The sequence below is a fragment of the Frankia sp. AiPa1 genome (assembly GCF_023243075.1).
GTDB lineage: Bacteria > Actinomycetota > Actinomycetes > Frankiales > Frankiaceae > Frankia.
In genome coordinates, this window is the sequence record NZ_JALKFZ020000181.1 from 1 (window position 1) to 57,671 (window position 57,671).

Here is a 57,671-nt window from a genome sequence, read left to right on the forward strand (position 1 = left end):
CCGCCGCGGCACAGGCGCGGGACCCAGGCCGGCGCGCCGTCCACAACTCAGGGCAAACCTTGCCGGACGCGGCACTACCTGTCCTGGCGGGACGAGCTCGGCCTGCACCGCCGCTCCGTCACCGGGCGACGCGTCCGGGTGGTCTGATCCGCTCCCGGCGGCCAGCGCCTCCCCGGCGATCGCCGTCCCGTACCGGACCGCCCCCGGCGAAGGCAGCGGACATGCCGTCATCGGTGGCACGATCGTAGGGCAGAAATGCGTCCCGTCCGGGCTGCGCACGGTGACGAATCCGCTGGGCCCGCAGGTCTCCCCGGCAACGCAGTGCAGGGTCGGGGTGAACCGGCCGTTATCCGTCACCGCGCGTCCGGCCGCCGCGACCGACGTGCGCGGATGCGCCGCCGCGATCTGCTTCCAGAGCCGGTCCAGCTGGGTACGCCCAGCCGCATCCACCGCCTGGTCGGCCCGCGGCGGCGCCTCCACCAGGATCACCGTGATCCCGGCACCGGTCAGCGTCTCGACGAGACGGGTCACGTCCGCCCGATAGGCGCCGATCAGCTCCCGCCCGCGCATGCAGTCGCTGCCCTGGTTGCCGGAGAACGCCAGCGCCGCCACGGTCGGACGAAACGCGTGGATCTGGGCGGGCACGTCGGCCAGCCAATCGCACGGCGCCGTACCACCCCAGGTCCGCACCAGCGCGGCGTTACCGCGGTCAGCCTCCACATCCCGGGTGAACGCGCTGCCGGCCTCCCAGGCCAGCGAATCCCCCCAGAGCACCACCCGCTGGCGCTGCGAGGAGATGTGCACCCGCGTCGGCGCCTGCTGCACGACCAACGTGCCCACGACAAGCACCACGGCGCCCACGAACATCCAGGACACCGCGCTGAGCCTCTTCACCATCGTCCAGCGGCCCGCATCCGCCGCGGCCGCCCGTCGGGATCGTAGATCGCGTGGTAGAGCGGCGCCGCCCAGGCCCGCCGCAGGCGGCCAAGCGCCGCCGGGGAATGCGGCACGACCCGTCCCGGCGGCCAGACATCGTCCACCGTCACGGCCTTGGAGTGGACGTAGACGGGTGTCCCGGCATGGTTCTCCACGTCGGACACCGCGACCCGCTCGCCCCCCGCCGCCCGGCAGACCTCGAGCGCCTGCTCGCGGCCGACCAGGTTCGGTGGCAGGGAGAGCCCCCCGCCCTGGGTCGGATGCCGCGGCACCACAATGAGCTCCGTGTCCGGATTCCCACGCTCATCGCCGGTCAGGAACCACGCCTGAAGCACCGCATCCTCGGCCAACGCACATCCTCCCTGCCCCCAGCCCGGATACGGCTCATTCCCCCCTGGACGACCATCATCACCCCGCGGCGTGAGCGGACTCATACCGCCTCGCCCAGAAGGTGCCAGGAGTGATCGAGCAGACTCACCGCATGAGGAGGATCGCCGCGCTGACCACCGCGACCGCCGGTGTCGCCTACGGCCTGCCGTCACTCACGACCCTGCGCCGCGCCCGGGTGCGGCTCACCCCGCGCCTCGCCGGGATCGGCGCGCCGGGCCACGTGGCGCTCACCTTCGACGACGGGCCTGACCCGGCGTCCACGCCACGCTTCCTCGAGGTGCTCGCCGAGCTCGACGTGCGGGCGACGTTCTTCGTGCTCGGCGGCATGCTGGCCCGGGCGCCGGGCCTCGCACGGGAGATGACCGCAGCCGGGCACGAGCTCGGCGTGCACGGCTGGGATCACCGTCCCATGCTGTTGCGCGGACCCCGCTCGACCCGCGACCAACTGGCCCGTACCCGCGACCTGATCGCCGAGGTGACGGGCCGTCCACCCCGTTTCGTCCGTCCGCCGCACGGCATCCTCACGTCCGGCGTGCTGCTGGCCGCCCGGGAGCTGGATCTCACCCCGGTGCTCTGGTCAGCCTGGGGCCGGGACTGGACGGCGCAGGCCACACCGCGCAGCGTGCTGGCCACCCTGGACCCCGACCTGCGCGGCGGCGCCACGGTGCTGCTGCACGACAGCGACTGCACCTCGGCGCCCGGCGCCTGGCACAGCGCCCTGGGCGCCCTGCCCGAGCTCGCCGCCCGCTGCGCGGACGCCGACCTGCGCCTGGGCCCGCTTGCGGAGCACTACACCGGTGGATACAGCGAGTAGTTCGGGAAGTTACCGACCAGCCGCTCGTCCGGGTCGCTCCCGACGGTGACCGCGCGGGCGAGATGCGCCCCGCCGACGAACGCCCCCTTCCAGGACGCCCCGCGCCCCCCGAACGGCTCCTCCCGGTCGCCCCGTGACCGCGGCACGTTGATTCCGATCTTGAACGCGGCGAGCTCCCCGGCAAGTCGCCGGGCGTATGCCTCGTCGTCGCAGGCCAGCGACGCGACCAGCGCCCCGTTGGATGCGTTCATCGCCGCGAGCAGCTCCGCTTCGGAGTCGACGACCACGATCGTGTCGACCGGCCCGAACGGCTCGGCGTGGCGCAGCGCGCAGGCGGCCGGGGGGCTGAGGATCGCCACCGGCGGCACGTAGGCGGAGGTGTCCTGCCCGGGCAGGAACCGCCCATCCGCGAGGTCACCGCGATACAGCGGCACGCCCCCCTTCGTGATCGCCTCGTCGATCTTTCCAGCCAGTTCCGTTGCCTTGTCGACGGTGATGACCGGTCCATAGTCCAACTCGGGCAGTGCGTCGCCGTCGTCGGCCACCGCCAACGGATGCCCGAACCGCACCCCGCGGAGGACGGGCAGGTACGTCTCGAGGAACCGGTCGAACAGCTGGCGCTGCACGACATAGCGCGGATAGGCGGTGCAGCGTTGCTTGCCGTACTCGAACCCCTTGCGCAGATGGGCGGCCAGCAGGTCCCACTGGGAGAACTCCCAGATCCCCCAGGCGTTGAGGCCCTCCTGCTCGAGGAAATGCCGCTTGCCCGTGTCGACCAGCGCGGCGGCGACCTGCCCACCCGCCGACCGACCACCGACGAACGCCAGGCAGCCGATCTCCGGCGCCCGCACCAGCGCGCTGGACAGCCGCGAGCCCGCCCCGGACACCAGCGACACCGGCAGCCCCTCCCGCCGGGCCAGCGCGCAGGCGAGGGTGAGGCAGGCGGCTCCGCCGTCCGTCGGTGTCTTGGCGATGGCCCCGTTGCCGGCGAGCACCTGGACGAGCATCGCATGCATGAGCACGCTCATCGGATAGTTCCAGCTCGCGATGTTGCTGACCGGTCCCGGCAGCGGGCCGCGCTCGGCGATCATGCGGTCGATGTTCTCGAGGTACCAGCGGACGCCGTCGAGTGCCCGGTCGACGTCGGTGAGCGCGAGCCGCCAGGGCTTACCGATCTCCCAGACCAGCAGCAGCGCGAGCAGCTCCCGATGCTGCGCCATGGCGTCGACAGCCGTCCCCACCCGCGCTCGACGCTCGCTGAGCGCCACATCTCGCCACCGCTTGTGATCATCGAGCGCGGCCCGGATGGCCTCCCGGGCCTCGTCCGGCTCGATCATCGGTGGCCCGATGATCTGCGTGCCGTCGACAGCTGCCCGGCTACGTAGCGGACTGCCACTTCTGCGCCACTGTCCACCCCACAGATTGCGCAGGCGGTCGTCATCGAACGCCTCCGGCGCTACGGCCCGGCATCGAATGAACGCATCGGACCAGGAAGTACCCGGCTTGATGCGAAGAGGACGCGGGTTGGGGGCACTGGTGAGTGCGGTCATACCGATGAGATTGCCGGCTCCCGACAGAAGGTGCCACCCCTCGGGCCGCGCATATCGTACATCGCGTATTTTCATCGATGATAGTTAGCCTCGTTGCCCTAATGACGGCTGGTCATTGACGAACCGCCGTGCATTGCGGATGTCGCCGCTCGGCGCCCGATTTCGGGTGGTCTGCGGTGTCTGGCCGAGCCAAATCGGCTGCCTCATCGCGGACGAACCTGTCGATACCCGCAGGCCGTCTGCCTGCTCGACGTACTATTTCCGGCATGTCGGATGCGTTCATGGGCCTTGGTGTCTCCGCCTCGCGGGCGCTGCTACGACCACTGGTATGTCCTTCATCACGTAGAGTCGAAGAGTGTCCGAACCCTCTTTCCCGGGTGTGTGATGACGGCCAGTGTCGTGCCGCCGTCGGCCGCTGAAGCCGGCACCGTCGAGGGCTCCGCGCCGATCCGGGTCCTCGTGGTAGATGACCATGAGCTTTTCCTCCAGGGTCTGCAGACCGTGTTGGAGATCGAGGACGACATCAGCGTCGTCGGGAGCGCCGGCAACGGCCAGGAGGCGCTCGCCCTCGCTTCCGGCACGCTGCCGGACATCGTCCTGATGGACGTCCGTATGCCTGGCCGCGATGGCATCGCCGCCGCCGGTGCCATCCGCCGCGCCGTGCCGCGCACCAAGATCGTCATGCTGACCATGTCGGACGAGGAGTCGGACCTGTTCGAGGCGATCAAAGCCGGCGCTGTCGGGTATCTGCTGAAATCCATCCCCCCGCACGAGGTGGCCGACGCCGTCCGCGCGGTCCACAACGGGCAGAGCCTGATCAGCCCGTCGATGGCCTCCAAACTGATGGTCGAGTTCGCCACCATGGCCCGGGGCTCGGACGACCGCCCCCGCGCGCCCGCCCCACACCTGACCGCCCGTGAGCTCGAGGTTCTGCGCCTCGTGGCCGAGGGCCGGGCCAACCGGGAGATCGCCCGTAAGCTCTTCATCAGCGAGAACACCGTCAAGAACCACGTGCGCAACATCCTCGACAAGCTCCAGCTGCACTCCCGCATGGAGGCCGTGATGTACGCCGTCCGCCAGGGACTGTTCGACATCGAGTGACCCCGGCCCCGTCGCTACGCCGTGAGCCCATGGTTGTCGTCAAGATCGGGGATGTGAGCGGGGCGTCGCGAGCCTGCCCGCGAGGAGCATGGATGATCCGGTGGCTCGCGGGTCGAGCTGCGGTTCCGCGGAACCGCTCGGCGCCTGAGATCCGGGCCGCCGGCGCGGGCCCGGCGGGTCTCCAGCTAACCGTTCGCCCAGAGCGATAAGACTTGGGAACAAGGTCACGCTGATCTGAGTTAAGCCAGCTGGACTCAAGTTCCTGACGTGAGGGTGGACCGCATGGCACAGAACAGGGTGTTGCCCGTCCTGCCGCTCGACGATGCTGTCGTCCTGCCCGGCATGGTCGTGTCCCTCGACCTGGCTGACGACGAGACTCGCGCGGCCGTGCAGGCCGCCCGCATCGGCGGATCGCCTGGAACGCCCGACGCGCGAGCGCCGGGGATCTCCAGTCGGTCCGCCGCCAGCGAAGCCGAAATCCTGCTTGTGCCGCGGGTGGATGGTCAGCTCGCCGAGGTTGCGGCGGTCGGCGTGGTGGAGCAGACGGGGCGGCTGCCGCGTGGGGGTTCGGCCGCGGTCGTGCGCGGGACATCCCGCGTCCGGGTTGTTGCTTTGCGGCCGGGCCCGGATGCGCAGGCGGCGCGCTGGGCCGAGGTCGGTGAGATCGAGACCGTGCTCGGCGCGGCGACCGATGCGGCGACGGTCGAGCAGCTGGCCCGGGAGTACAAGGCACTGGTGACCGATCTGCTGCGTCAGCGTGGGGCGTGGCAGGTGGTGGATTCGGTCGCAACGATCACCGATCCGTCCACGCTCGCGGACACGGCCGGCTACGCCGCCTATCTGAGCACCGCGCAGAAGATCGAGCTGCTGGGCACGTCGGCGGTGGAGGTCCGGCTGAGCCGTCTGGTGGCCTGGACGAAGGAGCACCTCGCCGAGCTGGAGGTCGCCGAGACGATCCGGCGCGACGTCAAGGAGGGGATGGACCGCCAGCAGCGTGAGTTCCTGCTGCGCCGCCAGCTCGAGGCCGTGCGCAAGGAGCTGGCTGAACTCGGGAGCGGCGGAAAGGGCGAAGGCGACGGCAACGGGGAAGGCTCGGAGCCGGCGGACTACCGGGCCCGGATCGAGGCCGCCGACCTGCCCGAGAAGGTGCGGGTCGCGGCGGTCAAGGAGGTCGACAAGCTCGAGCGGACGGCCGAGTCCTCGCCGGAGGGCGGCTGGATCCGGACCTGGCTGGACACGGTGCTCGACCTGCCGTGGAATGTGCGGGCGCAGGACGCGTACGACATCGCCGCCGCCCGCGCCGTGCTCGACGCCGACCACGCGGGGCTGGAGGACGTCAAGGATCGAGTCATCGAGCATCTGGCGGTGCGTCGCCGGCGGGCTGACGCCGGGCTCGGGGCCGTCGGTGGTCGCCGGGGCGGGGCAGTGCTGGCGTTGACCGGGCCGCCCGGGGTGGGCAAGACCTCGTTGGGCGAGTCGATCGCGCGGGCGATGGGGCGCTCGTTCGTCCGGGTGGCGCTCGGTGGCGTGCGGGACGAGGCGGAGATCCGCGGTCATCGGCGGACCTATGTCGGCGCGCTGCCCGGCCGGATCGTCCGCGCCATCCAGGAGGCCGGCGCGATGAACCCTGTCGTCCTGTTGGACGAGGTGGACAAGCTCGGCGCCGACTACCGGGGCGACCCGACCGCGGCGCTTCTGGAGGTGCTCGACCCGGAGCAGAACCACACCTTCCGAGACCATTACCTCGAGGTCGAGCTGGACCTGTCCGATGTCCTGTTCCTGGCGACCGCGAACGTGGTCGAGGCGATTCCGGCTCCGCTGCTGGATCGGATGGAGGTCATCCGGCTCGACGGCTATACCGAGCAGGAGAAGGTCGTCATCGCGCGTGACCACCTGCTGCGCCGTCAGTTGGAGCGGGCGGGGCTCGTGGCAGGCGACGTCGCCGTCGACGACGGCGCACTCGCGACGCTCGCCGGTGAGTACACCCGCGAGGCCGGGGTGCGTGACCTGGAGCGGGCGATCGCCCGGCTGCTGCGCAAGGTCGTGGCCGGAGTGGCGCTCGGAGCGGCCGCGCTGCCGGTCGCGGTGGACGCGGCGGGACTGGCCAGCTACCTGGGCCGGCCGCGGTTCACGCCCGAGTCGGCGGAGCGCACGGCGCTGCCGGGCGTCGCGACGGGGCTCGCTGTCACCGGCGCCGGCGGGGACGTGCTGTTCGTCGAGGCGTCGTTGGCCGATGCGGAGACGGGCGGCGCCGGGCTCACGCTCACGGGGCAGCTCGGTGACGTGATGAAGGAGTCGGCGCAGATCGCGCTGTCCTACCTGCGTTCCCACGGGGCTGAGCTGGAACTGCCCGTCGGGGACCTCGCCGAGCGGGGCGTCCACGTGCATGTGCCGGCCGGCGCGGTGCCCAAGGACGGGCCGAGCGCCGGGGTGACCATGACGACGGCGCTGGCGTCGCTGTTGTCTGGCCGGCCGGTCCGTCCGGACGTGGCAATGACCGGCGAGGTGTCGTTGACCGGACGGGTGCTGCCGATCGGCGGGGTGAAGCAGAAGCTGCTCGCCGCGCATCGGGCCGGCATCACCACGGTTCTGTTGCCGCAGCGCAACGGGCCTGACCTGGACGACGTGCCCGCGCCGGTGCGCGAGGCGCTCACGGTGCACCTGGTGAGCGACGTGCGGGAGGTGCTGGAGCTGGCACTCGAGCCCAGTTTCGCGCTCGCTGCCTGAGGACCGGTGGGGGCCACTCATCCGGGTGGCCCCCACCGTCGGGCGGCATCGGGCGACGCGCCGAGGACAAGGTAAACACCATGTGACGGGGGTGCACGAAGGACCGATGACGGCTACGGTCGGGGCGTGGATCGTGGCCGCTGTCTTCGGCAGGAGCGCATCGCGCAGCAACGCGTCCTGGGGCTCAGTCGGCGAGGGGTACGCCAGAGACCGCGTGACAACCGCGGCCCGGCGCACCTTCCGAACCGTCCGCCGGGCCGACGGCGACGCCGGTACCACTAAGCGCCTGGTTAGAGTTATCGGATCCCAGTGCCGGCGTGGCGAAGGGACCCGAACACGGTGGATGCGCTCAAACGAGGCTGGATCGGCCTGGCGTTGTTCTGCGCGGCGCTGGTACTCATGCCGATCCTGGTCCTCGGGTATGAGAAGGACACCTCGGCAGCCGATCAGACCCACGCCACGTCGGTGCCTGCCAGTGCGACCGTCGCGCCCACGGGCACCGCGAACCTGCGGCCGGCGCTCGCCTTCGCGGGTGTTCAGCAGAACGACCTGATCAGCGGATTCCGGGTGATCCAAGTCGACTCGCTCACCTATGCCGGGCCGCTGAGCTGGGTGCTCAACGGACCCCTCGCCGTGCCATTTCAGATCAACGTCGCTCGTCCGCCGTACATCTTCTCGCCCGGTTCGGACGGCGGCTGGCAGACCGGCCAGGCACCCGACGGCCGGTACACCCTGACGGCGATTCCGACCGGGGCGCCGGACAAGGCGATCACGGTGGTTTTCACGGTCCGTAATCAATCTGGTGCGCTTGGTTGATCACCCTGCCCGGGCGCGTGACGGAGCCGGCCGGAGACCCTAGTGTCAGCGGGATGGATCGTCTGGTGTGGATCGACTGCGAGATGACGGGCCTGGACGCGGCGTCCGACCTGTTGCTGGAAGTGGCTTGCCTTGTTACGGAAAGTGAGCTCAATGTGCTCGATGAGGGCATCGATCTGGTGCTTTCGGCGCCGGACGAGGCGCTTGACGCCATGGTTCCCGTCGTCCGCGAGATGCACGAGACGTCCGGCCTGACCGCTGCCGTCCGTGCCTCCGCGCTCGCGTTGCCGGAAGCGGAGAAGCTGGTCCTCGACTACGTGCGGGAGCGGGTGCCCGAGGTTCGCCGGGCACCGCTGTGCGGCAACTCGATCGCCACGGACCGCACGTTCCTCGCCCGCTACATGCCGGCGCTGGACGGCCATCTGCACTACCGGATGATCGACGTCTCCTCGATCAAGGAGCTCGCGCGGCGGTGGTATGTGCGTACCTACTACGCCGCCCCGGCCAAGCGCGGCGGCCACCGGGCGCTCGCCGACATCCAGGAGAGCATCGAGGAGCTGCGCTACTACCGGGAGGCCCTGTTCGTGCCCGCGCCGGGACCCACCAGCGAACAGGCGCGTGCGATCTCGGCCGGGATCCGCGCCCAGACGGAAGCTGCCAGCCCGAACGTAGCGTGATGTAGGCGTTACCTGCCACCCGTCCGCCCGGGTGGTGTCTGCGACCGGTACTATGTGCGTGCACCACGATGGCGCCGCGCCACCCATGGCGCCACCGATGGTGGGTGTAGCTCAGCTGGTAGAGCACCGGGTTGTGGTCCCGGTGGTCGCGGGTTCAAGTCCCGTCACCCACCCCAGAGTTATAGGCGCTCTGCCAGGCGTTTTCTGCCCGGTAGCACGCTGCGGGTAGCACCAATCATGGTCATCGGGTAGCACCGCTGATCTAGGCTGTCTCTCGGGTCCTGCCGAGAGGAGGCCGCGTGGCCTGGATTCAGGAGCGCGCGAACCACGTCCGTGTCATGTGGCGTGAGGGTGGCCGAGGCAGCACCCCGGAGTACGAGAAGTTCGCCACCCGGGCCGAGGCCGAGGTCTACAAGAAGCTCGTGGAAGCCGCCGGTAACCGGCGCCCGACGCCGGTGGTCGAGGACGGCCGCCCGCCCCGTCCGATCGCTGGTCTACCGTGCACCGTCCGGCGATGGGCGGAGTTCTGGTTGTCGGGGCTGTCCGGGGTGCGGGGGCGGACCGCGCACGACTATGAGCGCGATCTTCGCAAGCATGTCCTGCCGGATCTGGGCGACCGGGAGCTCACCGAGGTGTCGAGCACGGATGTGGGCCGGTGGGTGAAGGGCCTTCAGGACAAGGGGTTGGCGCCGAAGACGGTCCGCAACCAGCACGGGTTGCTCTCGGCGCTGTTCCAGGCCGCTGCGGCGCACGAGCCGCAGGCGATGCGGCTCGGGAACCCGTGCGCCCGGACCAGGCTGCCGGAGGTGGTGGGGGAGGAGATGCACTTTCTGACCCCCGCCGAGCTGGACCGGCTGTTGGCCGCCCTGCCCAAGCACTACCGGCCGTTGGTGACCACGCTCGCGCTCACCGGGTTGAGGTGGGGGGAGGCCACCGGCCTGACCGCGCGGCATGTCGATCTGTTGGCGAGCCCCGGGACGATCGCCGTTCGGCAGTCGTTGCAGCGGCAGGCCGACGGATCGCTGAAGCTGGGGCCGCCGAAGACCCGCGCGTCCCGGCGGACCGTCACCTTGCCCGCGAAGCTGGTGGACGTGCTGATTCCGCTGTGGAGCGGCAAAGACGGCGACGAGATGGTGTTCGTGACGCAGCGGGGTACGGCGGTGCGCCACTCGCACTTCTACAACCGGGTGTGGAAGCCCGCGGTTCTGGGCGCCGAGCTGCCGGCGGGTCTGCGCATCCACGACCTTCGGCACACGCACGCGGCGTGGCTGATCTCGGCCGGACGGCCGCTGCCGAGCATCCAACGCCGGTTGGGCCACCGGTCGATCACGACCACCGTGGACCGGTACGGCCACCTGCTGCCCGAGGTGGACCGGGGCGACCTGGACGCGCTCCAGGCCGCGTTCATCACTGGCGACCCCGACCCTTCCGACGCCACCGACAATGCCGATACCGCTGATAACGCCGACACCACGAGCATTTCGGAGGGCGGCGAGAACGGGCGGCTATCGGCCTGAGCGGCGCCGTTCGGGCAGCGGGACGGGTACCACCGACGCCGGCACCAGCCCGGCAACGGCGGTACCCGGTACCGACAGAGGCATGACCACCGACCCGGCAATGATTTTCCGGAGGTCATCGGCGGAGAACCGGATGGCCCGACCCAGCCGGCGATGCGGAACCTTGCGACGGCGGACCCATTCCCGCAACGTCGACTCCCGCACCCGCAACAACGCCGCCGCCTGCTCCGGATCGTAGAGACGGACGTCATCGTCCCCGGTCGAGGTGGCCGGTGCGCCGCCAGAGCCGGTCAGGGCACCGTGTCCGGCACGCATCAGGCCACCGCTTTCGGGCGGATGCTGCCCGCTCGCCTTACATGATCGCGAAAATACGGCAGGACGACCCGCCCCCGTTCCGCACCCTGTGTAACGATCCGACAGATCGGTACGCTACCGGCAGGTCGTGTCGAACGGAGGACCAGTTCCTGCCTGAAACAAGCCTTTGATCTGCCTGCTGCAGAACGGCGCACGGAACCCCCGGGGGTCAGGAAGGGGAAAGGCGGAAACCGGAATGTTCCCGCCTTTTAATCCTGCCGCGGCCGTGCGCTCTTGAGAAGTGTGTGGATGCGGAGATTTCACGGATTATCCCGGGACTCCACGCGGAGTGGACACGGAGCCGGCGCGGTGTCGGAATCCCGGACTGGTTACGGAGTGGGCTCGGAGTGGACCGGGAGCCAGCGCGGAGTGGGTGCGGAGTCGGCGCGGTATCTCCCACCCCGGTCTGGGCAAGGAGTGGGCACGGAGTGGACGGGGAGTCCGCCGCCGGTCCTGGTGATCACTTGCGAGTGGGTCGCCCGGTCACAGGTCGTCCGCGTCCGGCAGGTCCGGCAGGTCCGGCAGGTCCGGCAGGTCCGGCAGGTCCGGCAGATCGAGCCGAAGGCCGGCCACGACCCGGTGCGCGGCCGGGTCGCGTAGCGCGCGGGCCATCAGGTAGAGCATCGGGTCGGACAAGGTCACCGACCGGTGGACCGCCGGACCGGCCAGCAGTTCCACCGTGCGCGCGACGATCGCCCGGACCGTGTCCGCGTCGACGTCCGGCATCTCGCTGGTGATCCGCGCAGCCAGCGCCAGGCCGATCCGCTGTCGGAACGACCCCACCGGGTTGTACGCCGCAATGGCCCGCCCGGGGTGCTTACCGCCCGCTCTGCGCTTGCTCTGGCCGGCCCGGTCGTGGCCCGTCTGGTCGTCGGGTGCGGTCATGGCACGGCCCGTCGGGCCGAGGCCGCTTCGGTGGCGTCGACGGCGGGTAGTCGGTCGACGGCCCGGGCGCGGATGGCCGCAGTGATCTGGCGCCACACCGATGCCGGCATCCGCAGGGAGACCGGTTGGACGTAGCCGAAGCCGAGATGAACATGTCCTTGGCGCAGCGCCACCAGGACGGCCCCGCCTTCCGTCCCGTGCCACCTGCTCCACCCGGTGCCCAGCTCACCGGGTGTGTCCGCCCGCAGGGTCTCGACGATCGCCAGCCACACCGGGTGGGGGATCGCCAGCAGCACCGGGGTTCCGGCGTACCGGTAGCGGATGAGGATCTCGGCGCCGTGCCGGCCGAACTGGCACAGCGGCGCCACCGCACTTGTCTGCCACGCCATGACCCCTCCAGTGAGCCGCGGGTCGGGGCCTGCCCGTCCGGACCATCGGGGGGAGGGTCACGAACGGGCAGGCCGGTCCAAGGGAGGTCAGGCGTCCAGCACGGTCGGCCAGTCGGATGCCTTGTCCTGCCACGCCCCGACGAGCTGTGCCCGCCGCGCCTGACGCAGGAGGTGGACGGCCTTGACCTGGTCGGGGTCGAGGGTGGCCAGGCCCGCCGTCCGGTGCGTCACCCAGGTGCGGCCCAGCGCCAGCGCCCGCGACGACCAGCCCACCAGTAGCAGATCGACCGCGGCCAGATCAGATGTCGACGGCAGCTCCGGTCCGTACATCACCTCGTGGACCCGGGCGACGCCGCCGGCCATCTGCGCCATCAGTGCGTCCGACTCCGCTGCGTACATCGTGCACGGCCCGACCAGGCCCGGCATCTGGTCCGGACGCAGACCCACCGTGGGCGCGGCGTGCAGCTCCCGCGCGAACGCCTGACCGAACGGCACCAGGCCGAACGCCGCCGCCGGCAACATCTCGATCACATCCACTCCCCGCTGTTCACATGACAGGACGACCGCTGCGCGGTGCCCGCCGGGGGCATCGGGGCCAGCCCGACGGGCACCACGGAGATCAGTGTTCGCGAGCCGCCGTATGGCTCCCAGTGACGTTTAGGGGACTCTTCGTGTAGTTACGGAGTGGCCCTGTGAGAGCCAGGAGTGCCGTTTGGGTGCCGTCTACGTGCCATTTCGTCGAGGGTCGCCGCACGACCGTGACATCGGGTGGTGTGGGCCGGGATGCTGGTGGGGCAGTCACGTGAAGGAGACCGCTTGTGTCGTCCGTTCCGGTCGAGCCCCGCACGCTGCTGGCGCAGTGGGTCCGCGAGCAGGGGTGGACCCTGGACGACTTCCGCCACCGATATGCAGACGCGGCACAGCGGATCGGCGCGCGAGCCGACACGGTCAGCGAGCGGCAGGCAAAACGCTGGTTCGCGGGCACCGTCGACCGCCCGCATCCGTCCGCAAGCGCCGTGTTGGAAGCGCTCTGCCAGCGGCCGATCGGCGACCTGATGAGCCCTCCGCGCATGGCCGGGACGACGTCGGGTTCACCGACGGCAGATGAACCGGTTTTCGCGGGTGGTCACCGCGGGGAAACGCCCTCTCCAGTGTTTCCATTCGGGCCGCCGGAACATTCCGCTGGTAACGACGCTGATGAGACGCTGCGTTTCCTGGCGCGGGCGGAGCAGGCACCGGCCCCCGAGATGGTCGCTCTGCTGTGGGTTCAGGTCCAGCAGTTCGCCCGCAGCTACGGAGATCGTCTAAGCGCCCACGTCGAGGAAATGATCGTCACGCGACGGGCGGCCTTCCGCCTGCTGGACGGTCCAGCCGAGCCCCGCCAGGCCAGAGAGATCTACCTTCTCGCCGGTCTGGTCTGCGCCATGCTCGCGCACGCATCGCGCGACCTGGGCGACACGCGGCAGGCAATCATCTATCAGGACGCCGGATTGCTGTGCGCGGAACGATCCGGCCATCTCGGGCTGCGGGTCGTCGTACGCACCGAACAGGCCGCCACCGCCTACTGGATGAAGGACTTCACCCGGTCGATCCACTACACTGACCTAGCCGCCCTGGACGCGGAACGGGTCCGAGGATCGATCGCCGTGCTGCCCTTCGTGCAGCAGGCCCGCGCGTACGCCGCTATCGGAGACACCAGCCGCAGCCGCCACGCGCTCACCCGCAGCCATCGCATCCGCGACCATGTGGAACCCGACGACCTGGACGACATCGGCGGCCTGATGCGCTTCTCGCTGCCCGAACAACTCGGCATCATCGCCGGAACCGCCGCCTGGTACCCGGACCCCACCGAATCCGAACGAGCCGCCCACGACGCCGTAACCGCCTACCAGGACGCCCCGTATATCGACCGATCGCACAACTCGGAAGCCATCGCACGGGCCGACCTTGCCATCGCCCGCGTTCGCCTCCACGCGCTGGACGGTGCTGAGGATGCCCTACGATCCGTGCTCTCCATCCCGGAATCTCACCGCGTCCTCCCCATACGCAAAGGTGTGCAGAGAGTCCGTGCTCTCCTCCATGCAGACCCCTTCTACCGGTCGGCCCCCGAAGGCCGCCGCCTCCGTAAAGCCGCCGATGAGTTCGCCTGCAGCTCCGAATCTTCCCAAGAGCTCCGCGCCGTCGGCAACGACGCGGCTGCCGAGCATCTCCCTGACTAGGGTCCACCGTCTCAGCGGGTAGCAGGTGAATGCTAATAATCTTATGGGGAATCGCTATTCATTGCAAGATGTTGTGTGAATATTGCGCAGAGGTTAACCATCTGAGGACTTGAATAGTAATTTGGCCGGAATTAGCAACTTTAATTGGATTAGAGTCGAAGGGTGGTGGCTTCATGTAAATCTTGCGTCGAAGTACTCAACTGAGTTTTGATGCAAGATTCCTGGCCAGGGTTCCGAGTAGATATAGTCGAGGGTTTTGGTGCATCCATATCAGCATTAGAAGCCATAGTCGAAAGCCGATTCCAACCGTGAAGACAATAATTCCGAACGTAAGACTCAGTGCCTCTTCTGAATGCACGTCAGCGATCGTGCCGATTGCGGTGAAAACGCAGAAAAGTATGTCAATCTCGATGGCTTGGATGGCGTGGAAGCGCACCTCTTTGTTTCGACGGCGAAGTGTGAACCATCCTAGGACCGGAAAATAAGAGGAAACCATCAGTGCGGCGTTAAGGCGACTCTTTTCTGGATGTTTTTTGATCCGCTCGGTGTTCCGAGTGGAATGTATGGTCGCCGCACTCTGCTGCTGCGAGTCTCCTGACTCTACCGAGTAGTTCTGGTCAGGAGAGATTGGGTGATGGGTCAGATTGCTAGGTTGGGAGTATCTCGCCTCGGTCGACATGGCCATGGCGTGATGTGAGCGCGTGGTGGGTGTGAAAGGGGTGTCAGATTCTCCCGGGAAGCGGGGTTCGTGGCCGGGTGCAATAATATTGCGTGCCGGGAAGGGGGGTGCCGAGGTCGGCTTCGCGCGACCGATTCTAACCGCTTTGATCTGTTCGATCAGGCGGAGCTTCGCCGTTGGCTCCGAGAGGCCGAATAGATCGAATGAAACGATCTGACCCAGTAGTCCGGGGCGGGGGCAATCCATTACTCGGATTGGTACAAGCTTACTTCGAAAACCGGCCGGGTCTGCGGCCTGCGCCGCTTGCCATTCTGCCTGGCCATACACGGAGTCGAGGTAATCGTCTGAAAGTAGAGCAATGGTGTGCTCCGCTTCTGTCGCACCTCGCTGCATGCCGAACATCCAATTTCTTCCGGGGATGGAATCCCAATCTTGAATAAAAACCCGGAATCCCTTTTCTTCCAACTGCCATGCAATCCACTCGGCCCATGGACGGTCAGAAGTTGTGTACGAGATAAAAAAATTGAGCGTCGCATCCTCCGGCCGACCGAAGTCTCGTGATGCTCCCTGTTGCGCCGCCGTGCTGTGCTCTTGGTCCATATCTCTACCGCCCCCCCTGCAGATTGAGATAGTCTCCCATTGCCTCCCAACAGTCCGGGACTGGGGGTAGCCCGGAGAGTGCGGCGAGTGCGCGGACCCTGGTACCGCGAGCTCAATGATCTTCAGGGTCTTCGCCGGCATGCGGGCAACTCATGCGCGTCGACTCGCATCGACATCCTGCCTGCTGAGGCGAGTGAGACCAAGATCGTCGCTAAGTTTCTATTGCACTTCAAGGGCGGCCCTGCGGGCCGCCGGTGGATGGTGCCGCACACGCCGCGCCGTCACACGCGCCACGCCCGCGGAGCTCGCCGCACACGTCGGGGCCCCGGGCCGCGCAAAGCGCGGCCCCTCCCCGCCGGAGCGTCGGCCCCGCGGGAGTGTCGGAGCGTCGACCCGGTCGGAGCGTCACCACCCACCCGACACCCGAGAAGCAGAAACGGGCCTACGGCGCTCATGTTCTGCGGCGCGGCCAGGCCGACAGTCGATTTCCGTTGGCCACCTCGGCGGGCATTCCCCGCTTCCCGACGCGAGGAGCATCCGTCTACGCACCGGCCGCATCAAGGGCGCGCTAAAGCGCGTCGCAAGCGATCATCCTTCGGATGACCCTTGACCCGACCGGCACTCCGACAGTTCAGAACCACGCGGGAAACGGCGAAAAAATGCAAGGAGCCGACGGTCGAACCGTTGCCGTTCTGCATTGGCCGTTTTCGACCCGTCCGGGGTCGCGGGGGTCGTCGGGGCGCCGGGGGTGCCGCGCTCCAGAAGCGTCGTTTGACGGGTATTCTTCCAGGTCAGAGCCGCAGAATCCCAAGCGCAGACCGGGCAGCCCTACCGGAACGCCCTATCCTGTTACGTTTCGTCAGATCGAATCGTGAAACGTTCTGTTTCCACTTTTACGAAACGTAAGTGACGTTTCGGGGTGTTGGGCGTTGGGTGTTGAGGGCACTTCGTGTCCGGTGGCCCCAGGCCGCATCGACCGGGCCCGGACCCGCCAGCGCAATGCATCCGACGAGCATCTCCACGCCCGCAGACCGCGAATCACAGCACCCCGACCGCGCCAGTGGCCTTGGACGCGCGAGCGAGCTGCTTCCGACGGACGGTCGCCGGTTCCGACGACCCGAACACGGCCGGACGGCAGCCGCCCCGGTGGATCGATCCTCCCCGCCGTCTGACGAGCTGGGCCCCACCTGTGACGCCGTCCGGCCATCCCCACCGGGTGTGACGTCCCGGCTCGACGGGCTATCGTCGACAGCAGGTTGTCGAACATCCGAGAGCAGCAGCAGGGGGCAGCGACCGACATCCGCAGACCATGATCGGACGGTTGCACCGCCGGTAGCACACACCGGTGCAACCCGACGGAAGCTCACCGGGACTGACCGAAGCTGACGCTCTGACCAGGCAGTATGTGATAGGCGCAGGTCGGAGGATCGGCCGGGACAGGTTCAAGTCCCGTCACCCACCCCAGAGTTGTTGGCGTTGGGCGGCTTCTGCCGTTTACCAGCGGGAAGAATCCTCGTGAGTCCGCTGTTGCGGCGCACAGATAGTTGTTATTGCAACTAACTGGAGCTGGAGGATGTCATGCCTGCCGTCACTGCAGATACCGTCCACCTGTCGCGGCTGGCCGGGCCCGGCCTTGGCGACGTCGAGCGGCCGGTCCGCAGCGTCACGAGCGCGCCGAGTGGCCGGGAGGGCGAGGGGTTCCCGGTGCGCCGGGCGTTCGCCGGAGTACGGCTCGCCGACCTCGACCCGTTCATCCACATGGACGAGATGGGGGCGGTGGACTACGGGCCCGGTGAGCCGAAGGGGACGCCGTGGCACCCGCACCGCGGGTTCGAGACCGTCACCTACATGATCGACGGTACGTTTCAGCACCAGGACTCGCACGGCGGCGGCGGCCTGATCACCGATGGGGCGACCCAGTGGATGACCGCGGGCGCGGGGATCCTGCACATCGAGACGCCGCCCGAGGAGCTGGTGGTCCGTGGCGGGCTGTTCCATGGTGTCCAGCTCTGGGTGAACCTGCCGGCCAAGGACAAGTTCACCGCCCCGCGCTACCAGAACCTCGAGGGTGGCCAGGTCACGCTGGTGACCTCGCCCGACGGCGGGGCGTTGCTGCGGGTGATCGCCGGTGAGGTGGGGGCACACCGGGGGCCGGGCTCGACGCACACGCCGATCTCGGTGGTGCATGTCACGGTGAGTCCGGGGGCCACCGTGCACGTGCCGTGGAACCCGGAGTTCAACGCGCTCGCCTATGTGCTCGGCGGGCGCGGGGGAGTGGGGCCGGGGGCGGGGACGAGCGCGGGCGCGGCGATCGAGGCCGGGCAGCTGGCCGTGTTCGGTCATGGCGATCTGGTGACCGTCGCCGCGGCCGAGCGGCAGGACGGAGCCGGTCCGCAGCTTGAGGTGTTGCTGCTCGGCGGGCGTCCGATCCGGGAGCACGTCGAGATGTACGGGCCGTTCGTCATGAACACCCGGGCGGAGCTCGCCCAGGCGGTCGAGGACTACCAGGCGGGGCGCCTGGGAGTCATCCCCGCGGACGCCCTCATGCCGCATCGGGTCTGAACCCGTCGCGGGCCGTCGTCCATTTGACGGCGCGGAGATTCGGTGGCGGTGACACACTCTGGTCTGTGCGACCGCAAACTCGGTTCCAGTGGCCCGAGGGCAGCGTGCTGGGCCGGCTTTCCCCGCCCGACCAGAATGCGCTTCTCGCCTCCGGCGTCTACCGGGATTACCTGCCCGAAGAAGTGATCATACGGGAAGAAGAGCGCACGACCTTCGTCGTGTTACTGCTGCGTGGCTGGGTGAAGATCACGGCGGCCACGGAGACGGGTGGGGAGGCGCTGCTGGCGATCCGCCGCGGCGGTGACCTGGTCGGCGAGCTGGCCGGGCTGGACGCGGAGCCCCGACTGGCCACGGTAGCGGCCGTCGGTGCCGTCCTGACCAAGATAATCATGCCGGACGAGTTCCACGCCCTGCTGGAGCGCGCGCCGGGGGTGCATCGGGTGGTGAGCAGCACGATCGGCTCCAAGCTGCGCTCGGCGACGCGTCGCCGGGTGGAGTTCACCGGGTCCTCGGTGGCGGTCCGGGTGGCGCGGGTCATTTTCGAGCTGCAGCGAAACTATGGCCAGGACATGGCGGACGGGCGCCGCGCGGTGGGCATTTCCCTGACGCAGCCTGAGCTCGCCGGGCTGGTGGGCGCGGCGGAGCCGACCGTACACAAATCGCTGCGGGATCTACGCCAGGGCGGGGTGCTCGACACGGGCTATCGGAACCTGGTCATCCGCGACCTCGCGGCTCTGGCGCGGGCGGCGAACCTTCCGCCGGAAGGGCTCTCGTCCGGGGCCCGGGCCGGCTGATGCGACACGTCACCGCCGTGCGCTACGCGGCGCCGCTGCGAGAAGGCGGCAGCCTGCCCGGTCTGATGGAGGGTGATGATCTCGGTACCTGGGTGGTGAAGTTCCGCGGCGCCGGTCAGGGGAAGGCGGCGCTGGTCGCCGAGGTGGTCGTCGGGGAGCTCGCCCGGGAGCTGGGTCTCGCCGTTCCGGAGATCGTGGTGGTCGAGGTCGACCCGCGGCTCGGGCGGACCGAGCCCGACCAGGAGGTGCAGGATCTGCTACGCGCCAGCGCCGGGCCGAACCTCGGGATGGACTACCTGCCCGGGTCGATCACCTACGACCCGCTGGCCTTCCCCGTCGCCCCGGAACTCGCCGCGCGGGTGCTCTGGCTGGACGCGCTGAGCCTCAACGTGGATCGGTCGTGGCGCAATCCGAACCTGTTGGTGTGGGGCAGCGGCCTCTGGCTGATCGACCACGGCGCCGCGCTCTATCCGCATCACGACTGGCCGAGTGCGGACGCGGCGGTTGGTCGGCCACTTCCCGGGGTGGCCGACCATGTGCTGCTGCCGGCGGTGGCGGCCCGGCCGGAGGCATTCGTCGAGGCCGACGCCCAGCTCGCCGGGAGGGTCGACGAGGAGTTGCTCACCGCCGTCCTCGAGCGGGTTCCGCGGGACTGGCTGGACGACGTGCCCCGCGGCCGCTATGTGCGGTGGCTGCTGGCCCGGCTCGCGGCCCGGGCGGCCTGGCGGGATGCGGTGGTCGCGGCGCTCGAGTCCGCCGACGGCGGCGCGAGGAAGGCCGGCGCGAAGGAGGATCGCGGCAGGTCCGGGCGGCCGGACTGGCTGCGCGCGGGGGACTGGCTGCGGACCGGCCATGCGTGAGCCGGCCATGCGCCAGCCAGCAGAGCGTGAGCCAGCAGAGCGTGAGCTGTTTGAGTACGCCGTGATTCGGCTGGTGCCGCGGGTGGAACGCGGTGAGTTCCTCAACGTCGGGGTGGTGCTGTACTGCCAGCGGTCGGGTTTTCTGGATCTGCGCTGCCGGCTGGACGCCGCGCGCCTGACCATGCTGGATCCGTATCTGGACGTCGAGTGGGTCGCGACGCATCTGGGTGCCTTCGCCGCGGTCTGCCGGGGCGGGGCGGCGGCGGGGCCGGCGGGGCGGCCCGGAGTGGGGGAGCGGTTCCGTTGGCTGACGGCGCCGCGCAGCACGATCGTGCAGACGTCGCCGGTGCACACCGGTCTGACCGGTGACCCAGCGGCCGAGCTGGAACGGCTTGCCGATCTCCTGCTCGGACCGCCGGGACTGCCGGTCAGGGTGCCGGGCGGCTCCGGCGGCTCCGGCGGCCCTGTAGAACCGTGACCAGCTGGTCCGCTGCCAGCAGCAGGACCGCCAGCCAGGACAGCGTGGCGACGCGGCCGAATTCCGAGACCCAGTCGCCGTTGGTCGGCAGGGAATGCCGGTCCTGTACCTCGAGGACGTACAGCGCGCTCGCGGCCAGACACAGCGCCGGCGCGACCCGGGTCAGCCAGCGCCCGCGCGGGACGAGCAGCGCCACCAGCGTCGCCAGCGCCACCACCAGACCCGCCGGGGGCGAGACGAGCACGGCGGACAGCGCCCCGGCGCCGACGGCCGCGGCCACCGCGGTGCGCACCCCGACCCGGTCGTTCGTCCCCGGCGGCCACGGGTCCAGCGTGGGCAGATCGGCGGGCATGCTCCTGCGCGGCCGGCGGCGTCCTGTGGTGATCACCAGCAGGGAGAGGAAGAACACGACCGTCACCGCGGACAGCACCAGGGAGTACCGGATGACCTGTTGCGGTTTCCAGGTGAAGGTCACGGTGAACGAGGTGGTCGTCGGGCTGATCCGCCAGCCGTTGGCGTAGGCGTCGACGAGGCGGGGGGCGCCCGCGTCGGATCCGTTCACAGTCGCGTGCCAGCCCGCCGACAGGCTCTCGCCGAGCACCAGCCAGAACGGCGTGCCCGGATCCGCTCCGGTGACCCTGGTGGTGAACGAGGTCGCCGACGACGACTGGACGCTGATCCGTGGAGTGGCGGGGTTCGCGGCGCCCTGATCGCTGGTCTCGGTGTCGGTCCCGGTGTCACCGGCGCCCAGCCACGGGCCGCCGCCCGCGTCGGAGGCGAACAGCAGCCGGTCGATGTCGATGCCGAGGTTCGCGCCGTCGGCGGTGCGCACCACGTGCCCGCCGGCCGCCAGGGAGAGCGCGCCGCCGCAGGTCGATACCCGTAGGCCCAGCCGGTTGCCCGCATCCGCGGTGGAGCCGTCGACCCGAATGCCGACCGGATGACCGTCGACGCTGACCAGGTCGTCGCGGCAGGTTCCGGCGAGCTGCGTGGGCAGCTGGGGGGTGCCGGGCGCGGCGGTCACTCCGGGCAGGCCGATCTCGGCGATACCGACCGGCATCGCCAGCGGCGAGTGGCTGATCGGGTCGAGGCTCTTCACCGTGCGGGCGTCGTCCACGACGAACTGCCAGGTGCTGCCGGTGACGGCGGGGAAGTTCAGCGTCACCTGGCGGGTGCCGCCGCGCTGGGTGGTGTCGCTGACCGGTGGCACGCTCACCGAGCCGACGGAGTGGCCGTCGACGACCAGGCCGATCCGGGTCGGTACCGAGTGCCGTCCGTCCGCGACCAGGGTCATCGTCACCGAGGACGCGGTGACCGGCGTGGGAGAGGACGTCTGGATCCACGCGCCGTGCTGGTCGCCGATGCCGGGGCTCCAGACCGTGGCGGCGTCACCGTCGAAGGCGCTGGAGGCGCGGTCGCCGATGGCTCCGGGCAGGCGGCCGGACGACGTGTCCACGGGCAGGTTCGCCGGGCGGCCCATGGTTCGGTCGATGGTGTCGTCGGACGCGTAGGCCGAGACCCGGGCGGTGCCGGTCAGTGCGAACGTGCGGGCGGTGGGCAGGTCGAACGAGCGGGCCATCATCGACTCGGTGTCCGACTTGAAGGGCTCCGCCGGGTTGGCCCGGTCCCGCGACATCTGCAGGGCGAGCCGGTGGCTGATCGAGGAGGCACCGGCGGCGTCGAGGCTGTCGGTGGGCATCCGCAGTACCTCGTCGGCCGTCAGTGCCCTCCCCTGCGCTCCGGGGATCTCGACTTCGGCGAAACCGACCGCGGAGACCCCGTCGTAGCTGCTCTGGCGGCCGGTGTTCGTCGCGTCGACCCGGATGCGCAGGGTGCTGAACGAGCGAGCGGGGAAGGACACCGTCTGACCGGCCTGGGTGCGCGACGACGGGTCCAGGTCGACGGTGACGGGACTGCCGCCGTCGAAGGTGAGCGTCGCCCGGGTGATCCACCGGTTGCGCGGGCCGGTCAGCGGCTGGACGAGGGTGATGTGGTCGGTGGTGGTAGGCGCGGCGAGGGTCGTCTGCCATTGTTCGCCAGCCGGGTCGGTGAAGGCGCCGACCCGCCACGCGGTGTTCAGATCCCCATCGATGCCGCGGGTCGGGCGGTCCCACGGTGCGTAGGAGAAGGTGTTGCCGTAACTCGACGCGGTCACGGCGGCGATCTGAGCCGTGTTGCCGGGGGCGGTGAGCGACATCGTCGTCTCGTTGGCCGTGGTCTCACCGGGGAACAGCGCCAGCCGGTTGTCGTTCGGGTCCTTCGCCAGCGGCGCGACGCCTGGCTGTTCGACATAGCCGACGTTCTCCCGTACGCCGGTCCAGCGCTCCGCACGCAGCCGGTTGGTGTCGGAGACGAGCAGGTCGGCGCCGTCGTCGAGGGCTTGGCGCAGCTCGCCCGGCTTGGTGGAGAGCTGCGCGGCGTAGAGGATCGCCCGGTTGTCCGCGATCGGCTCGGTGAGTAGTCCGGAGGCCGCGGCGTCGACGAGTGCCTCCCCGCTACCGCTGACGAGCAGCGGACGCGAGGTGCTCGCCGTGCGCACGATCGGCTGGGTGCCCGAGACCGTGAAGTCGGCCAGCGCCGGTGGGTCGGGCACCGACGTCCTCGTGCCGAGCGTGATCTCGTCGGTGAAGGGGATCCCCGGGTCCTCGGCCACCGGTGGGCCGTACGTCGTCGGTTTGCGCAGGCCGTCCGGGATCTTCGAGGTGAACAGGTCCCAGGTCGAGCGTGGCCGTGGCGAGCGGTAGCGCTCGTAGGCAAGGTTGCTGCGCAGTACCACGTCGCCGGCGCTCATGAGCCGGGCGAGGTCGGGCACGGCGGAGGTCTCGAGCACCCCCTCCTGCAGCCGCCGATCGAGCGCGCGGACCAGGTCGACGCTGCCGGCCTCGCCGTAGGGGATCAGCTCCCGCACGATCAGCGGGCGGTCCATCAGGCCCTCGATGACCGGGTCGAGGGTGCTGCCCCAGCGGTAGTGGGAGAAGTCGGCGCCGGGCAGTTCCAGCACCCGACCGCTGTCGCCCTTGGCATCCAGTGCCTTCGCCAGGTCCTTCTCGTAGGTCGGGACGTTCTCGGGCCGGACCAGCAGCCGGTCGATGAACTGGCCCTGGAACAGCGGCAGCATGTTCACGACGGTCAGCACGACGACCACGGCCATCGCCATGCCGGGCAGCGCGGACCGAAAGCGATGCGCGGGTGCCGTCCGGGCGGCGATCCGGACGGCGTGCCGTTCGGCCAGGGCGGCGAGGCCCCCGGCGAGCAGGACGGACAGCCCCAGGGCGACCATCGGGACGGCGCGGGGCAGGGAGCGCAGGGCCAGCCCGGCCGTCGAGCCCTCGGCGAAGTCCTTGAACACCTGGCCCCAGGGGGAAGGATGGTCGTACGGGTACACCCCGACGGCGATCGTGGTGCCCAGCAGGATCAGCGCGATGAAGTAGCCGCGCTGCCCCCAGCGGATGGCGGACGCCGCGACCAGGGCCAGGATGGGCAGCGCGAAGCTGACCACGATCAGCCAGAGAGCCTGCGTGTAACGGGTCGCCGGGGCGATCCACGGGCCCAGCGCGTCCTGGCCGTAGAAGAACCAGTTGCCCAGGCCCCGCAGCACCTCCGAGGCCTGCGAGCTGCTCGCCACCGTCTCGATCGTCTCGGTGAAGGCGAGCACGTTCAGCCCGTAGCCGGCCTGGGTGTAGAGCCCCGCCATCCACCATGCCGAGGTCACGCAGATGGCGAGCACCGCACGCAGGCACATGCCGAGCGCCGCGCCCAGGCGCACCTCGCGGGTGCCCCAGACGGCGAACGGCACCCAGAGCAACGGCGCGAACATGATGAAGATCAGGCTGGAGGCGTTGATACTGCCGATCGTCGTGACGACCAGCGCGAACGCCGCCGGGAACCGCCACCCGGACGGCCGCCAGCCGGCCCGGCCGGGCTCGGCCTCGCGCAGCCCACGCACGGTGATGCCGATCAGCCAGCCCAGGCCCGCGTACGGCAGTAGGATCGCGGAGATCCGCGCCTCGTACTCGAGGACATACGGCGAGAGCATGTAGCCGAGTGCGGCGACAAAGGCGAACCGGTCCGGCCAGTGAAACGAACGCAGCAGGAACAGCACCCCGGCGCCCGCGCCGAAGAGAATCGAGCCGGTCCACAGCCTTTGTGCGACCCAGTCTGGCAGGCCCACGATCTGGGCCAGCCAGTAGAACAAACCCTGCGGGAACAGGTAGCCGATGTTCTGGTGGGTGACCGTGCCCATGCCGATCGCCGGGTCCCACATGGAGACCGCCCGGCGTAGCATCCGGCCCGGATCCAGGTACAGGTACGCCTTGGTGTCCGCGCCGATCTTCCCAGGCGCGGTGGCCAGCAGCGGCAGGTAGACGACGGCGGCGAGGACGAGCGTCGGCCAGGACGGCAAAGTCGGCAAGGCGGCGAAACGTCGGCGGGGCCGGCCGGGCGGGCTGGGGTCCACACTGACAATCCTGGCGGGCCCGGTGTCGGCAGGCCCGGCTGCCCCAGAGGTGGTCAGGCTCATGAGATTACCGCGATGTGTGCCGGCATCACCGGCGTCGGTCGGCCAGGCTTGCGCCGCGGCGCTGGCGGGCTGCCTCGCGGACCAGCGCGGCGAACGTCGCTCGCGCCGTCTCAGCCCAGGTGAAGGTCGCGGCATGGGCGAGCGCCCCGGCGGCCAGCCGGCCGTGCAGCTCGCGGTCGGTCAGGACACCCGCGAGTGTTCGGCCAAGGTCGTCCGGCTCCACGAGCAGCCCGGTCTCGCCGTCGATGACGGCGTCGGTGTGCCCGGCGATGCGGGTGGCGACCGACGGGACGCCGCACGCTGCCGCCTCGGTGATCGTCATGCCCCAACCCTCCCGCGCGGAGGCCGAGGTCAGGATCCAGGCGCGCCGGTACAACGCGAGCAGCTCGTCGTCGTCGACCCGGCCGACCAGACGCAGCCACGCCTGCGCTCCGGCCGCGGCGATCTTCTTCTCCAGCTGCGGTCGTTCGTAGCCCTCACCGACGATCACCGCTTCCATCGTCGGATGGTCGGCCCGGGCCCGCAGCAGCGCGTCGATGAGGACGTCGAACCGCTTGACCGGCACCAGCCGGCCGACGGAGAGCACCAGCGGATGCGGGGATCGTTCGCCGGACGGGGTGTAGGCCGGGTCGATGCCCGGCGGCACGACGGTGATGTTGCGCGGGGGCAGGCCCAGCAGCTCGATGATCTCGTGTCGGGACGACTGGGACAGGGTGAGGATCCGCGTGCGCCGGTACATCGGCGGAGCGACCTTGAACTCCATCGTCTCGCCGACCTTCGCGAGTTTCGGCGAAAGCACCATGCGCCACATCTCGGCGTGGACGTGGTGCAGGAACACCACCCGCGGGCAGCGGGCCCAGACGGGGGAGAAGAACGGCATGCCGTTCCAGATCTCGACCAGCCCGTCCCATGGTCCGGTGCGCCCCAGCGCCCCGGACAGCGCTGTGCGGGGGAACACCGAATAGCGCCCCGCCTTGCGTACCACCGCGTACCCGTTGCGCCGGACGGACTCGGGATGCCCCGGGGCCAGCGCCGTGCGCAGGCTCACGTCGATGCCGGCCTGCGCCCACCGCTCGGCGACCTTGTCGGCGTGCAGTTCCGAACCGCCGGACTCGGGGTCGTCCAGGTCCCGCCAGGCCAGGATGTGCACTCGGCGCAGGCCCGAGGTCTCGACCAGCTCGGCGAGGCTGGGCCGGCGGGGCATCGCCGCCTGGACGCCCGATACGCCCAGCTGGGCGGCCCGCCGGCCGGCCTGCGGCAGGATCAGCTGTGCCTGAGTCGACGGGATCGTGACGCCGCCGGGGCTCCGCCCGTTGTCGGTCGCGGTCATGCTCGGACCGCCCGAGCGGTGCGGCGAGCGGCGGCCAGCACCGCGACGCCGGTGATGACGGCGAGCACCGCCTGGCAGGCGAGATCCGCGCGGGCGGTCGTGGTCGGGTCGCCGCCCGCCCACCACAGCAGCGGGACGGCGATCGCCGTCGCGAGCCCCAGGGCCAGTAGGACGCCACGCTCACCAAGGGCGAGCAGATAGTGGGTGAACAGCACGGTAGCTCCGAGACAGGTCATCGCCGCGGCCAGAGGAAACAGCGCGCCGGAGGCGTCAGTGAAGCGGGGGCCGAAGGCCAGCGCAAGAAGTGTGTCGGGTGCGACGGAGGCGGCGGTGAGCAGCCCGGCCGCCGGTACCAGCAGTATCGCGATCGTCGCACCTAGTTGATGCAAAGCATGCTCGCCGAGCTGCCGTCGATCGGCCGTCTCCGGCAGCAGGAACCCGGCCAGCACGACCGCGGCCAGCACCAGAACCTTGCTGGTCACGGACACCGCCGCATACGGCCCCGAGCGGCCCGGCGTCAGCCGGCCCTGCATCAGCACGTCGATGTTCTGCAGCACCGCGAGCAGCACCAGCGCCACCAGCGCCGCACCGACCTCGACGGCCAGCCGTCGCGACGGGAGAGCCGCGCCTGGGAGAGCCGCGCCGGGCTCCGCAAAGGGGGAGCCGACCACGCCGCGGCGGGCCAGGGTGCGGCGGGTGTGCAGGAGCGCCGCACACACCCCGCACAGGATGCCGAGGGCCGCCCCGGTCTCGGCCAGTCCCGCGAGGACCAGACCGATCGTGACCCCCGCCTTGACGACGGCGTCCACCAGCAGATTCGTGGCCAGGGGACCGTACAGCCGGGCGCACTGCAACAGACCACGGTCCACACACAGCAGGCACCAGGCCGACCCGGCGATAATGACTTCGGCGACGCCGCCGGGGCCGGGCAGCGACAACTCGTGCGCGACCGCCCCGCGTCCGGCGACGGCGAGGGTCGCGACGACGAGAACCGTCGCGACCCCGACCCGGCGGATCCGCCGCACCCAGCCATCCAGGAGCTGCTGCTGGCCGGCATGCTGCCAGGACGTCACCCGGCGCACCACGCCGACGAGCAACGCGCTGCCGGGCATCGATACGACGAAGAAGACCGCGATGAGCTGAGCGACCGCGCCGTAGGAACGCGTGCTCATCTCCCGGGCGATCACCAGGGTGACACCGAGGTTCGCGGCGTTCGCGAGCATCCCCGCCGCGGCCAGGGGAACGGCGCCCCGCAGTGCCCCGCCGAGCCGGGTGACCGCCGCGTCCGGCTGCTCCCGCTCGGACAGGGTCAGACTCACCACGACCCCGTCCGACGTCGCGCCGTTGCCTGATGTCGCGCCGCTGCCTGATGTCGCACCGCTGCCTGACGCACGCGGGCGTCGTGCCCGCTGGACGGCGGGGGACAACCCCGGCCGCGCCCGGTCCACCCCCGCCCGCGACCGATCCACCCGCCCGGGGGGAGCCGTCACCTGATCGTCAGCGCCTTGCCGGACGCCTCGGACTCGGTGGCGAGGTCGGCGTCGACCATCATCGCGATCAACTCCTCGAACCCCACCCGCGGCCGCCACCCCAACACCTCCCGCGCCTTCGACGCATCCCCCACCAGCACATCCACCTCCGCCGGCCGGAAAAACCGCGGATCCTGACGCACCAACCCCGACCAGTCCGCTATCCCCACCCGCCCGAACGCCGCATCCAACAATTCCCGAATACTGTGCGTCTCCCCCGTCGCCACCACATAGTCATCCGCCGACTCCTCCTGCAACATCAACCACATCGCCTCCACATAATCCCCCGCAAAACCCCAGTCCCGCCGCGACTCCAAATTCCCCAACGTCAACGAATCCTGCAAACCCAACGAAATCCGCGCCACCGCCCGCGAGATCTTCCGCGTCACGAACTCGATCCCCCGCCGCGGCGACTCATGATTGAACAGCAGCCCCGAACACGCAAACAACCCATACGACTCACGATAGTTCACCGTCAGATAATGCCCGAACGTCTTCGCCACCCCATACGGCGACCGCGGATGAAACGGCGTCGTCTCCCGCTGCGGCGTCTCCCGCACCTTCCCGAACATCTCCGACGACGACGCCTGATAAAACCGCACCCGCGACATGTCGTTCCCACCCGCGATCCGCAACGCCTCCAACAACCGCAACACCCCCATCCCCGTCGTCTCCCCCGTCAACTCCGCCTGCTTCCACGACAACCCCACAAACGAGATCGCCCCCAGGTTGTACACCTCATCCGGCTGCGAGATCTCCACCGCACCGATCAACGACGGAAGATCCGTCAGATCCCCCTCCAACAACACCACTCCCGGCACCACCCGCTCCACCACCGCCACCTTCGGGTTCGACTGCCCCCGAACCAACCCGAACACCTCATAACCCTTCGCGGTCAACAGCTCACCCAGATACAACCCGTCCTGACCGGTAATCCCGGTAATCAACGCACGCGGCACGTCGGTCCTCCTGTTGACCACCCTGGTAGTGGGCGGAAGGTTAGCGTCAGGTAAACGCGGCTGCTCAGCCGGGTCTTGCTCCAGCGGCCTGGGAAGCGGACGCCGGGGCTGATGCAGATGCAGATGCGGGGAGTGCGCGGGCGATCTGCAACAGCTGGGGAATGATCGCGTTCCCGATCCGCCGACCGCCACCGTCCGAGATGTGCACCCCGTCATCGTCGCGGAGGTGAACACCGTCGAGCTCGGCGACATACCGGTTACCCGGCGTGAGAACGGAGGCCAGATCAATGACGCTGGTGCCGGGATGGCGGGCGGCGGCCTGGCGGAGCAGCTCGTTGAACCGGAGCACCCGTTCGGGCCGGGTCTCCGGATAGATGCTGCCGTCCGACGCCTCGGTGGGTTTGAAGATCGGCGTGGTGAGGAGCGCCACCTTCGCCCCCTTGGCCCCGAGGGTGGTGATCGCGAGATCGAGTTCACGGCCCAGGTATGCGTCGAAGGCCGGTTCGCCGACGTGCGTCCACTGGCCGTTCTGCAACTGGTCGGTGACCTCCCAGCGGCCGACGAGGAGCATCGCGATCGCCGGGTTCGCCTGGTTGATCTCGTTCGCGAACCGCTGTGGCCACTGATCGCAGCCGTTGGTGGGCGGCCCGGCCTGGCCGAGGATCCGTCGCGTCATGCCCCGCGCGATCCCGCAGCCGAGCATCGAGTAGTCGTGCATCTGCAGGCCCTGGGCGGCAGCCATCACGGAGAAGCCGCTGTAGTCGAGGGTGAGTGCCACCGAGTCGCCGCCGAGCGCCACCTGGATCGGCGCCGAGGGACCCACCTGACGAGCGACGGCCGGCACCGGGGCGTTCTGGGCCCGGCGGGCGAGCGCCTCGAGCTGTGCGGGCGTGCGGACCGATCCTGGCGCCCCGACGGTGCAGACAAGAATCACGGCCAGGACGCCCGCGAACGCCGCCGGCACCGTCACCCGCGGTTTGGGCAGCCGGATGCGGCCGCGGCGGATCGGGTTCTCCACCAGGTGAAACGACGCCAGGGTGATGGCCAGCGTCGCCGCCAGGCGCAGCAGCAGCAGGACCGCGCCGTTCGCGCCGGTCCGGGTGGCGGTCAGCGTCAGGAACACCGGCCAGTGCCACAGGTAGAGGCCGTAGGAGATCCGCCCGATGAACGTCAGCGGGGCCAGCGACAGGAAGCGGGACAGCGGCGCCTTCGGTGCCTCCACCAGCGAGGCGACCAGCACCATCACGAGGATCGCGACGCCGAGGAACCCGCCGAGATACAACGGGCGGCTCTGGCCGCTCACGGTCATCCAGATGACCAGCAGCGCCACGGCGGCGCCACAGCCGGCCACGGACAGGACCGAGCGCGCGCGGTCGGAGACCGGGCGGGTGCGCTGCCCTCGCCATACCGCCAGCGCCGCCCCGACCAGCAGTGCCTGCGAGCGACTGTCCGTGCCGTAGTAGATCCGGGACGGGTCGGTGCCGGTCAGTAGCAGCCCCGCGCCGATCAGAGCCGAGGCCCCCGCGCCCAGCACCGCCACGGTCAGCGCCAGCGACTGTGCCTTCTGCCGCTGTCGTCGCCAGCGGTCCACCGTGCGTGCGCTGTGCCGCATCAGCAGGAACACGATCAGTGGCCACAGGACGTAGAACTGCTCCTCGACGGAGAGCGACCAGGTGTGCAGCAGCGGCGACGGCGCGGAGAAGTGATTGAAGTAGCTCTGGTCCGACAGCGCGAACCGCCAGTTGGCGACGTACAGCAACGTGGAGACGGCGTCGAGGCGCACCGTCGCGACGTCACCGGGAGCGGCGATCCACTGGGCGTAGGCCGCCACGCCGACCAGCAGCACCAGCAGCGCGGGCATCAGCCGGCGCGATCGACGGATCCAGAAACTGCGCAGATCGATGCGGCGGGTGTTCCGGTACTCAGTGATCAGTAGTCCGGTGATGAGGAACCCGGACAGCACGAAGAACGTGTCGACGCCGAGCAGCCCACCCGGCATCCAGGAGATTCCGGCGTGGTACGCGATCACGGCCATCACCGCGAACGCCCGCAATCCGTCCAGGGCCGGCAGGTGCCCGAGCGGAGCGAGCACCGGGCCGGTGGCGTCCAGATCGTCGACCGGGCGCTGTCGGGTGGTCGCGCCGCGGATGTCCGAGATGCCCCGGCCCGGCCGCAGGGACGGATGGCCGACCTGGGGAGGCCGCCGGTCGGCGGGAATCCGGCGCCGGTCGCCGGCCAGATGCGGCCGCGACGGCGCCCGCATCGTGATCGGCATGGTGGCCTGCCGCGGATCCGCGGCGGACTGCCCGGCCCGGCCACCCGATGAGAGGGGGACCGTATCGGCGTCGTTGGTGGTCAGCCTGTCCCTCCTCTCGGTCTGCGCCATACCGGGCCACACCGCGACCACGGGAGACCGCTCGACCAAAAAAGGCTAACCGCAGCGGGCTCGACGTGCGCACGCGCGGTGTGTGCGGCGCCCCTGGATGCGCTTTGGATGGGACTCCCTGCTGTGTCCGGTGCAGCTCGTTGGTACCTTGCGCCCGTGTCCGAGACGACGGCCGGGTACCCACGTACGGTGGGGTCGGAGCCCGTACTGCGGGGCGGTGGGTGGCCGGGGCTGAGCGGGCTCGGCATGCGCGGTCAGCGCGCGCGCCAGCGGGTGCGGGTGACCCGCTGGCATGCCTGGCTGGTCGCGATCTGCCTGCTGGGGCTCGGCGTCCGCCTGTTCTACCTGTTCCACTGGCTGTATCCCACGCCGGTGCAGGGTGATCCGTTCTACTACCACGAGGCGGCGAACCTGTTCGCTGACGGGCGGGGCTGGCCCGACCCGTACGAACTACGTCTTTCCGGGCACTACCTCGCCGACGCGCAGCATCCGCCGCTGACCAGCGTGCTCCTGGCGATTCCGTCGCTGCTCGGCTTCACCAGTTTCCTGGCCCATCAGCTTTTCTCCTGCCTGCTGGGCGTCGGCGCGGTCGGCCTGGTCGCGTTCACCGGACGTCGGGTCGCGGGCCCCGCCACGGGCCTGGTGGCGGCCGGCATCGCGGCGGTCTATCCGGGGATGTGGCTCAATGACCCGCTGGTGATGTCGGAGACGACCGGAATCCTGACCTGCTCCTGGCTCATCCTCGCCGCCTATCGCCTCCGCGAGCGCCGCTCGGTCGGGACCGCCGCCGTCCTGGGGCTTGCGCTGGCCGCCGTGATGCTCGCCCGGGCTGAACTCGCGCTGCTCGCGCTCGTCCTCGTCGTGCCGGTGGTTGGCCTGGCTCGAGGGGTCGCCTGGCGCCGGCGGGCGGGACTGCTCGCCGTCGCGGCACTGACCAGCGTGCTCGCCGTCGCGCCCTGGATCGGCTACAACCTCGCGCGGTTCGCGGAGCCCGAATACCTGTCGACCGGTCTTGGCACCACCCTGGCCGTCACCCACTGCCCGGCGACCTACCACGGCTCCCGCCTCGGCTGGTGGTCGTTCGACTGCGTGCTGGGCCTGCCCCCGGCGCCGCAGGAACGCTCCGAGCGGGACGCGTTCTATCGGCATGAGGCCCTGGCCTACATGCGAGCGCACACCGACCGGCTGCCCGTGGTCGCCGTGGCCCGGCTCGGTCGGACCTGGGGGGTGTACCACCCCTGGCAGCAGGCCCGCCTCGACGTGATCGAGCTGCGGCCGATCGGCCTGAGCCAGCTGGGAATGGTCATGCTGTGGGGGATCGAGGTGGCCGCGGCCGCCGGGGTGGTGGTCCTGGTGCGGCGGCGCCAGCCGCTGCTTCCCCTGCTCGCCGTGCCGATCGCGGTCAGCCTCGCCACCGTCGTGGTCTACGGCACCACCCGGTTCCGGGCCGCGGCCGAGCCCGCGCTGGTGCTGCTGGCCGCGGTCGCGCTCACCGCGGCTGCCGAGCGGCTCCTGACGCGGTTGCGCGCAACCGCGTCAGCCGGAACGCCCAACGCATTCGAACTGGCCGGTAACTGACAGATACCACTGGGTGGCATCGGGGGCTCGCGGGCGCGCCACGCTGATACCGTGCCCACGTGCCGGCCACTGTCCGCCGTCTGCTGTCCGGTTCGTCCGCGGCCGAGCCTTCGATTCCCGATCCCCGTCCAGGGGTCGTCCGGCGTGCGCCGACGGTCACCTTTCCGGGATTCGACGGGCTGCGCGCGATCGCGGCACTGACGGTCGTCGTGGTCCACACGTCGTTTCCGGCCGGTTTTACCACCTCCAGCAGCCTTGGGCCCTACATCGCCCGGGCCGAGGCCGGCGTCGAAGTGTTTTTTCTCATTTCCGGCTTTTTGCTCTACCGGCCGTTCGTCGCAGCTCGCCTGGCCGGCGCGCCGGCGCCGGCCAGCGGCGGCTACCTGGTGCGCCGCCTGATGCGGATCTTCCCGCTGTACTGGCTGGTGCTCGCGGTCACGCTCAACACCGTCAGCGATCAGCGGATCGGGGTGCACGGCCTCACCGGGGTGATCCAGACCGCCCTGCTCGTGCAGGGCTACCGCGCCGACTGGGCGATCCAGGGCCTTACCCAGGCATGGACGCTCGACATCGAGGTCGCGTTCTACCTCGCCGTGCCGGTCTACGCGTGGCTGCTGGGCCGACGGCGGCGCACACCGCGGGCGCAGGTCCGGGTGGAACTGGCGGCGCTCGCGGCGGGCTTTCTGGCCGCCAAGGTGGTGCACTTCGTTCTCATCCCGAGGCGGCACGGCTGGACCAGCGGGTCGAACGTGTGGCTGCCGGTCTGGTGGGACCTGTTCGCGATGGGCATGGCGCTGGCAGTGATCTCCGCGCAGTACACCCAGCTCGGGCGGCAGCCGCGGTGGGCCACGTGGCCCGGTTTCGGGCCCGCCTGCTGGGCGGTGGCCGCGGGATTCTACTGGCTGTCCACCTGGCACGCGGGCCTGCCGCTGTCGCCGATCTTCACTCCGAGCCGGGGGCAGGACATGGGCCGGCACCTGCTGTACGGCCTGTTCGCCCTGTTCCTGCTGCTGCCGGCGGCGTTCGGGCCGCCGGGGCGCGGGGTCATCGGCCGGCTGCTGGCCAGCCGGGTGCTGGTCTTTCTGGGTTCCATCTCGTACGGGATCTACCTGTGGCACACCGCGGTCATCGATCTCGTGCTCGACCATGGCAGCTGGAACATCTTCCAGATCCCGTTTCTGCCGTTCCTCGCCCTGGTGCTCACCGGGACGCTGGCGCTCGCCACCGGGACGCACTATCTCGTCGAGAAGCCGTGCATCCGCGCCTCGCGCCGGTGGGCCCGCTGGGTGGACAGCCGGCTGCGCCGCAGGGCGGCTCTGCCGGCGGCTCTGCCGGGGGTACCGCGCGTGGGGGCGCCCCACGACACCCCGACCGTGCCGCTGCGGACCGGTTCTGTGGGCTGGGTGCCGCACAGCTGGGCCGCGGCGGAGCAGGAACCCGACCAGTCCGGCGGCGCCGGGCACAGGTGACCCGCGATCCCGGGTGTCCATAGTTACATATGGCCGTCTTGTGTCTGCGAAGCGTCACCCCGGTTGCGGGTCGCGAGCGTCTTGGCGCCGACTCCCGTTGACCTCCGTGGACCCACGTCCCTAGACTTGGGTCTGTGCACGAGGGTCCGTGGGTCTCAGACCGAGCGGATCCACTCGAGCGTCGTTATCGGTCCTGACAGTTTCTTCGTTTCTCGCGTTGTATCTGTCCCTCGGTCCCGGCGGTTCGATCCGGCCCTCGCGCGGACGACCACCCCAAGCCGGAGCCGACCCCTTGACGAGCACCACCGACGTACGACCCGTGGAGACCGTGACCACCCCGCACAGCCCGACCACGCCACAGGTAGCGGTCAACGACATCGGCACGGCCGAAGACTTCCTCGCGGCCGTCGACAAGACGATCAAGTTCTTCAACGATGGCGACATCGTCGACGGCGTGATCGTCAAGGTCGACCGGGATGAGGTGCTGCTCGACATCGGTTACAAGACCGAGGGCGTCATCCCGTCGCGAGAGCTGTCGATCAAGCACGATGTCGACCCGCACGAGGTCGTGAGTGTCGGCGACCACGTCGAGGCCCTGGTCCTCCAGAAGGAGGACAAAGAGGGCCGTCTGATCCTGTCCAAGAAGCGCGCCCAGTACGAGCGCGCCTGGGGCACGATCGAGAAGCTCAAGGACGAGGACGGGGTCGTCACCGGCACCGTCATCGAGGTCGTCAAGGGTGGTCTCATCCTCGACATCGGCCTGCGCGGCTTCCTGCCGGCTTCTCTCGTGGAGATGCGCCGCGTCCGCGACCTGCAGCCCTACGTGGGCCGCGAGCTCGAAGCCAAGATCATCGAGCTGGACAAGAACCGCAACAACGTCGTGCTCTCGCGGCGTGCCTGGCTGGAGCAGACCCAGAGCGAGGTCCGTTCCGAGTTCCTCGCCCAGCTGGCCAAGGGCCAGATCCGCAAGGGCGTCGTCAGCTCCATCGTCAACTTCGGTGCCTTCGTGGACCTGGGTGGCGTCGATGGTCTGGTGCACGTCTCGGAGCTGTCCTGGAAGCACATCGACCACCCCTCCGAGGTGGTCGAGGTCGGCCAGGAGGTCACCGTCGAGGTTCTCGACGTCGACCTCGACCGGGAGCGGGTCTCCCTGTCGCTGAAGGCGACGCAGGAGGACCCGTGGCGCCAGTTCGCCCGGACGCACGCCATCGGCCAGGTCGTCCCGGGCCGGGTCACCAAGCTGGTGCCGTTCGGTGCGTTCGTCCGAGTGGACGAGGGCATCGAGGGCTTGGTGCACATCTCCGAGCTTGCCGAGCGGCACGTGGAGATCCCCGAGCAGGTCGTCAACGTCGGTGACGAGATCCTCGTCAAGGTGATCGACATCGACCTCGACCGGCGGCGGATCAGCCTCTCGCTCAAGCAGGCGAACGAGGTGTCGGGTCTCGCCGTCGACGGCGATGCGTTCGACCCGAGCCAGTACGGCATGGAAGCCAAGTACGACGAGCAGGGCAACTACGTCTACCCGGAGGGCTTCGACCCGGAGACCGGCGAGTGGCTGCCGGGCTTCGAGGAGCAGCAGACGGAATGGGAGCGGCAGTACGCCGAGGCCCAGACCCGCTTCGAGGCGCACCAGGCCCAGATCCGGGCCGCGCAGGAGGCCGACGCCGCCGCGGCGGCACCGTCCTCCTACACCTCCTCCCCGTCGTCCGACGAGGCCCCCTCGGCCATCGACGAGGAGGCGCTGCGCCGGCTGCGGGAGCAGTTCGGCCGGGAGTGATCGGCCGGGAGTAAGTAGTGCGTGAGAAGGGCCCGAGGAGTACTCCTCGGGCCCTTCTCACGTTTCGGCCCTCAGCGCACGGCGCGGCCGGCGCGGGCCTCGGCGGCGTCGACGTGGTCGGGGCGCAGCAGGATCGGCACGCCCGCGCGCACCTCGTAACGGTGCCCAAGCCGTGGGTTGACCAGGGTGCCGTCGACCAGCTCCAGCGGCCCCTTGTCCACCGGGCAGGCGAGAATCTTCAACAGCTCGGGATCGATGCTCATCTCTCGAGCATCGCAGACCGGCCCGCGGCCCCGGATTACGTTACCGTGATGGTGACATAATCAGGCCGATGGAGTAGCGTCGAAGGTCCCTGATCGCACCGATCGAGAGCCAGGTTGATCGTGACTGTTCATGACTTCACCGTCGAAGCCGCCGACGGTAGCGCCCGCCCGCTTCGCGACTTCGCCGGTCAGACCCTGCTGATCGTCAACGTCGCCAGCAAGTGCGGCCTGACCCCGCAGTACGAGGGACTCGAGGCGCTCTACCGGGATCTGCGCGGGCGTGGGCTGGAGATCCTCGGCTTCCCCTGCAACCAGTTCGGTGGGCAGGAGCCGGGAACCAACGAGGAGATCCAGAGCTTCTGCTCGACGAACTACGACGTCACCTTCCCGGTGCTCGGCAAGATCGATGTGAACGGGCCGGAGGCCGCCCCGCTCTACCAGTACCTGCGCGCCGAGGCGCCGGGTGACTTCGGGCCCGAGACCGGTGGTTTTCTCTACGACTACATCAAGGACAGCCGCCCGGACACCATCGGCACCGACGAGGTCAAGTGGAACTTCACCAAGTTCCTCGTCGACGGGCAGGGCAACGTCGTGCGCCGCTACGAGCCGACGGCGACCCCGGAGGAGATCCGCAAGGACCTCGACGGCACGTTCGTCTGAGCACGGGCGCCGCGGCCAGGCCGCCCCGGCCTCGCCGCGGCGCTCAGCTGGTGGTGGTGCTGGTACCGCCGAACAGTCGCAGGTAGCGCTTGGACGCCTTCGGGTTCAGGTCGGGGTTGGACAGGGAGGACAGGACGTTGCCGGCCTCCGACGTTCGGTAGTACGCCTCGTAGGCGAGGTCCTGCGCGTTCGCGGCGAACGTCTGGTACATCTTGCTGACGTAGAACGGGTTGTCCCCGCCGCCGCCGGTGGAGCGCACCACGCCCCACTCCGGCACGGCGAACTTCTTGCCGTGGTCCTTGGCGAACTGGATCACGGTGCACAGCCCGGACTGCATGTGGCACTGCTTGTTCCAGGTCGCCTCGGTCAGCGACGCGGGGTAATGATCGTAGGAGTCGATGCTGACGACGTCGACGTACTTGTCGCCGGGGTAGGCGTCCCACACGCTCTGCTTGCCGCCGGGCAGAGTGTCGTTGTGGGCGTTCATGTTCCAGTCGATCTTCACGGTCGGGTCGGTGGAACGGATCGCCGTCACCGTCCGGCGGAAGCAGGTCTTCCAGGCCTCGACGTCACGCACGTGCCAGTACATGTAGCCGCCGTTGAACTCCCAGCCGAGGCGCACGTAGGCGTCGGCCCGGCCGTACTTCGTCAGGGTGGTGCCGAACTGGCTCCAGTACCTGTCGTAGTCGCCGGCCGCGCACGCGGCCTCGTTGCCGCCCTCGGGGTACAGCGGCTGGGCGATCGAGAGCTCGCCCGGGAACTTGTCCTTCGTGAACGCGGACGTCGGCCAGTCGTCCGAGACCAGACCACTCCAGGTGCGGCGGTCGGTGAACACGATCGCGAGGCCCACCTTGCGTCCGGTGAACGTCCCCCAGGCGTTGACCTCGCTCGGGTAGTTCCCATTCGAGCCGGACACCCAGTGCACGCCAGCGGGCCGCGGCGGCGTGGGTCCCGGCGAGGACGAGTGTGAGCACGCGCTGAGCCCAGCGGCGACCAGCGCCACCGCCAGAATCATCGCCCGGCGGACAGCCCGCACCCGTGCTCGCGGGACACCGCAGGCTGAGGTCATGCGACGGATGGCTTCCGCGCCGCTGTCTCGGCGGCGGCGGGACGCGGATCCACGGCGGCGGCCTGCGACCAGGCTGACACGGCCGCGGCCTCCGCCTCCCAGTCGTGGCCTGCGACCATCGCCCCGCCGAGCTCCAGGTGGCAGGCCAGGGACGGTTCCGGCACCAGCATGGTCCGCCAGCGCCGTTGCGGCCGGGTCAGCGCGACCGCGTTGACCGTGGCCCGCACACCGGTGAGCGCGGCACCGCGGACGAAGCGCGTCAGGATCGACGACGGCTCGACCGCGGGCGGCTCGCCGCCGAGCTGCGAGAGCTGGAACGGCTGGTAGCCCTGCAGGGTCAGGCAGGTCGCCCGGTCAAACGCGCCGCCGACGAAGGGAATCGTGCGCAGCAGCCGCTCGTCCTGCGCCAGGGTGCCGACCCGCACGCCGAACGTGCTGGTGGTGGTGGCGGCGCGGGCCCACGGCACCCCGTCGAAGCGGGGCAGGCCGATCTCGCTGCCGTCACTGTGCTCGACCTCGGGCCGCCGCCGGGTGGAGGAGGCGACGAACCGCAGCGTGCTGTAGAGAGTGAAGTACTCGACGTCCGGGCGGGCCTGGGCGGCCGAGACGAGCGCCGAGAGCGAGTTCTCGGTGTACAGATAGTCGTCCTCGGCGAGCCAGACAAGGTCGTCCGCGGCCCAGCGGCGTAGGCGTGGCATCCGCAGGACGTGACGGTACGAGGAACGATTGCTGCCGCAGGTGACCGGGACGACCTCGCCGGCATCGGCCATCATCGACAGCCGGTCGGTCGGCATCGGCCCGTCGTTGACGAAGTGGATCGTGGTCGGGATGCTCACCCGCTCGACGGCCCGCAGGAGGGACGCGAGCGCGAGCTGCTTGCTGTAGAAGGCCGGCCGGTTCTTGGAGTTCTCCGTGCCGACGGATCGGTACAGGACACGCAGATTCATCGCAACCCCCCGCCCGGAACAGTGCAGGCATCATTGACCCGGGCATCGTTGACAGGAACGGTCTCGATGCCGGTCGAGATCCTACCTAGTCGCAGGATGGCATTGGTCCACCTGGTCACGAGGATGTGTCCGGCTGGGGGGTGGCATCGGTCGTCTCCGACGCGGCTTCGCGGGCGGCGCCCGCGACGAGCATGAACCAGAAGGGCACAGTGATCCAGAAGGCGGCGATGTAGCCGACGACGGCGCCGGTGGACCCGCCGATGTGCAGCCCGATGACGGGGTAGACCAGAAGCTGTGGGGCGAGGATCGCGTTCGCGCGGAAGGTGAGTTTTGCCCTTCCGAGCGCGTAGAGCATGCAGGCCGGCCCGACGGTGGCGGCCGGCCCCGCCTGCTGGATGATCGACAGCGCCAGCAGGTGGTGGGTCTCGCCCCAGGTGCCGCCGAGCAGCGCGTGGCCGACACTGGCCGGCAGGAGCAGGAAGATCGTCCCCCAGGCCACGCCGACGGCGACGATGACCCCGGACAACGCGTAGGCCGCGCGCAGCCGGGCCCGCGCCGACATGTCCTTGCGCCGGGAGAACTCCGGGATCGCCCAGCTGACGATGCCGACGGCGAGGATCGTGGTCGGCCCGAGCAGGGTCTGCACCCCGCGCAGCGCGCCGACCAGGTCGATAGCGCCCAACGTGCCGATCAGCAGGGTCGAGGCCTGCTGCGCGCCCTGCACGGTCAGGTATTCGGCGCACATATAGCCGTTGATGTCGCGGTGCTCGACCAGCCAGGCCCGCACCTGGTTCGTGGCCGGGGTGAAGCCGGCCTGACGCAGGCCGAGCACGGCCGCGACCGCGGCGGCGCCGCCCCAGGCCGCCAGCATCGCCCACGACGTCGAGACGTTTCGGACGACGAGTGCGAAGATCGCGCCGAACTGGACGATCGCCCAGACGCCGTCATTGAGGGCCGCGGCCGCCGGGCGGCCCTCGGCGAAGAACACCTGCCGCCAGGCGTCCTGTACGAGCAGGGCCGGGAAGACCAGGCCCATGGCGACCAGCGACGAACCGACCGCTCCACCGATCGCCAGCCCGAAGACCAGCGTGACGGCCCCCGATGCCAGCCCGATGACGAACGAGGTACCGGTCCCCGCGGCCCCGGCGGCCCGGAACACCGACGGTGAGACGTCCGCGAACCGCATACCCAAAGGCGAGGTGCCCGCGGCCTTGGAGAAACCGATCATCAGCGAGAAGATGGCGAACGCCACACCGAACGCACCGAACTCGGATGGGCTCACGCTGCGGGCGATCACGAACGACATGACGGCGTTCGTGCCGCTGGAGAGCACCTGGTCGACGAGGGTCCAGATCGCCCGGGACCGGGAGGTCCCCCGGGACACGCTCTCCGCCCGGTGCCGTCCCTCGGTCCCGATCTCCTGGGAGAGATCATCGAGCCCGTAGTCGACCGACTCGGCTCGCGGGCGGACGGTCGGGCTGGCGGCGGGCTCGGGCCGGGTGCGGCCGCCGAGGAAGAACTCCCCGGTCAACATGCCGGACATGGGGATCAGGCCCTCGGCCGACGGCTCGTGCCGCATCCGGAAGCTCTCGGCCCGCGGCACCCGGCGCCCGTGCAGTCCGCCCAGGATCTGCGTCTTCTCCGGGTCGTAGCTCTCCACCCGGCGCCTGTTCTCGTGCCCCTTCCCGTGGCCGTAGCCGAACTGACGGCCGTGGCCATAGCCGTGCCCAGGCTGATGAGGTTTCTCGGCGGGGATCGCCGGCGTGGCGGGTGCCGTGGGGCTGGCCGCATCGTGGCCGCGACGACGTTCCCGTTCCGCTCGGCGTGCCTCGACGACCTCGGGCATGCCCAGTCGGCGCCGCAGGTCGGCGAGCTCGGCCGTCGTCGCGGTGGCGGAGTTCGGATCAGGGTGACGCGCGGAGGTGATCGCGTCCCGCCCGGAACTCGTCTCGGGCGCGGGAGAACCCTCGGCTGGCGGGGTCCTGGCGGCTGGCGGAGTGGTCTCGGTCATCTGGGAGGGCGGGTCGGGACGGGTGTCATCGGCGGGGAATCCGTGGCCGGACTCATCCATTCACCGACGACCATCCCTTCCGTGCCTGATCTGTGCCCGACCATGCCCGATCTGTGCCCGACCATGCCCGATCGATATCTGACGCACCAACCGCCTCCATGATGGTAGCCCGATGCGCGTCAAACGTCGGGGTGGGCCCGTCTCGCCGACGGGACGCGGCGTCAGGGGTGCTGGCGGCGCAGAGTGATCGCGGCCAGGCCCAGCGCCGCGAGGGTGCAGCCGATCACGATGGCGAAGTCCCGGGCGAGCCGGCCATCCAGGATGGGGGACTCGCTGAGCTGGGCCATCGCGTCCACGACGTAGGTCATCGGCATCAGCGTGCTGAGGGTGTCCAGCACGGGCAGCATGGTGCGCCGGGGGACCAGGACGCCGCACAGCATGAACTGCGGGATCAGCGCCGCGGGAATGAACTGGACCGCCTCGAACTCGGTCCGGGCGAACGCGCTCATCCACAGCCCGAGAGAGGTGCCGAGGAACGAGCTCAGGATGGCCGCCAGGAACAGCATGGCTGCGGATCCCCGCACCGTGAGCCCCAGGGGGCCCACGGTCAGTGCGGTGGCGAGTGCCGCCTGGACCGCGGCCGGCACGGCGAAGGCCAGCCCGTAGCCGACCAGCAGGTCACCCCGGCCGACCGGGGTGGTCAGCAGCCGGTCAAGTGTGCCGGAGGTACGTTCGCGCAGCATCGCCACCGAGGTCACGAAGAACATCGTCATCAGGGGGAAGATCCCCAGCAGGGCTGGACCGATGCGGCCGAAGGTCGTCGGCGAGTGGTGGAACAGCAGTCGCAGTGTGAGCAGCAGCGTCGGCGGCAGCAGCAGGACGAGTGCGAGCGTGCGGCGGTCGCGGCCGAGTTGGCGCAGGACCCGTCCGGCGGTCGCGCCGGTGCGGCGGACGTCGACTGGTCGGGGCCGCGGACACGGTGCCGTCGCGGACGGATGCGCGCGGTGTACGGCGTTCCCGGAGGATCCAGTGGGTTCGGGTTCTGTGGGTTCGGGGAGCCGCGCGGGATTTGCGGAGCCTCCCGTGGAGCGCCGCACCAGGCGGACGAAGCCCTCGTCGAGGTCGTGGCAGTCGGTGGCGGCGAGCAGGTCCGACGGGGTGCCCTGGGCGAGCAGCCGGCCGTCGTAGAGCAGCAACAGGCGGTCGCAGCGGGCGGCCTCGTCCATCACATGCGAACTGACCAGGATGGTCATCCCGCCACGGGCCAGGCGGCGCAGGTCGGCCCACAGCTGGCGGCGCAGGAGGGGATCGGCCCCGACGGTCGGCTCGTCGAGCACGAGGACGTCCGTCCCGCCGATCATCGCCGCGGCCAGCGACACCCGGGAGCGCTGGCCGCCGGAGAGGCGCTCGACCAGCTGGTCGGCCTGGTCGGTGAGGCCGACCTGCGCGAGCAGCGGGTCGAGATGGTCGGGCGCCCAGCCCGAGCTGTCGGGCGCCTCGGGCCTCCCGGGCCGCACGGTCGCGGCGAAGTAGCGCAGGTTCTCCCGGACGGTCAGGTCGCCGTACACCGAGGCGGCCTGGGTGGCGTATCCGACGCGACGGCGCAGGCAGGCGTCGCCGGCGGCGTGCCCGAGCACGCGCAGGTCGCCGTCGACCCCGCTCTGTACGCCCACGATGGCGCGCAGCAGCGTGGTCTTGCCGGATCCGCTCGGTCCGATCAGACCGACCACGCAGCCGGTGGGAACGGTGAACGAGACGCCGTGGATGACCTCGTGGCCACCGTGGTCCCGCCGTCGGGCGCCACGGCGGATCCGCACGTCGATGGCCAGGAGTGCGGGGACGGCCTGCAGCGCGGTGACGCCCAGCTCGATGTCGGTACGCATCGCAGGCATCCTCCGTCGCCGTCGCCGGGCGCGCACGGGAGGTGCCGGAACTGTCGGGGGATGCCCGTAGGCTCCCCGAGAGCCAGATCAGGTGGTCTCAGGAGGTCCGATGCCGGAGTTCGCCGGGTTTCCGGCCGAAGCAATGATTTTTTACGAGGGGCTGGAGGCGGACAACAGCAAGGCGTACTGGACGGATCATCGCGATCAGTACGAGACGTCGGTGCGGGCTCCGATGCTCGCGTTGCTGGCCGAGCTCGAGCCGGAGTTCGGGGAGCCGCACGTGTTCCGGCCGCACCGCGACGTGCGGTTCGCCAAGGACAAGTCGCCATACAAGACCGCGATCGGGGCATACATCACCGGTGGTGGCTATGTCCAGGTCTCGGCCCGCGGGCTGATGGTCGGCTCCGGCTACTGGCAGACCGCGTCCGACCAGGTGGAGCGGCTGCGGGCCGCCGTGGCGGATGATGCCACCGGTCCGAGGCTGGTGGCGCTGGTCGACGCATTGCGGGACGCCGGGTACGAGATCTCCGGCAACCGGTTGAAGACCCGGCCGCGCGGGTTCGACGCCGACCATCCGCGGATCGAGCTGCTACGGCATCGGACCCTGACGGTGTCCCGCGAGTTCGGCGAGCCGCCGTGGCTGGCGCGGCCGGAGTGCGCCGAGCACGTGGCGGCGGCCTGGCGGGAGATGCGGGTGCTGCGGGAGTGGCTGGATCGTCAGGTCGGCCCCAGCCGCCTGCCGCAGGGGCGCCGCTGAGCGCGCCGGGCCCGCCCGGCCCGGCCACCGAGACCAGGCCGGGCCGGGCGGGTGCCCATGCGGCGGGTGGCTACGCGGCGGGTGGTTCCGACGCGAGCAGGTCGCGCAGTTCGTGCAGGGCGGTGCCCAGCTCGTCGGCGAACGCGGTCAGGCCGTCCGCGACCGTGCGGGGGGTGCTCAGGTAGAGGTTGAACTTCTCCGGCAGCAGCACGTACGCCACCCCGATGCACTGGCTGCTGGTCGAGCCGAATCCGAAGAACTCCACGTTCACGGACGGTGCCGAGCTCGTGCTCAGGAAGTCGTCGCGCGTCTTCACCCAGCCTGGCGTCTCGTACAGCGCGAGCGGCTCGTGCACGCCGAGCGTGTCACCCTGGCGGCGAGCGATGAACTGCAGCTCCCACAGGTGCTGCTCGGGGGCCCGGCCGGCCTGGCAGTCGCGCGCCCGGGCGACGTGGGGCGGCGCGGCGGCGCGGTGGGCGGCGCGCCGGGGGTCCGCGTCCGTGGCCGGGTCGGTCATCGCGGCGACGAAGGCGAGAACCTCCGCAGTGATCACCCGCATCGCCTCGGTGCGCCCGCGTCGCCACGCGCGGGTCGCGATCGACTCGTAGGTGGCGCCGGTGTGGCCCTTGGCCCGGACGTGGGCGAGCTGGTAGGCCAGCTGGACGAACGCGTCCGGGGACATCCGCAGGCGCTTGGCCTCGTTCTGGCCGAAGTCGTCGAAGGTCAGGGTCATCGACGCGGTGGCGGCGGCGAACGCCGCGAACGACTCGCCGGCCGCGCGGATGTCGGCCCGCAGCGCCTCGTCCAGGACGAAGGCCACGGGGTCGACCGCGGGCAGGCCCTGGGCCCGGGCGCCGGAGCTCGCCGCGTGCTCCTGCGCACTGGTGCCGAGCAGGTCGTCGACGAAGCTCAGGATCGTGGTGCCGTCCAGCCCACAGTGCTCGACGTTGATGCCGGCCTGCCCGTCGGCGAAGACGATCAGCGAGACGGCCTTGTCGAACCAGCGGTTCGCCGCGTCGCCGGCGCCGTGCAGCAGTCGGTCGCAGGTCGCCAGGGTGTCGGCGGGGGCCTCGTCCTCCAGACAGACGACGAACAGGGCGGTCTCGATCGTGTCGAGCGCGGTCGCGTTGGCCGGGTCGAGGGCGAGCAGACGGGTGCGGCTGTCCGCCCAGGCGGCGCGGGCCTTCGTCGTGAGCTGGCCGACGGCGCTGTCCGCGGGCGCGTGGCTCGAGGACTGCTTGAGCACGGCCGCGAGGCCCGCGACGAGGTCGGCGAGGGCGTAGGGGTGCCCGTCCGGGCCGACGACGTCCATCCGCACCGGGTTGCCGCGGTGGAACACGACGATGTGGCGGGCCTGCGACGGGCCGGGCCAGTCGGCGCTGTACGGGGTGCGCACGGTGTCCTGGTCGGCACCCGGGATGCGGGTGGTGGAGAACAGGAACGTGTTCTGCGCCATCGATAGCGGCTTGCCGCGCTGCAGTACCGGCTCGATCCGTTCATCGTCGAGGCGCAGTTTGTAGTCGACGGCGGCGGCGATCAGGCCGGCGGCCCGTTCGAGCTGGGCCTGCCCACCGGCGTCCGAGGAGGCCGCGGCGGCCGCGGAGCCGCCACCGGCGAAGGAGAAGATGTAGTTGGCGTTGAGCGCGATGCGGTCGCGTCGGCCGAGGTAGCGGGAGTCCCAGAAGTCGTCCAGCCAGCTGTGGACGCCCTCGGTGGCGTCATAGCGCTCGAGTGCGGCATGCAGGATCGGGCCCGGACCGTCCGGGGCCTGGAACGCCGCCCCAGCGGCCGCGGTGGCGGCGCGTTCCGGCTCGGTCAGCAGGGGTGCGGACCAGGCGAGGAACCGTTCGCAGGTGTCGGCCAGGCTGGGCAGCGGAACCCGGGGCAGCTGGTCGTCGTGGGCGAAGGTCGTGGAGTTCAATCGAGGCCTCGGTTTGTCCATGGGGCGGAGTTGTTCGTGAGTGGGGCGTCCGGACGTTCTCATCGTCGCCGGATCTGTACGGACATGTGCGGCGATCCGCTATCTGGTGACCGTGGCGCCCGTTCGGGTGGCCTGGGTCTGCCCTCGGGATGCGCGTGTGGCCGCGGCTCGGGGCCGGGAGAGGTACAGCTCGGCGTACAGCCAGCCCTCGGCCTCCAGCCCCCGGGGGTCGACACCAACGGTGGCGAGGGTATCGAGGACCTGCTCGTGTTCCTGGGCGGAGGCGAATCTGCGCTGCGGGAAGACGCCGTCGACATGCTCGGTCTCATAGCCGAGGTCGGCGAGTTCCTCGGCGATGGGGGTGAACGGGAACATGCGCAGCACGAAATGGGCCATCCATGGGCGACGATCCGCGTCAGCGGCGCGGGCGATCCGACCGATGGTCGGTGCGCCGATATAGCCGATGCAGCCGGTGGACACGACCAGGTCGGCCTCGCCGAGCAGCGCCCGTTCCGGTTCGGTCGGATCGCGTTCCTCCAGATCGGCGCAGACCGCGTCGTCGAGGAAACCAGCCGCAAGGCCGTAGGAGACGGCGGGACGGGAGCTGTCCAGACCGACGAAGCGCGGGGTTGCCGGGCCGCGGTGCGTCGCCATGAGGGCCCGGTCCCGGGTCACGAGCGCCGTGTGGTCCAGGACGTGGGCGGCTGGCTCGGCGTACCGGTCGTACATGTCCGCCATCGACAGGTCGCCGCGCAGCAGGGCGGCGTTCACCCCGTAGGAACATCCGACGTCGAGAATGACCGGCGGGCGGCCCGCCCGGGTCCGGAACTCGTCGGCGAGCTGGCCGAAGAAAGGACGCGCCAGCTCGGGAATGGCGTAGTCCAACCTGCGTAACGTCGTGAAATAGGCGCGTGGATCGGGCTGTGTGTAGATGTGGTCCAGCGAGACTTTGCCCGTCTCGTCGAAACCGCTCTCGGTGAGGTCCTTCTCGTCGGAATGCACGCGGACGCTCCTCCTCGAACATCGGTGGAGTTCTCGAACAACGATCGCGGGGCGACTGGTCCAGCGGACAGCTAGTCCAGTAGGGCGTCGACGCGGACCGCACCGGCATCGGCGCTCTCGTGCTCGGGCAGGAACCGGCCGAACAGCTGTCGGGTGCGCTCCCGGTTGCCGATGACACCGGCACGCTCGGTGTAGGCGAAGATCGCCGAGTGTCGGGCAGTGCTGCCCTGCACCGGGCTCACCCGGTGCATCGAGTAGCGGCCGAGGAAGAGCTGCAGGTCACCGGGGTGCACCGTCAACCGGTGCACGAGCCGGTTGTCCGTGCCGGTCAGGACGGCCCGCACGTCGGCGAAGTTCTCCGCCTGGGCGGTGCGGATGTTCGGGCAGTACTCGAACGTGCCGCCGATCTGCGGTTCCTGGGTCAGCAGGCTGACGGCGAACTCGTTGGTGTCGAAGTGCCAGGGGTGTTCCAGGCCGGGTGAGATGACGTTCAGGCACAGGCCGGCGAGTGGATCGGCGAGTTCGTGCACACGCGGCAGCCCGAAACAGGCGGCGACGAAGTGCCGAAAATCCTCGCTGCGGTACAGCCGGTGGATGTCGAAAGCGGCGGGTATCTGGTCGCGGGCGACGAAGGCGTTGCCCCGGCGCATGGTGATCCGAGCGGGATGGTCCGCGGGGAGTGCCGCGTCGACCGGGATGTTGTAGGCGTTGACGTTCTCGACGCGGTCGTAGGCATGCCCGGCGACGGAGGCACATTCGGCAGCGAGCGCGCGGAATGCCGACGGCTGGATGAATCCGGGTAGGACGCAACATCCGTCAGTATGCAGATCATGGCGCGCCCGGGAGACGACATTCCACCACAGCGGGCTGGTGGGATCGGTAACGGGATAGCACGTTGTGTCAACCAGATCGCTGATGGGCCGAGCGTCGACGGCGCCCATGAATCACCTCTTCACCCGCTGCGGCCAGTAGTTGTGATGTCACCCGTGGCCCGTGATCGGAACCGGAATTACCCCATATTGACCCGGGCGTCACGGCGATGAAGTGCGCTGTGAGATGCCACACGGCGCGCCGGTGGATAACTGGAAACAGTGGATTCCGGCACCATCCTGGTGTTATGTCAGGCCGCTGACCTGGGCTTTTGTTGCCGTCTCGTCGATGCTGCCCGGTCGGTGTCGACCTCGACGAGGTGACGTGAATGCGGCACAGCGGGCTGTCTCGGTCGGTCAGCAGCTGGACCGGGCGAGGTGCTGGGCACCGAGGCGAAAGGCGTCCGCGAGTACGCGGATCCGATTCGGTCGCCGGTTCGGGTCGAGGTCGAGCGCGCGCAGCAGCACCTCGTCGAGGGTCTGCGCCACGGGAAACGGCAGGCGGCAGCCGCGCAGCGGCGCCGGCAGAGCGGCGCGGCCGGGCCTTACACCGGCCAGTCCGTGATACGCCATTGCCGCAAGGCGAAAGACGTCCGTACGCGTACCGATGTGGGGACCGGCAATTCCGAGGCGCTCCTGTTCGGGTGCCCGGTATTCGGTCGGCCCCTCGCCGGCGAGGCGGACGACGGTGGCGAGCCCGAGGTCGCGCAGGCCCGGCCGGGTCAGGACGGCCGAACGTGACCGGCTCGCCCCGGGCAATACCACCGCATCCGGCGTCATCGCCCGGTGGCTGTAGCCCGCCTCATGCAGCATGGCCAGCGCGTCGCCGGCGCCCGCGGCCGCCCGCAGCAGCGCGATGGCCTGGGCCTTGTCGGGGGGTGGCATCTGCCGCGGCGCTGGCGGGCCGAACACGTCCCGCCAGCTGCGGCCGGTGGGACGGGCGGACAGCAGCACCCCTTCGGCGGCGGTGAGCTGGCCCGCGACGAGGCTGGGCAGCCCGGCACCCCGGGCACCGATCTCGGCCAGCAGCCGCAGCTGGCCGTCGACGGTGGCCAGCACCGCCCCCGCCCGGTCACCGGGCCGGCGGACCAGCACCTGGCGAAACCACACCGGGCGTGGCACCGGCCCGAGGACACACGCCGCGCCCTCCCGCAGCACCCAGGACCCGTCGCCGCCGCGCTGCTCCACCGGGTCGCCCTCGAGCAGACAGGCCCGACCCGCCATGCGCACCGTCTCGCCGCCGCGCCAAGGGCGACGGGCGGCACCGTCGTCGGCACACAGCCGGAGCCGCCGGGCCCTGGACAGGTCGGCGCGCACAGGGTCGGTACCGAACGGACGAGGGCGCGGATCCGGCATTCGAGATCGCTCTTCCCGAGGCAGTGTAGGGATTGGCCGCGAGAATGCTAGCGGAAACGGACACCTAATCTCCGGCTATTCCACATATCGGGGCTATTCCGCCAGGACGTCGAGGATCTGCTGCCCGTATTTTGCCAGTTTGTTCTCGCCGACACCGCTGATCTCCGCGAGTGCGGCCAGGTCCCCGGGCCGGCGGCTGGCAATCTCGCGCAACGTCGCGTCGTGGAAGATGACGTACGCCGGCACGCCCTGTTCCTTCGCGCTCGCGGCCCGCCAGGCCCGCAGGGCCTCGAACCGGGGCGCTGCTTCGGCCGTCAGCTCCACGGCCACGGCCGCCCCGCGGCGCGAGCGGCCACCGCCACCGCCCGAGCCAGCATCGCCCCGTGCTCCGGTCGCGGAGCGCACCGGACGGGGCTGCTCCCGGCGCAGGGCGACCTGGCGGGAACCGCTCAGCACGTCGGCGCTGCCCTCGGTGAGTGCCAACGTGCCGTGCTCACCGTGCACGGTGAGCAGCCCCTGGGCCAGCAGTTGGCGCACCACCCCGCGCCACTCCGGTTCGCGCAGGTCCGCGCCGACTCCGAAGACCTTCAGCGTGTCGTGGCGGTGCTGTTCGACCTTGGCGGTGCGCCGGCCCAGCAGGATGTCGATGGCCTGGCCGGCGCCGAACCGCTGGTTGCGCTCCCGGTCGAGGCGCAGCACCGTCGAGAGCAACTTCTGCGCGGGGATCGTGCCGTCGAACGACTCCGGTGGGTGCAGACAGGTGTCACAGTTGCCGCACGGCGGTGTGCCCCGCTGGCCGAAGTAGGCGAGCAGGCCGACGCGGCGGCACTCGACGGTCTCGCACAACGCGAGCATCGCGTCGAGGTGGCTGGACAGCCGGCGGCGGTGCGCCGCGTCGCCGGGGGAGATATCGATCAGCTTGCGCTGCTGGACGACGTCGTTCAGCCCGTAGGCGAGCCAGGCGGTCGAGGGCTGCCCATCCCGCCCGGCGCGGCCGGTCTCCTGGTAGTAGCCCTCGACGGACTTGGGCAGGTCGAGATGGGCGACGAAGCGCACGTCCGGCTTGTCGATGCCCATGCCGAAGGCGATCGTCGCCACCATGACGATGCCCTCCTCCCGCAGGAAACGGGCCTGGTTGGCGGCGCGGGTGCGGGCGTCCAGCCCCGCGTGGTAAGGCAGCGCGGGGATGCCCTGGGCGACGAGGAACTCGGCGATCCGCTCGACGGTGGCGCGAGACAGGCAGTAGACGATGCCGGCGTCCCCGGCGTGCTCGGTCCGCAGCAGCTCCAGCAGCTGCGCCTTCGGCTCCTTCTTCGGCTCGATGCGGTACTGGATGTTCGGCCGGTCGAAGCTCGCCACGTGATGGTAGGCATCGGCGAGCTCCAGGCGGGTGGTGATCTCCCGGTGCGTCTCCGGGGTGGCCGTCGCCGTCAGCGCGACGCGCGGCACCGTCGGCCAGCGCTCGTGCAGCATCGACACCTGCAGGTAGTCCGGCCGGAAGTCGTGCCCCCACTGGGCGACACAGTGGGCCTCGTCGATCGCGAACAGCGAGATGGCCGCGCGCTCGAGCAGCCGGGAGGTCGCCTCCACCCGAAGCCGCTCCGGCGCCAGGTAGAGCAGGTCGAGCTCGCCGGCGAGCAGCGCGCTCTCGACGGCCCGCCGTTCGCCGACATCCTGGGTGGAGTTGAGGAACCCCGCCCGAACGCCCAGCGCCCGCAGCGCGTCGACCTGGTCCTGCATGAGCGCGATCAGCGGCGAGACGACGACGCCGGTACCCGGGCGCACCAGGGCTGGAATCTGGTAGCACAGCGACTTTCCGCCGCCGGTCGGCATGAGCACCAGCGCGTCGCCGCCACCCACGACATGATCAATGATCTCTCGCTGGCCGGGGCGGAACACGTCGTAGCCGAAGACCCGCGCGAGCACCTCGGGGGCCGATGAGGCCGGGTCGGTGCCGACGGGAGGGGCCAGCTCCGCGGGGCCGGGCGGCGGGGTCATGCCCGCCACCCTACGGCCACCCCCGGGCAGCCCGGCATGCCCGGGGCGCCCACTGTGGACAACGACGGTGGCCTCGTTACGATCCAGGGGATTTGTCGCTCGTGGTCCCCGTCCGGGCGAAGGAGAGGATCACGCCATGTCCCCCGACGCACCGGCCCCGCGTGGCGCCTGCTGGTCCACGACCGCCAGAGCGACAATGACAATGGCTGCATCGTCGACAATGGCTGCATCGTCGGGTGGGTGGTGGCAGCCCGCCTGGCGGCAACCTGGGCTCGAACTACTGCGTCGTGCGGGGATCAGCAGCGCGGCTGGCTAGGAAAGCAGCCGGCCAGGACGAGGGCCCGCGGCGGTCAGCAGATCCGGGGGAGGGCCTCGCCCAGGGGGCGGTCGATGACGCGGGTGCCGCCGAAGGCGGTACGGGCGACGACCACGCCGGGATGTTCCGCGGTGACCGTACCGATCAGGACGGAGTCGCGGCCGCCTGGATGGGCGCGCATGGCCTCGAGCACCGCGTCGGCCTCGGCGGCGGCGACGAACGCGACCATCCGGCCCTCGTTGGCGATGTGCAGCGGGTCGAGGCCGAGGAAGCCGCAGGCCGCCTCCACCGCGGGCCGCACGGGGATCGCGCTCTCGGTGAATCCGATGCCCACCCGGGCCGCCGCGGCGATCTCGCACAGGCTTGTCGCCAGACCGCCGCGGGTCGGATCGCGCAGTACGTGCACGCCGGAGCGCGTCGCCGCCAGCATGACGTCGACCAGCCCGTGCAGCGGCGCGGTGTCCGAACGTAGATCGCCGCCGAACGCCAGGCCCTCCCGGACACTGAGCACGGCGATTCCGTGGTCGCCGATCGGTCCGGACAGCAGGATCCGGTCACCCGGTCTGGCCCGGGCGGGCCGGATGTCGACTCCCGCCGGGACCAGGCCGATGCCGCTGGTGTTCACGTACAGGCCGTCGGCGAGCCCCCGTTCGACGACCTTGGTATCCCCGGTGGCCACCCGGACGCCCACTTGCGCGGCAGCCCGTCCCATCGCCTGCGCCACTCGGCCGAGCAGCTCCAGCTCGAGCCCTTCCTCAAGGATGAACCCGGCGGACAGCGCGAGCGGCCGGGCTCCGCGGCAGGCCAGGTCGTTGACGGTGCCGTGCACGGCGAGCTCGCCGATGGAGCCGCCGGGGAAGAACAGCGGCCGGACCACATAGGAGTCGGTGGTGAAGGCCAGCCGGCCACCGCCGACCTCCAGCACCACCGCGTCCGCCAGTGGCTCCGATGGCTCCGACAGCTCCGATGGCTCCGGTGCGAAGGCCGGCAGGAACAGATGCTCGACGAGCTCGGCGGACAGGACCCCGCCGCCGCCATGACCCAGCACGACGCGGTCGTGACCGCGCAGCGGGGCGGGGCAGCTCCAGCCGGTCACTCAGTCACCGTCCACTCGGTCAGGTCCACTCGGTCACGGTCCACCATGGCGAGCCGGCGATACTGGTAGTAGGCGGCGCAGGCGCCCTCCGCCGAGACCATGGTCGCGCCGAGCGGGCGGCGCGGCGTGCAGTCACCGCCGAACGCGGGACACTCGGGGGGCCGGATCCGGCCCTGCAACACCTCGCCGCTGCGGCAGTGCACCGACTCGGCGACGGTGAGCTCCGCGACGTCGAAGCGCCGCTCGGCGTCCAGATCCGCCCAGGCCGGGGCCAGCCGCCAGCCGGAGTCCGGGATCGTCCCGATCCCGCGCCAGGGGCGGTCACAGACGCTGAACACCTCGGCGAGCATGCGCCGGGCTGGCGGATTGCCCTCGGGGCGGACCGCCCGCGGGTAGGCGTTGACGAGCTCGGTGCGACCGGCCTCCAGCTGGGTGACGGCTTGGCGCACGCCCTCGAGCAGGTCCAGCGGTTCGAACCCGGTGACGACGACTGGGATGCGGTGCTCGGCGACGATCGGCTCGTACTGCTCGGTGCCCATCACCGTGCACACATGGCCGGCGGCGAGGAAGGCCGCGACCCGGTTGTCGGGCGCGGCGAGCACGGCCCGCATCGCGGGCGGGACGAGCACGTGGCTGACCAGCATCGTGAAGTTCGTCAGCCGCCGCCGGCGGGCGGTGACCGCGGCCATCGCGGCGGCCGGCGCGGTCGTCTCGAAGCCGACGGCGAAGAACACGACCTGCCGCTCGGGATGCGCCTCGGCGAGCGCGACCGCGTCCAGCGGCGAGTAGACCACCCGGACGTCGCCACCGTGGGCGCGCACCGTGAAAAGGTCGGCCGTACTGCCCGGTACGCGCAGCATGTCCCCGAACGAGCAGAGCACCACCTCGGGACGGGCGGCGATCGCCAACGCCCGGTCGATCATTTCCAGGGGAGTCACGCACACCGGGCAGCCCGGGCCGTGGATGAACTCGACCTGCTCGGTGAGCAGCTGGTCGAGCCCATACCGGATGATCGTGTGCGTCTGCCCGCCGCAGACCTCCATCAGCGTCCAGCGGCGGGTGGCGGTGTCGGCGATCGCGTCGACCAGCCGCACGGCCAGCTCCGGATCATGGAATTCGGTCAGATATCTCACGTCCCGACCTCGGTCTCCAGGATGCCGAGCTCACGGAACGTCGTGAGCGTGCGGTGCGCGGCGGCCTCGTCGACGACGGTGAGGGCGAAGCCGGCATGAATGATCGTGTAGTCGCCGACGGCCGCGTCCGGCAGGTAGGCCAGGCACGCCGTGCGGGTGGCGCCGCCGAAGTCGATCAGCGCCATGCGGGTGCCACGGTCCTCCCAGATCTCGGTGATCCGACCCGGTATGCCCAGGCACATCGCGTCAGGCTCCTTTCTCGTGGGTACGGGGCCGCGCGCCGAGCGCCGTGACCACGGCCTGACCGAGTGCCAGCCCGCCGTCGCCCGGTGGCACTCGTTGCGGGACGAGAACGTCGAAGCCGCGGGCCGCCAGCCGGCTGTGGGCGGCCCGCAGCAACGTGACATTGGCGAACACGCCGCCGGTGAGGCCGATCAGCCCGACGCGATGCCGAGCGCGCACCCGCTCGGCGACGGCGCGCACCGCATCGGCCACGGCGATGTGGAATGCCCAGGCCAGCGCCCCCGGCGCGGCTCCGGTGCGCAGCCCGGCGATGATCCCGGCCAGCACCGGTGCCGGGTCGAGCACCCCGTCCACCAGCCGGAAACGAAGGCTGGGCGCGGTGCTGCCCGGCGCCGCTGGATGCGCGGCGGCGAGTCCTTCGAGTTCGAGGGCGGCCTGCGCCTCGTACGTGGTGCGCTGGCGGATGCCCAGCAGCGCGGCGACGGCGTCGAACAATCGGCCCATGCTGCTGCTGGGCACACAGGCGACGCCGCGGTCCAGAAGCGTGCGCAGGGTGGTGAGTTCGCCGGCCGTGGCGGCCCGGACCGGGGCGAGATCCGCGTCCCAGGGCAGGCCGGCGGCAGCGAGATGCGCGAGTGCCACCCGGCCCGGGTGACGCACCGCGGTGTCCCCGCCCGGCAGCGGCACCGCGCGCAGATGCGCGATCCGCTCGGCGGCGCTGACCTCCGGGCCGACCAGCAGCGCCTCACCGCCCCAGACCGTGCCGTCCAGCCCATGGCCGGTGCCGTCGAACGCGAACCCGAGGATCCGTTCGCCGAGCCGCCCGTGTTCGGCGAGCAGCGCCGCCACATGCGCATGGTGATGCTGGACCAGTCGCGGTTCCGCGGAACCGCCCAGCCCGGAACCGCCCAGCGCCGCGGCCTGCCGCACCGCCCAGGCACGAGTGGTGTAGCCGGGATGCGGGTCGGCGGCGAGCAGCCGGTCCTCGGCGGCGGACGGCTCGGTGGCATACAGCGAGCACAGGTGCGCGGCGGCGCGTACGAAGGCGGTCAGCGCGGCGAGGCTGCCCAGGTCACCGACGTGCTGGCCGAGCACAGCCCGCCGTCCGATGGCCAGGCAGCTGGCGTTCTTGCCGTCGCCACCGACGGCCAGGACCTCTGGGACCGCCCGGGGCAGCTCCACCGGCAGCGGTACGTGGCCGCGTGCCAGGCGCAGCGGGATCACCCGCTCGCCGTCGGCACGCACCACCGAGTCGTCGCAGGGGGCGAGGATCGGCCGGTCATGGGCGAGCACGGCGTCGGCCAGCCCGACGAGCTGCCGGGATGCGTCGGCATCGTCGAAACAGATCGGTTCGCCGGACCGGTTGGCGCTGGTCAGCACGAGGACGTCCGGCGGCGGCGCACTGCCGGGATCGGCTCCCGGGACCGCCGCGAACAGCAGATGGTGCAGCGGTGTGTACGGCAGCATCACCCCGATGAGCCCCACCGCGGGCGCCACCCTGGACGCGATCTGAGGCAGGCCGCAGCCGCGCCGCGCGGCGAGCACGATCGGCGCGGCGGGGGAGCTCAGCAGCGCTGCCTCGGTCGCTGACAGCCGGGCGAACCGGCGCGCGGTCGCGAGGTCCCGGGCCATGACGGCGAACGGCCGGTCGGGGCGTCCCTTGCGGGCACGCAGCCGCCCCACCGCCGCGTCGTCGCCCGCGGCGCAGGCCAGGTGATAGCCGCCGAGCCCCTTGACCGCGACGATCGCGCCGGCCGCGAGCGTCCGCTGGGCCGCGGCCAGCGCCGCGTCGGTTCCCAGGACCGGCTGCCCGTTCCCGGGCAGGTAGCGCACCCGGGGGCCGCAGTCGGGGCAGGAGATCGGCTCGGCGTGGAAGCGGCGGTCGCCGGGGTCGGCGTACTGCGCGGCGCACCGGGCGCACATCGGGAAGCGCGCCATCGTCGTCGCCGCCCGGTCGTACGGCAATGAGGTGATGATGGTGAACCGGGGGCCGCAGTTCGTGCACGTGATGAACGGGTGGCGGTGGCGCGGGTTGGCCGGGTCGAACAGTTCGCGCAGGCAGTCCGCGCACATGGCGGCGTCCGGCGGGACCTGGGTGGGCGGCCCGGCCGCGGCCCGGCTCGCCTCGATGCGGAACGCGGCGTCGGCGTCGGCGTCGGCCAAAGTCGGCGCAGGCGTGGTCGCGGTCGCGGGAAGCTCGGTGACGGTCATCCGGGTGACGCGGGCGAGCGGCGGGGCGGGGCAGGCCAGGCGGCGCAGGAACTCGGCGACGTCCGCGGCGGCGCCTTCGACCTCGGTGACGACCGAGACGGTGTCGTTGCCGACGAACCCCGTCAGACGCAGTTCGTGCGCCAGCCGGTGAACATGCGGACGAAAACCGACGCCCTGCACCACGCCCTCGATGGCCACCCGGCGTCGTATCCGGGTCACGGCTGACGCTCCCAGAGGACGACTCGGTTGTTGCCCGAGTCGGCGATGGCGAGGTGCCCGCCGCGTGCCGAGAGCCCGTACGGCCAGCACAAGGTGTCGGCGCCGACCGCGGTCCAGCGGTTCTCCCCGGTGTCGGCGAATGTCGGCTGGCCGAGCACCGCGCTCGCCGGCGCGCCGCAATCGGCCGATGCGGCATCCCAGAGCAGGACGCGGTTGTTCGCCGTGTCGGCGACGGCGAGCAGCGCGCCGTCGCAGTCCGCGCCGTAGGGGAAGCGCAGCCGGTCCGGCCGGCCGGCGTCGTAGGGCGATTCGGCGCAGGTGGTCGTGTCGGGCTGGCCAAGCACGAGGTCAGCGTCGGTGTCGCCCCGTGCCGGCGGGGTCCAGCCGAGGACGCGGTGGTTGCCGGCGTCGGCGACGAACAGCCGGGTGCCGGTGCCGGCGATGGCATGCGGCCAGCGGAAGCTCCCGGGCCCGGGCCCGCCGCCGCGGTTGTCCGCCCGGGCGAACGGGTCGGGCTGGCCGAGCACCAGGTCGGGCGGTGTGTCCGGCGAGGTGGGCACACCGCCGGACCAGCCGAGCACGCGCCGGTTGCCGGTGTCGGCGACGTAGAACCGGCCGCCGACGAGCGCCACCCCGAACGGCCAGTTCAGCGAGGTCGGCCCGCATGGCCGGGCGCTGGTGCTCGTCGGGTCGGGCTGGCCGAGGACCAGGTCGGGCGCGGTGCCGTGGGCCGTCGGCACCTCGTCCCAGACCAGCAGCCGGTGATGCCAGGCGTCGGCGACGACGAGCCGTCCGTCGCCGGTGACCAGCACGCCGGTGGGCAGGTGCAGTCCCCGCCGCGGGCCACGCCCACCGGCCGCCGGGCCCTCACTGTACGGATCGGGTTGGCCGAGGACGACGTCGGCGGGCGTGCCGTCGAGCCGTGGGCGCTGCCGCCACAGGAGCACCCGGTGGTTGCCGGTGTCGGCGACGACGAGCAGGTTCTCGCCGAGCCAGACCCCGCGCGGCGCGTACATGCTGGTAAGCGACGGGTGCGCCGAGGGCAGCGCCAGCCCGCCCGGCGCTGGCGCGCCCAGGTGTACCCGGGGCAGCCAGGCCCCCGAGGTGAGGGCCACCGGGATCAGGGCCGCGAGGCGCGGATCTCGGCGACCATCAGGGCAAGCTCGTCGAGCAGGGCGCGCACGACCCGCGCCTCGTCGTCGGAACCGGCCCGCTCGAAGCTCGCCTGCGCCTCGCTCAGAGTGTTCGTCGCCTGCTCGACGGCGCCGAGATGGGCCAGTGCGTTGCCCTGGCCGGCGAGTGCCCGGGCCCGGCCGATCGGGTCGGTCCGCGGGTCGCGGGCGGCCACGACCTGCGCGAACCGGCCGGCCGCCTCCACCAGATTCTCCCGGCGGTGCGCCGACGGCGCGTACACCAGGGCGTTGGCCAGGTTGAGCTGGGCGTTCGCCCAGCGCTGCGGATGTGTCTGCGGGGTGTACACGGTGAGCGCGGTGCGCAGCCCCCCGATGGCGACGCCGACGCGCAGCTGGTCGGACGCCTGTGTCATCGGCATCGCGAGGTACGCGGTGGCCAGGTTCACCTGGGCCGCGGCGAACAGCTCCGGCGCCGAGTCGACGGTGACCAGCCGCAGCGCCGCCAGGTACTGCTCGACGGCGGCCCGAAGCTGCTCCGGGTCATCCCCGGCTCGCTCCTGGTAGGCGGAACCCAGGGCCAGGCGCAGCTCGGCCCGGGCGACGACGAGGTCGGTCTTGTCCAGCGCGGCGCCGGCCGCGGCGAGGTCGGCGAGCACCGCGTCGGTCGGTCCCTCGAGGCCGTGGCGCAG

At 70.6% G+C, this 57,671-nt stretch carries 45 protein-coding genes and 1 tRNA gene (1 of these 46 running past the window's edge); 17 read left to right on the plus strand and 29 right to left on the minus strand.

Features of this window, described 5'->3' with window-relative positions:
- Nucleotides 1-867 (minus strand): DUF459 domain-containing protein (locus tag MXD95_RS23705; protein ID WP_250642974.1); only part of this gene is annotated, 867 nt, incomplete at its 3' end.
- Nucleotides 868-890: 23 nt separating this feature from the next.
- Nucleotides 891-1,286, minus strand: coding sequence for a phospholipase D-like domain-containing protein (locus MXD95_RS23710; protein WP_250642920.1), 396 nt, complete (start codon nucleotides 1,284-1,286; stop codon nucleotides 891-893).
- A 131-nt stretch (nucleotides 1,287-1,417) separates the two neighbouring features.
- On the opposite strand from MXD95_RS23710, the gene MXD95_RS23715 reads away from it, so the two are divergent.
- A complete protein-coding gene (locus MXD95_RS23715; RefSeq protein WP_250642975.1) occupies nucleotides 1,418-2,140 on the plus strand; it encodes a polysaccharide deacetylase family protein in 723 nt (240 codons plus the stop codon).
- Here MXD95_RS23715 and MXD95_RS23720 read toward each other — a convergent pair.
- The gene (locus tag MXD95_RS23720) at nucleotides 2,116-3,690 is read right to left on the minus strand and encodes an aldehyde dehydrogenase family protein (protein ID WP_250642921.1); all 1,575 of its coding nucleotides are present in this window, start codon (nucleotides 3,688-3,690) and stop codon (nucleotides 2,116-2,118) included. The two genes, MXD95_RS23715 and MXD95_RS23720, sit on opposite strands and share 25 nt — an antisense overlap.
- A gap of 384 nt (nucleotides 3,691-4,074) precedes the next feature.
- On the opposite strand from MXD95_RS23720, the gene MXD95_RS23725 reads away from it, so the two are divergent.
- From MXD95_RS23725 to MXD95_RS29025, 6 genes are all read left to right on the plus strand, one after another.
- Nucleotides 4,075-4,791 carry a response regulator gene (locus tag MXD95_RS23725; RefSeq protein ID WP_250642922.1) on the plus strand — a complete coding sequence of 239 codons (717 nt, stop codon included), beginning with the start codon at nucleotides 4,075-4,077 and terminating at the stop codon, nucleotides 4,789-4,791.
- 282 nt (nucleotides 4,792-5,073) lie between these two features.
- On the plus strand, nucleotides 5,074-7,518 hold the full coding sequence (gene lon / locus MXD95_RS23730) for an endopeptidase La (RefSeq protein ID WP_250642923.1): 2,445 nt from the start codon (nucleotides 5,074-5,076) through the stop codon (nucleotides 7,516-7,518).
- Between the two features lie 339 nt (nucleotides 7,519-7,857).
- The gene (locus MXD95_RS23735; protein ID WP_250642924.1) at nucleotides 7,858-8,334 is read left to right on the plus strand and encodes a hypothetical protein; all 477 of its coding nucleotides are present in this window, start codon (nucleotides 7,858-7,860) and stop codon (nucleotides 8,332-8,334) included.
- Between the two features lie 53 nt (nucleotides 8,335-8,387).
- Entirely contained in the window at nucleotides 8,388-9,011 is a 624-nt protein-coding gene (gene orn, locus MXD95_RS23740) for an oligoribonuclease (protein ID WP_285223751.1), read from the plus strand.
- Between the two features lie 100 nt (nucleotides 9,012-9,111).
- Nucleotides 9,112-9,187, plus strand: a tRNA-His gene (locus tag MXD95_RS23745).
- Nucleotides 9,188-9,310: 123 nt separating this feature from the next.
- Nucleotides 9,311-10,528, plus strand: coding sequence for a tyrosine-type recombinase/integrase (locus MXD95_RS29025; protein WP_250642926.1), 1,218 nt, complete (start codon nucleotides 9,311-9,313; stop codon nucleotides 10,526-10,528).
- On the opposite strand, the gene MXD95_RS23755 is transcribed toward MXD95_RS29025, so the two are convergent.
- From MXD95_RS23755 to MXD95_RS23770, 4 genes are all read right to left on the minus strand, one after another.
- Nucleotides 10,517-10,843 carry a helix-turn-helix domain-containing protein gene (locus MXD95_RS23755; protein WP_250642927.1) on the minus strand — a complete coding sequence of 109 codons (327 nt, stop codon included), beginning with the start codon at nucleotides 10,841-10,843 and terminating at the stop codon, nucleotides 10,517-10,519. The two genes, MXD95_RS29025 and MXD95_RS23755, sit on opposite strands and share 12 nt — an antisense overlap.
- Before the next feature lie 522 nt (nucleotides 10,844-11,365).
- Nucleotides 11,366-11,767 (minus strand): hypothetical protein, encoded by a 402-nt coding sequence (locus MXD95_RS23760; protein WP_250642928.1) that lies wholly within the window; start codon nucleotides 11,765-11,767, stop codon nucleotides 11,366-11,368.
- Complete coding sequence (locus MXD95_RS23765) at nucleotides 11,764-12,156, minus strand: hypothetical protein (protein ID WP_250642929.1); 393 nt, start codon at nucleotides 12,154-12,156, stop codon at nucleotides 11,764-11,766. The genes MXD95_RS23760 and MXD95_RS23765 overlap by 4 nt, the downstream gene beginning before the upstream one ends.
- An 87-nt stretch (nucleotides 12,157-12,243) precedes the next feature.
- Nucleotides 12,244-12,687, minus strand: a complete 444-nt coding sequence (locus MXD95_RS23770; RefSeq protein WP_250642930.1) for a hypothetical protein — start codon at nucleotides 12,685-12,687, stop codon at nucleotides 12,244-12,246.
- Nucleotides 12,688-12,974: 287 nt separating this feature from the next.
- On the opposite strand from MXD95_RS23770, the gene MXD95_RS23775 reads away from it, so the two are divergent.
- Nucleotides 12,975-14,375, plus strand: a complete 1,401-nt coding sequence (locus MXD95_RS23775) for an NsdA family TPR-like regulatory protein (RefSeq protein ID WP_250642931.1) — start codon at nucleotides 12,975-12,977, stop codon at nucleotides 14,373-14,375.
- 196 nt (nucleotides 14,376-14,571) lie between these two features.
- On the opposite strand, the gene MXD95_RS23780 is transcribed toward MXD95_RS23775, so the two are convergent.
- The gene (locus tag MXD95_RS23780) at nucleotides 14,572-15,654 is read right to left on the minus strand and encodes a TIR domain-containing protein (protein WP_250642932.1); all 1,083 of its coding nucleotides are present in this window, start codon (nucleotides 15,652-15,654) and stop codon (nucleotides 14,572-14,574) included.
- A gap of 1,578 nt (nucleotides 15,655-17,232) precedes the next feature.
- On the opposite strand from MXD95_RS23780, the gene MXD95_RS23785 reads away from it, so the two are divergent.
- From MXD95_RS23785 to MXD95_RS23800, 4 genes are all read left to right on the plus strand, one after another.
- Nucleotides 17,233-18,216, plus strand: coding sequence for a pirin family protein (locus tag MXD95_RS23785; protein ID WP_250642933.1), 984 nt, complete (start codon nucleotides 17,233-17,235; stop codon nucleotides 18,214-18,216).
- Nucleotides 18,217-18,281: 65 nt separating this feature from the next.
- Nucleotides 18,282-19,010 (plus strand): Crp/Fnr family transcriptional regulator, encoded by a 729-nt coding sequence (locus tag MXD95_RS23790; RefSeq protein WP_250642934.1) that lies wholly within the window; start codon nucleotides 18,282-18,284, stop codon nucleotides 19,008-19,010.
- Nucleotides 19,007-19,870, plus strand: a complete 864-nt coding sequence (locus MXD95_RS23795) for a HipA family kinase (protein WP_250642977.1) — start codon at nucleotides 19,007-19,009, stop codon at nucleotides 19,868-19,870. Before MXD95_RS23790 ends, MXD95_RS23795 begins: the two co-directional genes overlap by 4 nt.
- Nucleotides 19,871-19,877: 7 nt before the next feature.
- A complete protein-coding gene (locus MXD95_RS23800; RefSeq protein ID WP_250642935.1) occupies nucleotides 19,878-20,348 on the plus strand; it encodes a DUF3037 domain-containing protein in 471 nt (156 codons plus the stop codon).
- Here the strand turns inward: MXD95_RS23800 and MXD95_RS23805 are convergent.
- From MXD95_RS23805 to MXD95_RS23825, 5 genes are all read right to left on the minus strand, one after another.
- The gene (locus MXD95_RS23805) at nucleotides 20,299-24,867 is read right to left on the minus strand and encodes an alpha-(1->3)-arabinofuranosyltransferase domain-containing protein (protein ID WP_250642936.1); all 4,569 of its coding nucleotides are present in this window, start codon (nucleotides 24,865-24,867) and stop codon (nucleotides 20,299-20,301) included. The genes MXD95_RS23800 and MXD95_RS23805 overlap by 50 nt on opposite strands.
- Before the next feature lie 25 nt (nucleotides 24,868-24,892).
- Entirely contained in the window at nucleotides 24,893-26,197 is a 1,305-nt protein-coding gene (locus MXD95_RS23810) for a glycosyltransferase family 4 protein (RefSeq protein WP_250642937.1), read from the minus strand.
- On the minus strand, nucleotides 26,194-27,516 hold the full coding sequence (locus tag MXD95_RS23815) for a hypothetical protein (RefSeq protein ID WP_250642938.1): 1,323 nt from the start codon (nucleotides 27,514-27,516) through the stop codon (nucleotides 26,194-26,196). The genes MXD95_RS23810 and MXD95_RS23815 overlap by 4 nt, the downstream gene beginning before the upstream one ends.
- Before the next feature lie 167 nt (nucleotides 27,517-27,683).
- Nucleotides 27,684-28,685: a GDP-mannose 4,6-dehydratase gene (gene gmd / locus MXD95_RS23820; protein WP_250642939.1), complete on the minus strand. Its 1,002-nt coding sequence runs from the start codon at nucleotides 28,683-28,685 to the stop codon at nucleotides 27,684-27,686.
- A gap of 64 nt (nucleotides 28,686-28,749) precedes the next feature.
- Nucleotides 28,750-31,071, minus strand: a complete 2,322-nt coding sequence (locus tag MXD95_RS23825; protein WP_250642940.1) for an acyltransferase family protein — start codon at nucleotides 31,069-31,071, stop codon at nucleotides 28,750-28,752.
- Between the two features lie 246 nt (nucleotides 31,072-31,317).
- Between MXD95_RS23825 and MXD95_RS23830 the strand changes: the two genes are divergently transcribed.
- The 3 genes from MXD95_RS23830 to rpsA all read left to right on the plus strand — a co-directional run bounded on the left by MXD95_RS23830 (nucleotide 31,318) and on the right by rpsA (nucleotide 35,895).
- Entirely contained in the window at nucleotides 31,318-32,649 is a 1,332-nt protein-coding gene (locus tag MXD95_RS23830; protein ID WP_250642941.1) for an ArnT family glycosyltransferase, read from the plus strand.
- A 59-nt stretch (nucleotides 32,650-32,708) separates the two neighbouring features.
- The gene (locus MXD95_RS23835; RefSeq protein WP_250642942.1) at nucleotides 32,709-34,118 is read left to right on the plus strand and encodes an acyltransferase family protein; all 1,410 of its coding nucleotides are present in this window, start codon (nucleotides 32,709-32,711) and stop codon (nucleotides 34,116-34,118) included.
- Between the two features lie 292 nt (nucleotides 34,119-34,410).
- Nucleotides 34,411-35,895 carry a 30S ribosomal protein S1 gene (rpsA, locus tag MXD95_RS23840; protein WP_250642943.1) on the plus strand — a complete coding sequence of 495 codons (1,485 nt, stop codon included), beginning with the start codon at nucleotides 34,411-34,413 and terminating at the stop codon, nucleotides 35,893-35,895.
- A gap of 71 nt (nucleotides 35,896-35,966) precedes the next feature.
- Here the strand turns inward: rpsA and MXD95_RS23845 are convergent, their stop codons facing one another.
- A complete protein-coding gene (locus MXD95_RS23845; protein ID WP_250642944.1) occupies nucleotides 35,967-36,158 on the minus strand; it encodes a Trm112 family protein in 192 nt (63 codons plus the stop codon).
- Nucleotides 36,159-36,278: 120 nt separating this feature from the next.
- Here MXD95_RS23845 and MXD95_RS23850 point away from each other — a divergent pair, with 120 nt between their 5' ends.
- Nucleotides 36,279-36,818: a glutathione peroxidase gene (locus tag MXD95_RS23850; RefSeq protein WP_250642945.1), complete on the plus strand. Its 540-nt coding sequence runs from the start codon at nucleotides 36,279-36,281 to the stop codon at nucleotides 36,816-36,818.
- Between the two features lie 43 nt (nucleotides 36,819-36,861).
- On the opposite strand, the gene MXD95_RS23855 is transcribed toward MXD95_RS23850, so the two are convergent.
- From MXD95_RS23855 to MXD95_RS23870, 4 genes are all read right to left on the minus strand, one after another.
- On the minus strand, nucleotides 36,862-37,887 hold the full coding sequence (locus MXD95_RS23855) for a glycoside hydrolase family 26 protein (RefSeq protein ID WP_250642946.1): 1,026 nt from the start codon (nucleotides 37,885-37,887) through the stop codon (nucleotides 36,862-36,864).
- Complete coding sequence (locus MXD95_RS23860) at nucleotides 37,884-38,834, minus strand: hypothetical protein (protein ID WP_250642947.1); 951 nt, start codon at nucleotides 38,832-38,834, stop codon at nucleotides 37,884-37,886. The genes MXD95_RS23855 and MXD95_RS23860 overlap by 4 nt, the downstream gene beginning before the upstream one ends.
- Nucleotides 38,835-38,949: 115 nt before the next feature.
- Nucleotides 38,950-40,905: an MATE family efflux transporter gene (locus MXD95_RS23865; RefSeq protein WP_250642948.1), complete on the minus strand. Its 1,956-nt coding sequence runs from the start codon at nucleotides 40,903-40,905 to the stop codon at nucleotides 38,950-38,952.
- A gap of 161 nt (nucleotides 40,906-41,066) precedes the next feature.
- Complete coding sequence (locus tag MXD95_RS23870) at nucleotides 41,067-42,728, minus strand: ABC transporter ATP-binding protein/permease (RefSeq protein WP_250642949.1); 1,662 nt, start codon at nucleotides 42,726-42,728, stop codon at nucleotides 41,067-41,069.
- Between the two features lie 109 nt (nucleotides 42,729-42,837).
- On the opposite strand from MXD95_RS23870, the gene MXD95_RS23875 reads away from it, so the two are divergent.
- Nucleotides 42,838-43,485: a DUF2461 domain-containing protein gene (locus MXD95_RS23875; RefSeq protein ID WP_250642950.1), complete on the plus strand. Its 648-nt coding sequence runs from the start codon at nucleotides 42,838-42,840 to the stop codon at nucleotides 43,483-43,485.
- A gap of 70 nt (nucleotides 43,486-43,555) precedes the next feature.
- Here the strand turns inward: MXD95_RS23875 and MXD95_RS23880 are convergent, their stop codons facing one another.
- The 11 genes from MXD95_RS23880 to MXD95_RS23930 form a co-directional block, all read right to left on the minus strand.
- Nucleotides 43,556-45,427 carry a choline/carnitine O-acyltransferase gene (locus MXD95_RS23880; protein WP_250642951.1) on the minus strand — a complete coding sequence of 624 codons (1,872 nt, stop codon included), beginning with the start codon at nucleotides 45,425-45,427 and terminating at the stop codon, nucleotides 43,556-43,558.
- 78 nt (nucleotides 45,428-45,505) lie between these two features.
- On the minus strand, nucleotides 45,506-46,408 hold the full coding sequence (locus MXD95_RS23885; protein ID WP_250642952.1) for a class I SAM-dependent methyltransferase: 903 nt from the start codon (nucleotides 46,406-46,408) through the stop codon (nucleotides 45,506-45,508).
- Nucleotides 46,409-46,479: 71 nt separating this feature from the next.
- Nucleotides 46,480-47,349, minus strand: a complete 870-nt coding sequence (locus MXD95_RS23890; protein WP_250642953.1) for a HalD/BesD family halogenase — start codon at nucleotides 47,347-47,349, stop codon at nucleotides 46,480-46,482.
- Nucleotides 47,350-47,634: 285 nt separating this feature from the next.
- Nucleotides 47,635-48,501: a protein kinase family protein gene (locus MXD95_RS23895; protein WP_250642954.1), complete on the minus strand. Its 867-nt coding sequence runs from the start codon at nucleotides 48,499-48,501 to the stop codon at nucleotides 47,635-47,637.
- Between the two features lie 225 nt (nucleotides 48,502-48,726).
- Nucleotides 48,727-50,631 (minus strand): DNA helicase RecQ, encoded by a 1,905-nt coding sequence (gene recQ / locus MXD95_RS23900; RefSeq protein ID WP_250642955.1) that lies wholly within the window; start codon nucleotides 50,629-50,631, stop codon nucleotides 48,727-48,729.
- A 350-nt stretch (nucleotides 50,632-50,981) separates the two neighbouring features.
- Entirely contained in the window at nucleotides 50,982-52,043 is a 1,062-nt protein-coding gene (hypE, locus tag MXD95_RS23905; RefSeq protein ID WP_250642956.1) for a hydrogenase expression/formation protein HypE, read from the minus strand.
- Nucleotides 52,040-53,176 (minus strand): hydrogenase formation protein HypD, encoded by a 1,137-nt coding sequence (gene hypD, locus MXD95_RS23910; RefSeq protein WP_250642957.1) that lies wholly within the window; start codon nucleotides 53,174-53,176, stop codon nucleotides 52,040-52,042. The genes hypE and hypD overlap by 4 nt, the downstream gene beginning before the upstream one ends.
- A complete protein-coding gene (locus tag MXD95_RS23915; protein ID WP_250642958.1) occupies nucleotides 53,173-53,418 on the minus strand; it encodes a HypC/HybG/HupF family hydrogenase formation chaperone in 246 nt (81 codons plus the stop codon). The genes hypD and MXD95_RS23915 overlap by 4 nt, the downstream gene beginning before the upstream one ends.
- 4 nt (nucleotides 53,419-53,422) lie before the next feature.
- Entirely contained in the window at nucleotides 53,423-55,849 is a 2,427-nt protein-coding gene (gene hypF / locus MXD95_RS23920) for a carbamoyltransferase HypF (RefSeq protein ID WP_250642959.1), read from the minus strand.
- A complete protein-coding gene (locus tag MXD95_RS23925) occupies nucleotides 55,846-56,964 on the minus strand; it encodes an NHL repeat-containing protein (protein ID WP_308301565.1) in 1,119 nt (372 codons plus the stop codon). Before MXD95_RS23925 ends, hypF begins: the two co-directional genes overlap by 4 nt.
- A 5-nt stretch (nucleotides 56,965-56,969) precedes the next feature.
- Nucleotides 56,970-57,671: the 3' portion of a hydrogenase maturation protease gene (locus MXD95_RS23930; RefSeq protein WP_250642960.1), read on the minus strand. Its footprint extends 1,086 nt past the window's final position; the window shows 702 of its 1,788 coding nt (coding positions 1,087-1,788); its start codon lies off the right edge, out of view — the gene reads right to left on this strand; its stop codon occupies nucleotides 56,970-56,972.

Coding starts and splice junctions, on each gene's coding strand:
- MXD95_RS23805 (WP_250642936.1), bottom strand. CDS start 24,867: ATGAGCCTGACCACCTCTGGGGCAGCCGGGCCTGCCGACACCGGGCCC.
- MXD95_RS23830 (WP_250642941.1), top strand. CDS start 31,318: ATGCGCGGTCAGCGCGCGCGCCAGCGGGTGCGGGTGACCCGCTGGCAT.
- MXD95_RS23845 (WP_250642944.1), bottom strand. CDS start 36,158: ATGAGCATCGATCCCGAGCTGTTGAAGATTCTCGCCTGCCCGGTGGAC.
- MXD95_RS23755 (WP_250642927.1), bottom strand. CDS start 10,843: ATGCGTGCCGGACACGGTGCCCTGACCGGCTCTGGCGGCGCACCGGCC.
- MXD95_RS23880 (WP_250642951.1), bottom strand. CDS start 45,427: ATGGACAAACCGAGGCCTCGATTGAACTCCACGACCTTCGCCCACGAC.
- MXD95_RS23895 (WP_250642954.1), bottom strand. CDS start 48,501: ATGGCGGGTCGGGCCTGTCTGCTCGAGGGCGACCCGGTGGAGCAGCGC.
- MXD95_RS23860 (WP_250642947.1), bottom strand. CDS start 38,834: ATGAATCTGCGTGTCCTGTACCGATCCGTCGGCACGGAGAACTCCAAG.
- MXD95_RS23875 (WP_250642950.1), top strand. CDS start 42,838: ATGCCGGAGTTCGCCGGGTTTCCGGCCGAAGCAATGATTTTTTACGAG.
- MXD95_RS23725 (WP_250642922.1), top strand. CDS start 4,075: ATGACGGCCAGTGTCGTGCCGCCGTCGGCCGCTGAAGCCGGCACCGTC.
- recQ (WP_250642955.1), bottom strand. CDS start 50,631: ATGACCCCGCCGCCCGGCCCCGCGGAGCTGGCCCCTCCCGTCGGCACC.
- MXD95_RS23760 (WP_250642928.1), bottom strand. CDS start 11,767: ATGACCGCACCCGACGACCAGACGGGCCACGACCGGGCCGGCCAGAGC.
- MXD95_RS23720 (WP_250642921.1), bottom strand. CDS start 3,690: ATGACCGCACTCACCAGTGCCCCCAACCCGCGTCCTCTTCGCATCAAG.
- MXD95_RS23765 (WP_250642929.1), bottom strand. CDS start 12,156: ATGGCGTGGCAGACAAGTGCGGTGGCGCCGCTGTGCCAGTTCGGCCGG.
- MXD95_RS23785 (WP_250642933.1), top strand. CDS start 17,233: ATGCCTGCCGTCACTGCAGATACCGTCCACCTGTCGCGGCTGGCCGGG.
- lon (WP_250642923.1), top strand. CDS start 5,074: ATGGCACAGAACAGGGTGTTGCCCGTCCTGCCGCTCGACGATGCTGTC.
- MXD95_RS23780 (WP_250642932.1), bottom strand. CDS start 15,654: ATGGACCAAGAGCACAGCACGGCGGCGCAACAGGGAGCATCACGAGAC.
- MXD95_RS23890 (WP_250642953.1), bottom strand. CDS start 47,349: ATGGGCGCCGTCGACGCTCGGCCCATCAGCGATCTGGTTGACACAACG.
- MXD95_RS23800 (WP_250642935.1), top strand. CDS start 19,878: ATGCGCCAGCCAGCAGAGCGTGAGCCAGCAGAGCGTGAGCTGTTTGAG.
- MXD95_RS23825 (WP_250642940.1), bottom strand. CDS start 31,071: ATGGCGCAGACCGAGAGGAGGGACAGGCTGACCACCAACGACGCCGAT.
- orn (WP_285223751.1), top strand. CDS start 8,388: ATGGATCGTCTGGTGTGGATCGACTGCGAGATGACGGGCCTGGACGCG.
- MXD95_RS23915 (WP_250642958.1), bottom strand. CDS start 53,418: ATGTGCCTGGGCATACCGGGTCGGATCACCGAGATCTGGGAGGACCGT.
- MXD95_RS23810 (WP_250642937.1), bottom strand. CDS start 26,197: ATGACCGCGACCGACAACGGGCGGAGCCCCGGCGGCGTCACGATCCCG.
- MXD95_RS23715 (WP_250642975.1), top strand. CDS start 1,418: ATGAGGAGGATCGCCGCGCTGACCACCGCGACCGCCGGTGTCGCCTAC.
- MXD95_RS23855 (WP_250642946.1), bottom strand. CDS start 37,887: ATGACCTCAGCCTGCGGTGTCCCGCGAGCACGGGTGCGGGCTGTCCGC.
- MXD95_RS23865 (WP_250642948.1), bottom strand. CDS start 40,905: ATGGATGAGTCCGGCCACGGATTCCCCGCCGATGACACCCGTCCCGAC.
- MXD95_RS23870 (WP_250642949.1), bottom strand. CDS start 42,728: ATGCGTACCGACATCGAGCTGGGCGTCACCGCGCTGCAGGCCGTCCCC.